Source organism: Methanobrevibacter boviskoreani JH1 (assembly GCF_000320505.1).
Classification (GTDB): domain Archaea; phylum Methanobacteriota; class Methanobacteria; order Methanobacteriales; family Methanobacteriaceae; genus Methanarmilla; species Methanarmilla boviskoreani.
In genome coordinates, this window is record NZ_BAGX02000020.1 from 115,343 (window position 1) to 173,013 (window position 57,671).

General features: G+C 29.2%; 59 protein-coding genes, 7 tRNA genes and 1 other RNA gene (1 of these 67 cut by a window edge). 18 read left to right on the forward strand and 49 right to left on the reverse strand.

Translation table 11 applies throughout. The features are described 5' to 3' along the window. Window positions 1–1,157, forward strand: the 3' portion of a protein-coding gene (locus ON24_RS04570) for an NOP5/NOP56 family protein (RefSeq protein WP_040682105.1). 61 nt of this gene lie to the left of the window's left edge; the window shows 1,157 of its 1,218 coding nt (coding positions 62–1,218); its start codon lies off the left edge, out of view; its stop codon occupies window positions 1,155–1,157. 195 nt (window positions 1,158–1,352) lie between these two features. Next, entirely contained in the window at window positions 1,353–2,003 is a 651-nt protein-coding gene (locus ON24_RS04575; RefSeq protein WP_040682106.1) for a fibrillarin-like rRNA/tRNA 2'-O-methyltransferase, read from the forward strand. An 846-nt stretch (window positions 2,004–2,849) separates the two neighbouring features. On the opposite strand, the gene ON24_RS04580 is transcribed toward ON24_RS04575, so the two are convergent. The 10 genes from ON24_RS04580 to ON24_RS04625 all read right to left on the reverse strand — a co-directional run bounded on the left by ON24_RS04580 (window position 2,850) and on the right by ON24_RS04625 (window position 11,355). After that, entirely contained in the window at window positions 2,850–3,509 is a 660-nt protein-coding gene (locus ON24_RS04580) for a phosphopantothenoylcysteine decarboxylase domain-containing protein (RefSeq protein ID WP_050553554.1), read from the reverse strand. A gap of 156 nt (window positions 3,510–3,665) precedes the next feature. Beyond that, window positions 3,666–4,181, reverse strand: coding sequence for a flavoprotein (locus tag ON24_RS04585; RefSeq protein WP_040682107.1), 516 nt, complete (start codon window positions 4,179–4,181; stop codon window positions 3,666–3,668). 153 nt (window positions 4,182–4,334) lie between these two features. Beyond that, window positions 4,335–4,895, reverse strand: a complete 561-nt coding sequence (locus ON24_RS04590; protein WP_050553555.1) for a PsbP-related protein — start codon at window positions 4,893–4,895, stop codon at window positions 4,335–4,337. Window positions 4,896–4,945: 50 nt separating this feature from the next. Further along, window positions 4,946–5,653 (reverse strand): hypothetical protein, encoded by a 708-nt coding sequence (locus ON24_RS04595; protein WP_040682108.1) that lies wholly within the window; start codon window positions 5,651–5,653, stop codon window positions 4,946–4,948. 323 nt (window positions 5,654–5,976) lie between these two features. Next, complete coding sequence (gene pheA / locus ON24_RS04600; RefSeq protein ID WP_040682109.1) at window positions 5,977–6,804, reverse strand: prephenate dehydratase; 828 nt, start codon at window positions 6,802–6,804, stop codon at window positions 5,977–5,979. A 63-nt stretch (window positions 6,805–6,867) separates the two neighbouring features. After that, window positions 6,868–7,692 (reverse strand): CBS domain-containing protein, encoded by an 825-nt coding sequence (locus tag ON24_RS04605; protein WP_016359133.1) that lies wholly within the window; start codon window positions 7,690–7,692, stop codon window positions 6,868–6,870. A gap of 152 nt (window positions 7,693–7,844) precedes the next feature. Further along, window positions 7,845–8,789, reverse strand: a complete 945-nt coding sequence (locus ON24_RS04610; RefSeq protein ID WP_016359134.1) for a CBS domain-containing protein — start codon at window positions 8,787–8,789, stop codon at window positions 7,845–7,847. Between the two features lie 719 nt (window positions 8,790–9,508). Next, window positions 9,509–10,210 (reverse strand): 7-carboxy-7-deazaguanine synthase QueE, encoded by a 702-nt coding sequence (locus ON24_RS04615; protein ID WP_016359135.1) that lies wholly within the window; start codon window positions 10,208–10,210, stop codon window positions 9,509–9,511. Window positions 10,211–10,219: 9 nt separating this feature from the next. Beyond that, the gene (locus ON24_RS04620; protein WP_016359136.1) at window positions 10,220–10,735 is read right to left on the reverse strand and encodes a 6-carboxytetrahydropterin synthase QueD; all 516 of its coding nucleotides are present in this window, start codon (window positions 10,733–10,735) and stop codon (window positions 10,220–10,222) included. Window positions 10,736–10,755: 20 nt separating this feature from the next. After that, on the reverse strand, window positions 10,756–11,355 hold the full coding sequence (locus ON24_RS04625) for a DUF366 family protein (RefSeq protein ID WP_040682110.1): 600 nt from the start codon (window positions 11,353–11,355) through the stop codon (window positions 10,756–10,758). Between the two features lie 445 nt (window positions 11,356–11,800). Here ON24_RS04625 and ON24_RS04630 point away from each other — a divergent pair, with 445 nt between their 5' ends. Together ON24_RS04630 and ON24_RS04635 are read left to right on the forward strand one after the other, a co-directional pair. Next, entirely contained in the window at window positions 11,801–12,877 is a 1,077-nt protein-coding gene (locus tag ON24_RS04630) for a DNA polymerase subunit beta (protein WP_040682111.1), read from the forward strand. Window positions 12,878–13,449: 572 nt separating this feature from the next. Next, entirely contained in the window at window positions 13,450–14,280 is an 831-nt protein-coding gene (locus ON24_RS04635) for a CRISPR-associated protein Cas4 (RefSeq protein ID WP_040682112.1), read from the forward strand. Between the two features lie 17 nt (window positions 14,281–14,297). Here ON24_RS04635 and ON24_RS04640 read toward each other — a convergent pair whose 3' ends face one another. The 19 genes from ON24_RS04640 to ON24_RS04725 form a co-directional block, all read right to left on the reverse strand. Beyond that, window positions 14,298–14,960 carry a DUF5612 domain-containing protein gene (locus ON24_RS04640; protein WP_016359140.1) on the reverse strand — a complete coding sequence of 221 codons (663 nt, stop codon included), beginning with the start codon at window positions 14,958–14,960 and terminating at the stop codon, window positions 14,298–14,300. Between the two features lie 84 nt (window positions 14,961–15,044). Beyond that, a complete protein-coding gene (locus ON24_RS04645) occupies window positions 15,045–15,305 on the reverse strand; it encodes an energy-converting hydrogenase B subunit P (protein WP_016359141.1) in 261 nt (86 codons plus the stop codon). Between the two features lie 13 nt (window positions 15,306–15,318). Further along, window positions 15,319–16,323 (reverse strand): respiratory chain complex I subunit 1 family protein, encoded by a 1,005-nt coding sequence (locus tag ON24_RS04650; protein WP_016359142.1) that lies wholly within the window; start codon window positions 16,321–16,323, stop codon window positions 15,319–15,321. Window positions 16,324–16,338: 15 nt separating this feature from the next. Next, entirely contained in the window at window positions 16,339–17,472 is a 1,134-nt protein-coding gene (locus tag ON24_RS04655) for a hydrogenase large subunit (RefSeq protein WP_040682235.1), read from the reverse strand. A gap of 60 nt (window positions 17,473–17,532) precedes the next feature. Beyond that, on the reverse strand, window positions 17,533–17,979 hold the full coding sequence (locus ON24_RS04660; RefSeq protein WP_040682113.1) for an NADH-quinone oxidoreductase subunit B family protein: 447 nt from the start codon (window positions 17,977–17,979) through the stop codon (window positions 17,533–17,535). Between the two features lie 42 nt (window positions 17,980–18,021). After that, a complete protein-coding gene (locus ON24_RS04665; protein ID WP_016359145.1) occupies window positions 18,022–18,525 on the reverse strand; it encodes a 4Fe-4S binding protein in 504 nt (167 codons plus the stop codon). After that, on the reverse strand, window positions 18,522–19,931 hold the full coding sequence (locus tag ON24_RS04670; protein WP_040682236.1) for a 4Fe-4S binding protein: 1,410 nt from the start codon (window positions 19,929–19,931) through the stop codon (window positions 18,522–18,524). The genes ON24_RS04665 and ON24_RS04670 overlap by 4 nt, the downstream gene beginning before the upstream one ends. Window positions 19,932–19,959: 28 nt before the next feature. Beyond that, on the reverse strand, window positions 19,960–20,208 hold the full coding sequence (locus ON24_RS04675) for a hypothetical protein (protein ID WP_016359147.1): 249 nt from the start codon (window positions 20,206–20,208) through the stop codon (window positions 19,960–19,962). Beyond that, complete coding sequence (locus ON24_RS04680) at window positions 20,205–20,696, reverse strand: MnhB domain-containing protein (protein ID WP_040682114.1); 492 nt, start codon at window positions 20,694–20,696, stop codon at window positions 20,205–20,207. The genes ON24_RS04675 and ON24_RS04680 overlap by 4 nt, the downstream gene beginning before the upstream one ends. Continuing rightward, a complete protein-coding gene (locus ON24_RS04685; RefSeq protein ID WP_016359149.1) occupies window positions 20,686–20,970 on the reverse strand; it encodes an energy-converting hydrogenase B subunit H EhbH in 285 nt (94 codons plus the stop codon). The genes ON24_RS04680 and ON24_RS04685 overlap by 11 nt, the downstream gene beginning before the upstream one ends. Further along, window positions 20,970–21,290, reverse strand: a complete 321-nt coding sequence (locus tag ON24_RS04690; RefSeq protein ID WP_016359150.1) for a hypothetical protein — start codon at window positions 21,288–21,290, stop codon at window positions 20,970–20,972. Before ON24_RS04690 ends, ON24_RS04685 begins: the two co-directional genes overlap by 1 nt. Continuing rightward, complete coding sequence (gene ehbF, locus ON24_RS04695) at window positions 21,287–22,780, reverse strand: energy conserving hydrogenase EhbF (RefSeq protein ID WP_040682115.1); 1,494 nt, start codon at window positions 22,778–22,780, stop codon at window positions 21,287–21,289. Before ehbF ends, ON24_RS04690 begins: the two co-directional genes overlap by 4 nt. Beyond that, a complete protein-coding gene (locus ON24_RS04700) occupies window positions 22,777–23,166 on the reverse strand; it encodes a cation:proton antiporter subunit C (RefSeq protein ID WP_016359152.1) in 390 nt (129 codons plus the stop codon). Before ON24_RS04700 ends, ehbF begins: the two co-directional genes overlap by 4 nt. Beyond that, entirely contained in the window at window positions 23,163–23,411 is a 249-nt protein-coding gene (locus ON24_RS04705) for a DUF4040 domain-containing protein (protein ID WP_016359153.1), read from the reverse strand. Before ON24_RS04705 ends, ON24_RS04700 begins: the two co-directional genes overlap by 4 nt. Next, entirely contained in the window at window positions 23,404–23,709 is a 306-nt protein-coding gene (locus ON24_RS04710; RefSeq protein WP_040682116.1) for a monovalent cation/H+ antiporter subunit G, read from the reverse strand. The genes ON24_RS04705 and ON24_RS04710 overlap by 8 nt, the downstream gene beginning before the upstream one ends. 3 nt (window positions 23,710–23,712) lie before the next feature. After that, entirely contained in the window at window positions 23,713–23,973 is a 261-nt protein-coding gene (locus ON24_RS04715) for an energy-converting hydrogenase B subunit B EhbB (protein WP_016359155.1), read from the reverse strand. Between the two features lie 40 nt (window positions 23,974–24,013). Further along, complete coding sequence (locus ON24_RS04720; RefSeq protein WP_016359156.1) at window positions 24,014–24,364, reverse strand: monovalent cation/H+ antiporter subunit E; 351 nt, start codon at window positions 24,362–24,364, stop codon at window positions 24,014–24,016. 200 nt (window positions 24,365–24,564) lie between these two features. Beyond that, a complete protein-coding gene (locus tag ON24_RS09540; protein ID WP_076621400.1) occupies window positions 24,565–25,323 on the reverse strand; it encodes a metal-dependent hydrolase in 759 nt (252 codons plus the stop codon). A gap of 96 nt (window positions 25,324–25,419) precedes the next feature. Further along, window positions 25,420–26,193: a succinylglutamate desuccinylase/aspartoacylase family protein gene (locus ON24_RS04725; RefSeq protein ID WP_081585237.1), complete on the reverse strand. Its 774-nt coding sequence runs from the start codon at window positions 26,191–26,193 to the stop codon at window positions 25,420–25,422. A gap of 288 nt (window positions 26,194–26,481) precedes the next feature. Here ON24_RS04725 and ON24_RS04730 point away from each other — a divergent pair, with 288 nt between their 5' ends. Continuing rightward, a complete protein-coding gene (locus tag ON24_RS04730) occupies window positions 26,482–27,657 on the forward strand; it encodes an argininosuccinate synthase (protein WP_016359159.1) in 1,176 nt (391 codons plus the stop codon). Between the two features lie 454 nt (window positions 27,658–28,111). Further along, entirely contained in the window at window positions 28,112–28,849 is a 738-nt protein-coding gene (locus ON24_RS04735; protein WP_040682117.1) for an NAD-dependent protein deacylase, read from the forward strand. A gap of 63 nt (window positions 28,850–28,912) precedes the next feature. On the opposite strand, the gene sfsA is transcribed toward ON24_RS04735, so the two are convergent. Together sfsA and ON24_RS04745 are read right to left on the reverse strand one after the other, a co-directional pair. Next, a complete protein-coding gene (gene sfsA / locus ON24_RS04740) occupies window positions 28,913–29,617 on the reverse strand; it encodes a DNA/RNA nuclease SfsA (protein WP_040682118.1) in 705 nt (234 codons plus the stop codon). 25 nt (window positions 29,618–29,642) lie between these two features. Continuing rightward, window positions 29,643–31,202, reverse strand: coding sequence for a bifunctional ADP-dependent NAD(P)H-hydrate dehydratase/NAD(P)H-hydrate epimerase (locus tag ON24_RS04745; protein ID WP_040682119.1), 1,560 nt, complete (start codon window positions 31,200–31,202; stop codon window positions 29,643–29,645). A 158-nt stretch (window positions 31,203–31,360) separates the two neighbouring features. On the opposite strand from ON24_RS04745, the gene ON24_RS04750 reads away from it, so the two are divergent. Further along, window positions 31,361–32,527 carry an NAD-binding protein gene (locus tag ON24_RS04750; protein ID WP_050553556.1) on the forward strand — a complete coding sequence of 389 codons (1,167 nt, stop codon included), beginning with the start codon at window positions 31,361–31,363 and terminating at the stop codon, window positions 32,525–32,527. 377 nt (window positions 32,528–32,904) lie between these two features. Here the strand turns inward: ON24_RS04750 and fhcD are convergent, their stop codons facing one another. Together fhcD and ON24_RS04760 are read right to left on the reverse strand one after the other, a co-directional pair. Beyond that, window positions 32,905–33,786 (reverse strand): formylmethanofuran--tetrahydromethanopterin N-formyltransferase, encoded by an 882-nt coding sequence (gene fhcD, locus ON24_RS04755; RefSeq protein ID WP_016359164.1) that lies wholly within the window; start codon window positions 33,784–33,786, stop codon window positions 32,905–32,907. Between the two features lie 331 nt (window positions 33,787–34,117). After that, on the reverse strand, window positions 34,118–35,209 hold the full coding sequence (locus ON24_RS04760) for a UPF0104 family protein (protein ID WP_040682120.1): 1,092 nt from the start codon (window positions 35,207–35,209) through the stop codon (window positions 34,118–34,120). 186 nt (window positions 35,210–35,395) lie between these two features. On the opposite strand from ON24_RS04760, the gene ON24_RS04765 reads away from it, so the two are divergent. Then, window positions 35,396–36,892: a TrkH family potassium uptake protein gene (locus tag ON24_RS04765; protein ID WP_040682121.1), complete on the forward strand. Its 1,497-nt coding sequence runs from the start codon at window positions 35,396–35,398 to the stop codon at window positions 36,890–36,892. Window positions 36,893–37,264: 372 nt separating this feature from the next. Continuing rightward, window positions 37,265–37,912: a potassium channel family protein gene (locus tag ON24_RS04770; protein WP_016359167.1), complete on the forward strand. Its 648-nt coding sequence runs from the start codon at window positions 37,265–37,267 to the stop codon at window positions 37,910–37,912. A 443-nt stretch (window positions 37,913–38,355) separates the two neighbouring features. Here the strand turns inward: ON24_RS04770 and ON24_RS09265 are convergent. The 7 genes from ON24_RS09265 to ON24_RS04800 all read right to left on the reverse strand — a co-directional run bounded on the left by ON24_RS09265 (window position 38,356) and on the right by ON24_RS04800 (window position 39,640). After that, window positions 38,356–38,512 (reverse strand) — tRNA-Trp (locus ON24_RS09265). An 84-nt stretch (window positions 38,513–38,596) separates the two neighbouring features. Further along, on the reverse strand, window positions 38,597–39,007 hold the full coding sequence (hjc, locus tag ON24_RS04775) for a Holliday junction resolvase Hjc (protein WP_016359168.1): 411 nt from the start codon (window positions 39,005–39,007) through the stop codon (window positions 38,597–38,599). Window positions 39,008–39,141: 134 nt separating this feature from the next. Continuing rightward, window positions 39,142–39,217 (reverse strand) — tRNA-His (locus tag ON24_RS04780). Window positions 39,218–39,252: 35 nt separating this feature from the next. Further along, window positions 39,253–39,335 (reverse strand) — tRNA-Leu (locus ON24_RS04785). Window positions 39,336–39,381: 46 nt separating this feature from the next. After that, window positions 39,382–39,456 (reverse strand) — tRNA-Glu (locus ON24_RS04790). Window positions 39,457–39,488: 32 nt separating this feature from the next. Continuing rightward, a tRNA-Ile gene (locus ON24_RS04795) sits at window positions 39,489–39,562 on the reverse strand. Between the two features lie 5 nt (window positions 39,563–39,567). Beyond that, window positions 39,568–39,640, reverse strand: a tRNA-Asn gene (locus ON24_RS04800). 288 nt (window positions 39,641–39,928) lie between these two features. On the opposite strand from ON24_RS04800, the gene ON24_RS04805 reads away from it, so the two are divergent. From ON24_RS04805 to hisE, 4 genes are all read left to right on the forward strand, one after another. Beyond that, on the forward strand, window positions 39,929–40,930 hold the full coding sequence (locus ON24_RS04805; RefSeq protein ID WP_016359169.1) for a radical SAM protein: 1,002 nt from the start codon (window positions 39,929–39,931) through the stop codon (window positions 40,928–40,930). Between the two features lie 159 nt (window positions 40,931–41,089). Further along, window positions 41,090–42,442, forward strand: coding sequence for an Asp-tRNA(Asn)/Glu-tRNA(Gln) amidotransferase subunit GatB (gene gatB / locus ON24_RS04810; RefSeq protein WP_040682122.1), 1,353 nt, complete (start codon window positions 41,090–41,092; stop codon window positions 42,440–42,442). A gap of 13 nt (window positions 42,443–42,455) precedes the next feature. Continuing rightward, on the forward strand, window positions 42,456–43,277 hold the full coding sequence (locus ON24_RS04815) for a CBS domain-containing ParB/RepB/Spo0J family partition protein (protein ID WP_040682123.1): 822 nt from the start codon (window positions 42,456–42,458) through the stop codon (window positions 43,275–43,277). Window positions 43,278–43,300: 23 nt separating this feature from the next. After that, window positions 43,301–43,591 carry a phosphoribosyl-ATP diphosphatase gene (gene hisE / locus ON24_RS04820; protein WP_016359172.1) on the forward strand — a complete coding sequence of 97 codons (291 nt, stop codon included), beginning with the start codon at window positions 43,301–43,303 and terminating at the stop codon, window positions 43,589–43,591. 290 nt (window positions 43,592–43,881) lie between these two features. On the opposite strand, the gene ON24_RS08940 is transcribed toward hisE, so the two are convergent. Then, window positions 43,882–44,526 (reverse strand): GNAT family N-acetyltransferase, encoded by a 645-nt coding sequence (locus tag ON24_RS08940; RefSeq protein WP_050553558.1) that lies wholly within the window; start codon window positions 44,524–44,526, stop codon window positions 43,882–43,884. A gap of 255 nt (window positions 44,527–44,781) precedes the next feature. Further along, window positions 44,782–45,570 carry a nickel pincer cofactor biosynthesis protein LarB gene (larB, locus tag ON24_RS04830; RefSeq protein ID WP_040682124.1) on the reverse strand — a complete coding sequence of 263 codons (789 nt, stop codon included), beginning with the start codon at window positions 45,568–45,570 and terminating at the stop codon, window positions 44,782–44,784. 251 nt (window positions 45,571–45,821) lie between these two features. Here larB and hypF point away from each other — a divergent pair, with 251 nt between their 5' ends. After that, window positions 45,822–48,164 (forward strand): carbamoyltransferase HypF, encoded by a 2,343-nt coding sequence (hypF, locus tag ON24_RS04835; protein ID WP_040682125.1) that lies wholly within the window; start codon window positions 45,822–45,824, stop codon window positions 48,162–48,164. Window positions 48,165–48,414: 250 nt separating this feature from the next. Here the strand turns inward: hypF and ON24_RS04840 are convergent, their stop codons facing one another. Then, window positions 48,415–48,960 (reverse strand): ArsR/SmtB family transcription factor, encoded by a 546-nt coding sequence (locus tag ON24_RS04840; protein ID WP_016359176.1) that lies wholly within the window; start codon window positions 48,958–48,960, stop codon window positions 48,415–48,417. A 298-nt stretch (window positions 48,961–49,258) separates the two neighbouring features. Between ON24_RS04840 and grpE the strand changes: the two genes are divergently transcribed. The 3 genes from grpE to dnaJ all read left to right on the forward strand — a co-directional run bounded on the left by grpE (window position 49,259) and on the right by dnaJ (window position 53,212). Then, window positions 49,259–49,813, forward strand: coding sequence for a nucleotide exchange factor GrpE (gene grpE, locus ON24_RS04845; protein WP_016359177.1), 555 nt, complete (start codon window positions 49,259–49,261; stop codon window positions 49,811–49,813). Window positions 49,814–49,975: 162 nt separating this feature from the next. After that, entirely contained in the window at window positions 49,976–51,874 is a 1,899-nt protein-coding gene (gene dnaK, locus ON24_RS04850) for a molecular chaperone DnaK (RefSeq protein ID WP_040682126.1), read from the forward strand. Window positions 51,875–52,066: 192 nt separating this feature from the next. After that, the gene (gene dnaJ / locus ON24_RS04855; protein WP_040682127.1) at window positions 52,067–53,212 is read left to right on the forward strand and encodes a molecular chaperone DnaJ; all 1,146 of its coding nucleotides are present in this window, start codon (window positions 52,067–52,069) and stop codon (window positions 53,210–53,212) included. 815 nt (window positions 53,213–54,027) lie between these two features. Here the strand turns inward: dnaJ and ON24_RS04860 are convergent. The 6 genes from ON24_RS04860 to ON24_RS04880 form a co-directional block, all read right to left on the reverse strand. Next, window positions 54,028–54,363 (reverse strand): EamA family transporter, encoded by a 336-nt coding sequence (locus ON24_RS04860; RefSeq protein ID WP_040682128.1) that lies wholly within the window; start codon window positions 54,361–54,363, stop codon window positions 54,028–54,030. Continuing rightward, complete coding sequence (locus ON24_RS04865; protein WP_016359181.1) at window positions 54,360–54,704, reverse strand: EamA family transporter; 345 nt, start codon at window positions 54,702–54,704, stop codon at window positions 54,360–54,362. Before ON24_RS04865 ends, ON24_RS04860 begins: the two co-directional genes overlap by 4 nt. 99 nt (window positions 54,705–54,803) lie before the next feature. Continuing rightward, an RNA gene (gene rnpB, locus ON24_RS08965) (RNase P RNA component) lies at window positions 54,804–55,087 on the reverse strand. A 59-nt stretch (window positions 55,088–55,146) separates the two neighbouring features. Then, window positions 55,147–55,221 (reverse strand) — tRNA-Met (locus ON24_RS04870). Window positions 55,222–55,444: 223 nt separating this feature from the next. Further along, window positions 55,445–55,975, reverse strand: coding sequence for a hypothetical protein (locus tag ON24_RS04875; RefSeq protein WP_040682129.1), 531 nt, complete (start codon window positions 55,973–55,975; stop codon window positions 55,445–55,447). Between the two features lie 11 nt (window positions 55,976–55,986). Then, the gene (locus tag ON24_RS04880) at window positions 55,987–56,388 is read right to left on the reverse strand and encodes a hypothetical protein (protein ID WP_016359183.1); all 402 of its coding nucleotides are present in this window, start codon (window positions 56,386–56,388) and stop codon (window positions 55,987–55,989) included. 159 nt (window positions 56,389–56,547) lie between these two features. Here ON24_RS04880 and map point away from each other — a divergent pair, with 159 nt between their 5' ends. Continuing rightward, window positions 56,548–57,483: a type II methionyl aminopeptidase gene (gene map, locus ON24_RS04885; RefSeq protein ID WP_016359184.1), complete on the forward strand. Its 936-nt coding sequence runs from the start codon at window positions 56,548–56,550 to the stop codon at window positions 57,481–57,483. Window positions 57,484–57,671 lie beyond the last annotated feature (188 nt).

Consider the following 57,671-nt stretch of genomic DNA (forward strand, 5'->3'; position numbering starts at 1 on the left):
TAATTGACTATACTCTTTTTAAGGATGATGAGGCAGGATCAAAACTTCATGATATAAATCAGAACATTCTTACAAGTGAAGAAATCTCATTAATTGAAAAAACACCAGATGAATATGATGAGATAGTTATTGAAACCAGCAATAGACATTCTGATTATAGTGAATTAAAAAATTATGAAAAAATCAGAATAAAACGTCCCAATAAAGGTGGAGAATATTTAAGAGCCCATTTATTAGAAATTCTTCAAGACATAAACTTCGTTTCCTCACCAGAGGAATACAATGAAAAACTAACAAATATCTCCAATCAGATTGCAATATTGAAGATGAAAGAATCCTCACAGAAAGAGGACAAGGTCTTAATTCAAGCCGTAAATGCAATCGATGAGGTTGATGAAGAGATATCTAAATTGATTGAAAGATTAAGAGAGTGGGAGACAATCTATTTTCCGGAGATTGAAACCTTACACAACAATGAAACATATGTTAAATTAATTGTTGACTATGACAATAATCGAGAGAAGATCATTGAAAATAATCCGGAACTCTTAAATAATATCCAAATAAGTAACGGTGCAGATTTAAAAGATGAGGACATCGAAATAATTAATGGTTATGCAAGATCCATAATGTCCCTTCAAAATACGAGATCCTCGATGGAGAAATATATTGAAGACAAGATGGAAAAGATTGCACCAAACCTTAAAGATTTACTAGGAGCAACATTAGGAGCTAAATTAATAGCCCATGCTGGAAGTATAAAGCGACTTGCAACATATTCTGCAAGCACCATTCAGATTATGGGTGCTGAGAAGGCATTATTTAGACATCTTAAAACTGGTGAGAATCCCCCTAAACATGGCCTAATCTACCAAAACCCCTTTGTTAGAACTAGTAACTATTGGAATAGAGGAAAGATTGCAAGAAGACTTGCTTCTAAAATAACATTTGCAGTTAGAAAAGATGTTTTTACAGATGACATTAACAGAAACCTTAAAGTAGAATTTGAGGAGGAAGTTGAGAAAATTGAAAAGGAGAATCCTTTCCCAAAACCAAAATCTACTAATAAAAATACCAATAAAAGAAAAAGTTCTAAAAAATCAAAGCATCATAAGAAAACTAAAAAACGAAGACGTTCAAAAAGAAGAAAGCATTAAATTAAAATAAATAAGTTAAAAAAATAATTAATTAAATTTATTTACAATTTAAAAATATATTAAATAGATTATTTTGTTATATCCAATAAAAGAATGACTAAAATAGTCAATCCAATAATTTAAATATATAAAATGATTAAGATTTAAAAGACAAGAATATAAAAAAGCTTATTAAAATAAAGGTAAGTTGATAAAATGGAAGTTTATGAAATAAACAATGACATAGCTACAGAAAACCTAATTCCTGGAACCAGGGTTTATGGTGAACCTTTAGTAAAAGACGAGAAAACAGGAAAAGAATACAGGATATGGAACCCTAACAGATCAAAATTATCTGCAGCATTACATAATGGATTAAGTAAACTAAACATGGATGAACATTCAAATGTATTATACCTTGGTGCATCTACAGGAACTACTGTTTCACATATTTCAGATATTGTTAAAAAAGGTAGGATATTTGCAGTGGAATTTTCACCTGTAAGTATGAGGAAATTATCAAGACTTTGTCAAACAAGACCTAATATTGCACCTCTTTTAAATGATGCAACTAAACCTAAGGATTACCTTAACTTAGTCGATAAAGTGGATGTGGTATATTGTGATGTTGCACAACCTACACAAACACAATTGTTCATTGACAACATGGATCTTTTTATGAAAGACTCTGGACAAGGAGTATTTATGATTAAATCCAGGAGTATTAATGTTAATATTAAACCAAAAACTGTTTATAAAGAACAGGAAAAAATATTAAAAGCTAATGGATACTCTATTGTTGAGAAAGTTAAATTAGAGCCATATGAGAAAGACCATATCTGTTTTATTGTTGAAAGGTCTTTTTAAATAAAACTAATAATTATTAATAATATTTTTTTTAAATAAAAAAAATATTATACTTTTAAAATTTTATAGCTATACTATTTAATAAAAATATTCACATTAATGAATATTTATCCACTATTTTTATAATTCATATATGAATATTGAATTAAATTTTATTTTATTATCTTAACTAGTATACTTAAAAAAATAATAAATTATTACTCTATTAAAATTAGATTTTAGTAATGATTCCATATCTAAATTAGAAAAATAATTGATTATAAACCATTAAAAATTTAGGTGGAAATATTAAAAAAGTATTACTATTGATACCTTTTTATATTAGTAATTAGATATAATTAAATGCTAATGCAATATATAAAAATTAGTTCAAAAGATCGCCTCTAGATGCAATTCACTCTATAAATACTCCACATCAGTATGAATCTAGAGGATTGAACTTATTTTTAATTTTTACTATTTTTAAAACGTTTTATCCTAATATTTTATCTAATTTTATATTAAGTTTAAAGAATTTATTTTCTATTAAAAATTCCATAAAAATTTAAAAAAAAGTATTACTATTCATTAAATAGATTAAACAAAATTTAAAGATTTTTAACTAAATAAAATATTAAAAAATGTGATTATAAATTAAATCTAGATATTAAAAACCTTATTAAGAATCCAAAAAAAACATAAAATTTTGATATAAATTTTACAAAAATCATTTTTTAATTTAATGAATTTAAATAAATGGAATATTATTTATGAAAAAATTATAATCTTTTGAAAAAATCAATTTTATTTATTATTAATTTTTTATAATAAAATCGAATTAAATATTCATTAATTATAAAGATAATATTAAAATGCTTTTTCTATCTCATCAAAGATTATAGATGCAAGAACATCTTTAGATGCAAGTGGAATCTTATTATAGCTACCGTCATCATGAACCAATATAATCTCATTAGTATCAGAACCAAATCCACATCCCTTATGGGCAAGATCATTTGCAACTACAAGATTTGCACCTGCAGTTTCAATTTGTTTTAAAGCATGGTTAATTAGCTCATCTTCACCTATATCATACTGAGCTTTAAAACCAACTAAGTATACATCTTCGTTTATATCTTTTATTTGACGAATTATTTTTTCCACAGGTTTAAACTCTAGTGAAATATTAAGTGAGGAAGAGATTTTATGAGACTTCATCTCAATCGGTTCAAAGTCACTTATTGCAGCACTTGCAATGAAAACATCAAAGTCACCAATCATGCCTTTAATTGCATCATTCATCTCAGATGATGTCTCAACATGAACCGTGTTAAATATTGAAGGAATTTCAACATCACATTTAGCTGCAATCAATGTTAAATCCGCACCACGGATATATGCTTCACGAGCAAGTGCTAAACCCATTTTACCAGAGGATTTATTAGAGATTCCCCTGATTGGATCAATAGGTTCATATGTTCCACCTAAATTTATTAAAACCTTTTTACCTATAATTGAGTTTTTCATAGTATCATGAAATAAATTTTTAAATCAGAATAAGAATTTTAAAAAAATTAAAAATAAAATAAAATAAACAATTGAATTCTTTTAAGAGATTCAATTAGTAATCATCAATTAGAATATAATTAATAAAGAGCAGTGATAAGAAAGTCAGCAAATTGATTATTCTTTATCAGCTTTATTTAAGTTAATTAATCTTAATGATTCAAGTACAATATTTCCAATATCAGGGAATTTTGCCTTACCTTCTGCCATCTTAGGATCTACAAAATGAACCCCGTCATTTTTACACTTTTCAATATTTTCACCAATAGCCCTATACATTGAATCATGCATTGATGGAACCATTAAAATTGGAGTATCATGACCATAAGCCGCAATTAATAAAGCATTAATTGGATTATCAGATATTTTATATGCAAACTTACTTATAACATTAGCAGTTGCAGGAGCAACTAAAATCAAATCTTCCTGAGAATATTTAACATGCTCAATTTGTCCTGTAAGTTCAGTTACAACAGGTTTAGTGGTTGCAAACTCCATTGATGTCGGAGTAATAATCTTACAAGCCGCATCACTCATAAAACATTTAACTTCCTGTCCGTTTCTTCTTAAATCTCTAGCTAATTGAACACATTTTGTAGCAGCTATACTGCCAGTAACACATAATATTATCATATAAATCACTATTTAAATTTAAAAATAAAAAATAATAAAGTTTTGGCCAAATGCTTGATTTTTAAATATTTAATATTCAAACAAAATAAAATACTGTTTTTATAATAGATTATACTAGCCAATAATAATTAAAATAAATAAAAAAAATAAAGATTAAGAAATTTCAATATTTGAAATTATATAATTGAAGTATTTATTCACAGATTCAAATTGACCTTGAGGAGCAGTACACAATATTACGTAAACTTGGTTATTACTTTCAACCCAGACTGCCCTATGCTCTTTAGTGTTATTACCTATATCAGAAAGATATTCTGCCTCATAAGCCTCTTTACCATTAACGGCAGTAGAATTTCCTAAAGATACTAATTGATTTGATGAATTAGATAATATTGATGAATATGTTTGGTTAACAAATGTATTTAATGATTCACCATTTAAATCTCTTTTTTCAACATTAACATTTACTCGGCCATATTTTGAAGATGAATCAATTGACTTAGAATCTGCAATAGCTACAACAGTATCATTTGTTTCAGCTTTAGCTATAACCCAATCAGACGGAAATTTAAGAACAACACCATTTTGAGAAACAGTTTGAACATCTGTTTGATTTGTATTGTTCTGACTCCTCTCATGATTGGAAAACATTACCGCTGCACCAACTAATAATAAAATAATAATTATTCCTAAAACAATATAAGATTTTTTCATGATTAATCCACCATATAAAAAAAATAATTAATAAATTAAAAGATATTAATTTATTGAGTTGATCCTCCTGATGAAGAACCACCAGAGTCAGAACCACCTGATGAAGAACCACCAGAGTCAGAGCCTCCAGAGTCAGAACCACCTGATGAAGAACCACCAGAATCTGAACCACCAGTATCAGAACCACCTGATGAAGAACCACCAGTATCAGAACTACTTGTAGTAGAACCGCTACTATCTGAGGTAGTGGCAGTAGAGGTATCGGAACTACCTGAGTCTGAGGTACTGGTACTAGTTACATTAGAAGTTGTATTATTTTCTATAACCACCGGGAAAGCAGAGTCAGTTACAACTGCAGAGGCATCAGAAATGTTAACAGCCTGAAAATCAAAGTTGAACATTCCAAATCCAATTCCTGCAGTAAATGCAATGATTAAAAACAACACTACAAGAATACTGTATTTTCCCTTATTACTTTTACTTGCTTTAGGTTTATTATTATTAACAGGTCGTTTAGGATTAACAATATATTTCTGAACAAGTCTTTCATCTTCCTTCCTGCTTAACTCTGCAGCCCTTCTGTCAGGTCTGTAATTACGTTTAGGTTTACTAGATGAAGAAAACTGTCTTCCTTGCATGGCACGAATTCTGCTGGAAGCATCAATGTTCTTTAACTTAATCATATATTGTCGTGATAACTCCTTATACTTCTCATCTGAGATTTTACCTGCTTGATGATCAGCTTTAAGTTCTTTCATGACTTTAATAAGCTTTTCTTTATCTGGATTAATAATACCATCAACCTAAAAAAAATTTTAAAAATATTATTTAAATTAAATATATTAATCTATTTATTTATTATTTTTCATATAAAATTATTATGATTATATCTAGAAATTCCCCTTAAAAAATAGCTTTATTAAAAATTCAAAAATATTGAAAATTAAATAAAATCCCTAACAATTAAAAAAAAATAGAATAAAAAACATGGAGAATCCCATATACTTAAAAATTGACTAATATCACATTAATCTTTTAAAATTATAGAAAATTTATAGAATTAAATTTTTAAAACTGATTCCTATTGAATTAAATGATATGAACCTAATACTTTGAAAAAGGAAGTGTTTTCACCAATTAACTTTAGGATTTTACTTATATCCTTATCTTGCCTATGGCCTTCAAAATTAATAAAGAAGACATACTTGTTTAATCCCTGTTTAGAAGGTCTTGATTCTATTTTAGACAGGTTTATGGAAAACTCTGCAAAAATGCCTAAAATTCCATATAATCCACCAGGCCTATCATCATGTAATGAAAATACAATGCTCGTTTTATCATCACCTGTGGGTCTTGAATCATGTTTAGACAAGACTACAAACCTTGTTTCATTATTGTCTACATCCTGAATATTCTCATCCAGAATATTTAAACCATATAATTCTGCAGCCTTAACAGTACCAATTGAAGCTGAATTTTTAAAGTTTACAATATTTTTACATGCTGCAGCAGTACTTGACGTTGAATGAACCCTAAAAGAATTGTTCAAAATATAGTTATGACACTGTGCCAATGCTTGGGGATGGGAATAAACATCACTTATATCAGATAACTCAAGTCCCTTAGGAGCCATAAGATTATGATTAATAGGAAGAACAATTTCACCTTCAATCATCAGATCATATTCATGAACCAGTGCATCTAAAGTGACATTGACAGGACCTTCTATAGAGTTTTCAATTGGAACTACACCTTTAACACATTTAGATGTGATAACTGCATCCATCACATCATTAATGGTATCAAAATAGACAAGTTCCGTTGAGTCATCATATAATTTATCCTTTAAAATAGAAGCAGCCTGATGAGTAAAGGTACCTTCAGGTCCTAAAAAAGCAATATGGGAAATTTAAAAAACCTCCAAAAAAATAGTAAAAAAAGCTAAAATGAATTTTAGCTTTATAAAATAAAATTATTCACTTTCTATGTCTGCTACAAGAGCAAGTAAATCTGTTTGAGTAATGATTCCAACAACGTTGTTGTTTTCATCAGTTACAGGATATCCGTTAAATCCTGTTTCCTTCATTAAACCTGCAACTTCAGAAATACTTGCATCTTTAGAGATTCCGGAAACAGCAGTAGACATAATATCTTTTACATAAATATTTTTGATTTGTGTTTTTTGATATTTTTCAGGTGTTTTCTTTTTGAAATCCATGAGAGCCCTGATAATATCTTTAGAAGTGATAATTCCAACAAGACCATTATCCTCATCGGTAACAAGTAATCTACCAATTTTATTATCAATGATAGTACGTCTTGCATGAACTAATCTGTCCTCTGTAGAAACTGTAATAACATCCTCGGTCATAACATCTTCAACTTTAACTTTATCATAAGCCCTACCAGTACATAAATCTACAAAGTCAGCTTTTGAAACAATTCCAACCATAACATCATTGGATTCGATTGGTACAGAACCAATTCCATTATCCAACATGATGTTTGCAACATCAGCCAAATTCATTGATTCATCTACTGCTACAACGTCTTTAACCATAACAGAGGATATATGTAATTTAGCAGGAGTTAAATTGTTGGTTTTTGAAGATCCTAATTTTTTTGCAATATCCCTTTCTGATACAATACCTACTAATTCCCTTTCATTATCCTGATTAGTATTGATTACAGGTAATCTGGAAATATTGTTTTTTCTAAGTAATTTTAAACCATCTAAGATATTTTGATCCTTATCGATAGTTACTAAATCCTCAGACATAATGTTTCTAATTTGCATAAATATACCTCCTAGGGATTATTAGTAAAATTACCAATAAAATAGCAAATCTATAAGCTAAAACCATATTGAAGGAGCTATTCTATTAATAATTAAACTAGAAATATAATTAAAAAAACTTATTAATTTAATGATTCATAGACATATTAAATCTAACTATCATTAATAGCTTTAAGAATATCTCTTTCAGTGATAATTCCAAGAACTTTATCGTTTTTAACTACTGGAACTCCACCAATATTCTTCTCTTTTAATAATTCAGAGAAATCTCCAAGTCTAGTTAATGGTTCAACAGTTCTTGCACCTTTAGACATAACCTCAGAAATTTTAAGATCTCCTAATAATTCCTCTGCACTGTTAGTCTTCATTTGAGAGAAGAATTTTTTATCAATGAAGTATCTTAAAATATCAGTTGATGTAACAATTCCAACAAGTTTTTCTGGAGTATGTTCTGGAATATTCTCATCTTCACTTACGATTGGTAATCTCCTGAAACTGTTTCTTACCATAAATTTGGTTACATAGTCAAAGGAAGTACCTGGGGTAATAGTGATTACATCAGTAGTCATGTAATCTTGAACTAATTGATCAGTTAATACGCCAGCTAGAGATAAAGCGAAATCTCTTTCTGTAACAATACCAACTAATTTGTCTTCTTTATCTACAATTGGCATTGCACCAACATGATTATCAACCATGACTTTAACAGATTCACGAATAGTAGATTTATGATTCATAGTGATTACACCACGAGTCATGATTTCCTTAATTGGTTCGTTGATTGCTGAAAGATAATTATCATTACATTTGTATTTTATGATATTGTATTTATCTCCACCACCTAAGAAATTAATAATATCCATACAGGTTACAATACCTAAAAGTTTTCCAGAACCAGGGTCTGTAACAGGAATCCTCCTGAATTCATTATCTATCATTAATTGAGCAGTGTCTTTAATGGTTGTAGTAGGAGGTACAGTAATAACATCTTTACTTGCTAAACTCATTAAATCCCCGTCATGCTCAGATAGTTTAGTTTCACGTTCAACAGATCCTTTATTTCTGGATTTTAAATTTTTAGTGTTAATATCTTTCATAGAACACACCTCTCTTTTTAATTAAAAATTGAAAAAGATAATTACTCTCAAAATTATTAACAATTACTTAAACCAAATAAGACAAAATAGAATAATTTATATTAAAAAATGTCAAACAGTAGAAGAATTATTAATAAAATTAGAAGTAATTTTCTAAAATTAACTAATATTTTATTCTATAAAAAATAGTTAAAATCTTTTTTTAAATCACCTTTTTTTCAATCATATAAATATTACATATTTAATAATAATAATGTTTTCTATATGATTTTTTTAAAAATAGATTTTATAAGAAAGTTATAAAAAACTTGGACATAATTTTAAAAAAAAATTTAAATTTTAATATAAACTATTTAAAAGAAGTTTTAATAAAATCCAATTTAAGGAAAGAGATTAAATCTAAGTTTTACATTTTAAGTATTTTCAAATCTAAAATTGGATTTCAGGAAAATCTCAATTATAAAAATAGCTATATTAAAAGTATTTCAAAAATAAAAAAGATAATAATCCAATCCAAAAACCATAAAAAATAAGAATGAATGGTTTAAATAAAAAAGATAATAATCCAATCCAGAAACCATAAAAAATAAAAACAAAATCATCAAGTTCTTAAAACTAGAAAATATGAAATAGAGTTTATTCAATTTCAAAACAGATAAAAATAAAAAAAATAGAAATTACCGAATTCTAAAAACTGATAAAAATATAAGATAAAAGAATTATTCAATTTCCAAGAATTTATGTAACTGGGGAATTGTTAAAACATCCATATATTTACCAATAGCCTGTGAAAATTTAAAAAGCAAATCCTTACTATTTTTCCACCTGCTAATTGGACTAACTGGTTGTATAACAACAGAAACCAAATCCTTATCATTAATTTCATTACTCATTCTTGAGGCTAAGTTTTCAACATAGTCTAGACCAGACTCTGGAAAAAGAACAATTTTACAATATACCTTAATTGAATTTTCCAGTAGAATATTTACTGATTCTATTTCCCTATCAAATATTTTATTGTTATAATCACCGTCAAAGTGTTCTGGTAATTTAATATCCAATGACACATAATCCAGATTATCTAGTTTTTTAATTTCATTAGGAAAGGTACCATTAGTTTCAAGAAAACTGGGAGTATCAATTCTATCAATGACTTTTCTTATAAAGTCTGCATATAAGAGAGGTTCCCCACCAGTGAAGGATATGGAATGTAAGTCCTCTGTTTTAAGACTGTTGATTCTATCTACCACATAATCTACTGATTTAAGTTCCCCGTTTTTAACAGATTTGGAATCTTCAGTATCGCAGTAATTACAATCCAAATTACATCCTGCAAATCTGACAAATATCTGCCTTCTACCTACTAAAAGACCTTCACCCTGAATAGATGAAAATATTTCAACAATTGGTGCTTCTAACATATTAAACCCTTAATCTAAAATTTTAGTAAACATAGCCCCTTGACCAATACCCTCATTTACACATGCGGAAATAGAGTGTATGTTTTTATTATCTTTAAGAGCCTCACTTAATTTATTTACGAAGTATTCGGATAAAGCTTCTGCTGAGGTATATTTTAAGGGAAGAAGAACACAGTCTTCTTTTGGGATAGTATATCCCTTTTTACCAATTTTAAATTGTACGCTACCATATTTATCAAAGCTTTCAATAGAGATATTGTCATTGTCAATTCCATTGAAATCCATGACCCCATTATAGATTGGAATTAACAACCTGTGATCCAAACTATCACATAATCCTTTTACAATTGGCTTTACCTGTTTAAAATCCACAACAAAATCATATTCTCCGGCCTTTTCACCCTCAATTTCAATATCAACAAAATAGGAATGTCCATGAATAAATCCACAGGTTTCATGACCTGGAATTATATGAGCTGCAGAGAATCTCAAATTAGCATTAATACCATTAATAATTATTTTCATCAAATACACCTTCTAAAAATTTAAAAATCCAATAGTTTAGTTTTACTTATATCCAATTCAATTGTTTCTAGTTCATCAATATATGCATCTAAAACATCATTCATAAAATCGAGAATATTGTCATCATCAAAGATATAGTTACCCTCTGAATCTTTAATGTCAAATAATCCTATTGTGTCAACATCATCAGGGGTTCCGCTATCATGAATATTTAATGCGAAATGGATTTTCATTGAACTGAGTGTTGCTGATGCAATACATACACTAAGTTTTCTGGAATCTATATAAATATCATCCCCATCACGGTGGGCAACTACACCTTTTCCAGCTAGTTTTTCATTAAATATTAAGATTAAAAGCCTTTGACGCAAGTAGGCAATTCTCATGTTAGCAGGCTGACAATCAAAAAACTCAGTCATGGTATGAAACATCTCATCGGATTTGATTTCATTACCCACATCTGCAAAATCCTTAATATTATCAGGACGAATATTCATAGGTCCTCTCCAGGATATAATTGAGGAACCTCTAATATCAAACTCTCTAAAAGCCCATAATGGATTTATTTGACTTCCATCATAAGCAAATTTCTTATCAATGTGTTTATGTATAATTGACATGTGATTTCTCCTATAAAAATCAATAATTAAAAATCTTTTATTAAGTAATTATATTATGTTTTTTCAAATTAAAATAAATTAATCTTTCAATTTAAAAAAAAATATTGTAAAAGTTTAAAATACCACCAACAAAATAAGCAATGAAAGGAAAGCTAGAACTATAATAAATATAGACATGTTTAAAGAGATAATTTAAAAAAATAATGAGCTTTAAATAATTAACTATAAAAACACCCCAAATTATAAAGGATTTTTATAAAACAACACTAATGGTTTATTTTAAATATTTAACTTGGAAATTTAATCCAACCAGGTTTTAAAATTAAAAAGACACAAATCAAAAAATCTATTAAGAAAAATAAGAATAAATAATAAATAATAAAAATAAATGTTTAATATAATATAGTTGTTTTTTTAAAAACAAGAATTTAAATAAGTGATTTTAATGATAGAAGTAAGAACTAGAGATTTTATACATACAAAAGACGATTTATACTTTGCATCAACTAATTATCTACATCCCAACAATAGAATCATTTCATTTTTAAGATACATCCCTAATCCAAATGGAGATAGGGAGAAAAACGGTAAGAAATATTCAAAAGTAAACTCAAAAGAGGCATTTGATTATTTAAAAGAAAACCATCCGGATTACCTATATTTCTCAGAAGTTGCTAACGTTCCAATGATGGGAGTACCAATAGACAAAGTAGATAAAATCATTAGACCAGAGGATAGACTTAAAGAGATTAGAGAAGGTAAAGACAAGAAAGTTACCAAGGAAACAAGGGAAAAGCTAATTGACTTATCTGATTTCTTCCACTATATTGCAGGTATCGATTATGAAAACTTAGGTATTTCCGGATCCACCTGTCCAGGACTTCAAAAGGCCGAAAGCTCAGATTTAGACTTTGTTGTTTATGGTTTGGAAAATCATAGAAAAGCAGTTAATACATTTAAAAAATACCATGATCAGGAAGTGGAAGTAGGGGAAGGAGAATCTAAAAGAAAAATAGTTCTTAATCCTATTCAAAATGAGTTTTGGGAAAGGTTATACCATAAGAGAATTAAAGATGACAGTTTAACTAAAGAGGAATTTTGCTGGTATGAATCAAGAAAGTTCAATAGGGGAGTAATCAGAAATACATTATTTGATATTCTATGTACTAGAAACCTTGATGAGGTTGAGGGAAAATATGGTGATACAAGATATGAACCTCAAGGCATTGCAGAAATAGAATGTACCATTACTAACTCAATCCAGGCAATGGATAATCCGGCAGTATATGAAATTACCGATGTAAAACTTTTAGACGGCGTAGATGTAGAGATAACAGGACTTGCATCATTTACACATACCTATGCAGGAGAGGTCATGGAAGGTGAAAGAGCTGTTGCAAGAGGAAAAGTTGAAAAAGTAATTACTGAAGGTAAAAAACCATGGTATAGAATTCTAGTAGGTTCAACAAGGGAATCTATTGGAGAATATATAAAACTAAAAGATAGTCCTGTAGATGGATAAACACTATTAAAGCAATATACAATATTAAAACAAAATAATTACAAGATTCATTGATTAAATCCCTATTATTATCAATAATTATTGTAATTATCAATCCTATTTTTAAAATAATCAAATAAAAATTCTTTAGGAAAATGCTATTTTTACTATAAACTATAAAAATCAATTTTAACCAAAACAAAACCTACCATCTAATATTAAACTATAAAAACCAATATTTAAAAATTAAATAAAATCACTTTTTAATAGCCATAACCATTATGAATTTTCATAAAAAGGCATAATACCACGTTTTAAACTCTATTTTTTTAAAAATCTAAAATTGAATTCAGCCACAGTATTTTTATTAAAAGAAACTTTTTAAATATTTCAACTATTTAAAATGAAAAAATATCTAGAGATTAAAATATTTTTAAAAATAAAAAAAATCTTTAAAACTAAAATAAATACCATATATTAAATTATTCTATAAATTAAAAGTTTACAATCACTATTTACTTCCATATTTAAATATTATTAGTTTTATAGAATAAAACAAGAATTATAATATTTAAATACTGAAAAGTGATAAAATGATTAGTTTAAAAAAGATTAAAACCTATATGTACTGTCCATTAAAATTATACTATGAGGATAACATACATGAAAATGAGATTAAAAACGAAAGATACGAAGCTGGAAAAAGAATAAAAGAGATTAGACTTGATATTCAAGATTTAATTCAAAGAAATCTAAAAAGATTAAATAGGAACATGGATTTAAAAAGAATCGAACAAGAATTAAGTAAAAATATAAATTATTATATAAACAATCAATTAAACGAAATTTATGATCCCGAGAAATATGACATTGAGGATATTGAAAAATATAAAAATGATTTAATGCAGGAATCCAAATATAACATTCGACTATTAAGTTTAAAATCAAAAAGATTAATGGATTTAACCAATGAAAACGGCCATAACATCACCGAAAGACTATTTCCAACAGCAATGTATAATTATATCCTAAGAGATCCAGAGCTAGAAATTACAGGGATAGCTGAAAAAATAGAAATTATACAGGGAAAATACTACCCGATAATTTTTAAAACATCAATTCCACCTATAAAAGGTGTTTGGGATAGTGATGCCATTGAACTTGCATTTACCTCCATACTTATAGAAGAGGAGTTTGAAACAGAGGTTTATGTAGGGTTTGTAGATTATGTAAATATCGGAGAGCGAAGACCTGTGGTGATTGATGCAAACCTAAGAAAAAGTTTATTTAGAAAAATAGATTATGTAAGAACCATTCTTTATAATAAAGAAATTCCAACAGCAAAATATGATTTAAACAAATGTAAAAACTGTGAATTCAAAGACATTTGCTTGGACGATTATGAAAATCCAATAGAAATATAAAAAAAAATTAATAGTGATTAAAATCTTCTTTTATTTTCAGGTAATTTACGGTAATCAAATACGGCAGTATCTGCTACTTGCATTACAGCCATAACACCTGCCTGAATAGGATCAGTTACAACCAAATCAGAAACCTCAGCTACGCCACCAGGCATGTTTAAACTGAAAACAATTAGATCATTGAATTTTTTAAGCTTCTTTATCTCCTCGACTATTTTTCCACCCATTAAAGAACCAGCAAGAACTAATACCTTAACTCTAGGAGTCCTGCTTAAGATATTAACCGCCTCAGCAATGGCATCCTCACCTACAACAGGTAATGTATCTACACTTATTCTCTCACCACGGATATTATGTCTGTCTGCCTCTGTGATTGCACCTAATGCTACTTGTGATACTTGTGCTCCTCCACCATAGATAAGTATGCGTTTTCCAAATATGTCATTTGCAGAACGGTGAATATTCACAGATAAAACTGAATCCAAGGTATTTAATTTTTCTATTAAAGATGTAATATTGTTAACATCTTCCAATTCTAAGTTTACAAAAGCAATATCCTTTTTATCAATAAATAAATTTACAAAAGAAATGTTAATATCAAATGAAGATATGATATCTGTTATTTGAACTAATACCCCTTTCTTTTCCTTTGTTTTAATTGTTATTGCATAACTATTCATAATACCACTTAATTATTAATTAATAATTTGAATATAATAGTATAAAAATTTAAAAAAAGATAATAATTAAAAATTGAAAAAAGGTCATAATTTGGATTTTATCTCATCAAGTTCTGCGTGAGCTTTCTTATACATCATAAGAAAATTATCCTCCTCCCTTACAGGAATAATATCCAAATCTAATTTTCTGTGTTCTTCTATCCAACTTTCATCAAATACAGGAATTTCAATCTTAATAGGTTCAGATGTTTTATTAACTACAATAATGTTTCTATATGGAAAATCCCATTCAACAATATAACCACCCAAACTAATTATATGATATGGTCTAACAATAAATTTCAAATAAATCACCTTTCTAAATTAAAATTCCTATAACTATTGCAAGTACACCTAATAAAGTAGAAGCGATTACAACTGGATAAAATTGTTTGTTTGTGAATATAGGTGTAAAAGCATTTAAAATACCAATGAATAATGTGAATATTAATGCAACAACAACAAATACAATAAAATTCCAGGATAATAGATCAAGAGGGATTCCTAAAAACAATATTGTAAATAATGCAGATAATGTAAACATTAATAATCCTTTAGATAAATAGATTACAGAACGATAACCAGCAATATATTCCATATAGGGTCCTTGAATAACATCGGCTTCAGCCTCTATTATATTAAATGGAGATTCGTTTAATACTATCACTGATCCTATAAAAAATACAATTGCAGCCAATATACCCTGTGTTGTAAATAATAAAGGACCATTTGCCATTTGATATTTAATAATATCGGACAAATATAAACTTTTAGCTGAAACAACTGGAACGAATAATGCTAAATATAAAGGAAAGGAACCATAAGTAATCATCCTAAGAGATCTTTTGGAACTAATATCCTCCAAATGAGATCTAACAATACCAGAAGTGTGAGCTGCACCCTTAACTATATCTGGAAATTTTAAAGATAGAGACATTACTGATTTAGATAAAGATCCCATTAACACATAAGACACTTCTTCTACTTTCAACAATCCAACAATTGCAATGATACTTGCAAGTAGGTATGCAGGATACATTTGAGGAGTTAAAAATAATAAAATCAACAATACTGCTAGAAAACTAACTATAGGTAATGCTTTATATAAACCTGGAGCAGGAGAATTTGGCCTTAGATTTTCCTTAAAAGAAAATTTTATAGGAGCCATTATCCCCGGCGCAGTAACAATAGGTCCAATACGTTGTTGAATTCTAGCTTGAACATATTTTCTTTCAATACCTGGTAGGAATGTTCCAATTATAAAACATATTATCAAAGTAATAATTGCACCTATAATTGAATACAAAATTGTAATATCTGCCATGTTTTCCCTCTAATTTTATAATTCAATGATTTCAAATGTTCTATCGGTACATGTAAAGCAAGGGTCACATTGAACAATACATAATTGACCGTCGGTTATTTGATTTCCAATAGCCGCATATTGCATTGCACCAATATTGGTCATGGATGGAGTTCTAATTATAGAGCTTCTAACCCTTCCATCTTCAATAGCATAAGAATCATATAAAATTCCACGTGGAACCTCAAGATAATGTTTAAGTGCTTTACAATCATACATTTCCCAATTACGATTTGTAATTGGACCGCTTGGAAGATTTCTTACAGCTTGTCTAATGATTTTAATAGATTCAAAACATTCTAAAACTCTGAGTAAAAGGTTAGATTTAACGTCACAACCATCCAATACAGCAACATTAAAATCAAAATCATCATATTCTTCCATTTCTGTTCTTAAATCATATTCAAAACCACAAGCACGTAAAGAAGGACCTGTAACCCCTAATTTTTTAGCTTGTTTAGGAGGTAAAATACCAATACCTTCAATTCTTGAGTTTACAATTGGATCTGACGTGAATCTATCAGTAAATTTAGTCAAGTCTTTTTCTAATTTGTCCATTCCCTCATTTAACCTTTGAATCCTCATATCATCTAACTGGCATCTTGGCCTTACTCCACCAATTACAGAAACTCCATATTGAACCCTGTTACCACCAATCATATTAAGTAATTCCATTACAGTTTCCCTGATATAAAATATTCTCATGGCAAAAGTTTCATGACCTAAAACTTCATTACCATGTGCTAAATAAAGTAAATGACTATGTAATCTCTCAAGTTCACCCATAATAACCCTAATATAATTTGCCCTTTCAGGAACATCGATGTTTAAACCTTTCTCAGCAACCATGACAGAATTCCAGGTATGAGAATTAGAACAAATACCACAGATTTTTTCAGTTAATGCATTTGCTTTTTCTACAGGAAGCCCTTCCATAATTCTTTCCACACCTCTATGGTTAACCCCTATAGTTATTTCCGCCTCTTGAATAATCTCGTCTTGAACAAAAAAACGAACTCTGTAAGGCTCTAAAGCAGCAGGATGAACAGTACCCATTGAAATTTCAGTCTCAATAAGTTCTCCCTGTGATTTAGGTATTTTTTCTTCAATCATTTTAAACTCCCAATAATAATTTTTGAATAATAATCAATTGATAAATATAATAATAATTTAATCTGCATCTAACAATTTAGGTAAAACAGATACAACTCCAGCCAGAAGATCCTGAGGTCTGACTGCACATCCTGGAACCTTTGCATCTACCGGAATTACATTATCGACAGGACCCATAATCTCTTCTGAAGGAATATCTCCATGAATATTTTTATAGACACCACCCATTAAAGCACAAGATCCTGCAGCTACAACTATCTTAGGTTCTGGTATTGCATCATATATCCTAAGCAAGGGTGCTTTATTTTGATAAGTTACAGGGCCAGTTACTACTAAAATATCCGCTTCACGAGGATTCCATGTTAAAAAAATATTATATTGTTCTATATCTATCTTCGGTGAAAGTACTGAATTTACTATTTCTATATCACATCCATTACATCCACCAGTATAAACTAACATAATATGAATAGCTTTTGACCTTGAATAAGATTTAAGACTCATAACATCCTCCTACCATAATTATGAATAATAAGTTAATAATAATTATTTAGAATTCTTTGATTTATTCTCCTGATTCTTAATAATAGTTTTATCTGATAAATACTGAGAAATAAACTCAAGTTTATCCTGAGGTATTCTAAATGGTTTCTCAATTAATTCCTTTGTATCAATAGTAATATCTCCAACGGCATTTGGATGAACTGTTGCCTGCTCACCAAATAAGGAGTATATTGGACAGAAATCATGACACCAATAACATACAACACATTTATTACTATCAAATACAGGAACTTCAGTTTTAGCCCAACCATCAACTAACCATTCTGCTTGATCCAATCGTTTCATAGTTATGGCACCGGTTGGACAGACATTAGCACAACCACCACAACCAATACAAGCATCGGTATCAACTTTCTTTTCAGGTTTAACATTACCATTTAAGACATCATTTCTTAAATCCATATCAGTAACTCTATCTGAAGCAAAAAAAATCCTCTTAAAGTTAGAATAAATACCTTCTAATGTGATTCTAATTAGACTTTTCATTTTGAACACCTGATAGTTTGATTTTTATTTACAAATGTCCTATCAAATATAAATGCATTTGAAGGGCAGATATTCTTGCATGCTCCACAGTAAATACATTTATCCTGATTAACTGTAAGACTGTCTCCATTATCAATGATTGCATCTTCAGGACAAATATTATAACATAATTTACAATTAATACAGAAGTTTTGATCTATCTTATTAAATCCATCAATAATGACCTTTTTAGATAATGTAGATTTTTTAATCGCATCTACAGGACAATAAATTGCACATCTTTCACAGAGTATACAATCATCAAGATTTACTTCAATTCCCTCTTTTTTAAGAATTATAGCATCTTCAGGACATACCTCTACACAAGTTCCACAGTTAATACATGTATCATTTGCCTTACCGTCCCATTTAACAAAATCATATACACGTGCATTCTGCTCACAGACAGACACACAATTACTACACAAAGTACAATATCCCTCAAGATAGGAATCCTTTTCAATATTGTTTATAACAATTCCATTACTATTAATATGTAAAGTAGAAACAGGACAATATTCAATAGACTTATTAAAATTATTTAATGTATCAAAGTCTTTTGAAATATCATACCTTAACTTACCGTCAACAATAACTAATGAATCAGTTTCTGATATATCTTCACATAATCCGCAATTTAAACAGGAGATAATGCTACCATTATTTTCCTGTTGTAACTTGTTAACGGAAATTTTAAAGTCATCAAGAATTATGGCATCATTAGGACAGTTTTTAAGACAGTTTAAACATAATGAACAGGTATCATAGTTAACTATGCCATTTTTAATAGACTGAGTTGGACATACATCGGCACAGATATTACACTGGTTACATAATCCCCTAGCTTTATCTACTGTTAGACGAATAGCATTTGTAGGACAGTAATATTCACATCTTCCGCATAAAATACAATCATCCAAATTAGTATTTACACATAATCTAGTTTTTGATTCAGTAGCAGGACGAGTATGAGTTTCATATCTAGGAAGAGCCGCATCCAATGATTTTAAATAACTTATCTGTTTATCCTTAATTAAATCAAAACCATCTACCCTATTATTGTTTGGACAAATATCAGTACAAACACCACAACGTGCACAGATTCCTTTTACAACTCCATCTTCATCAATTTTAATATTATTTATAGGACAATTAAATTTACAAACACCACATCCATTACATTTTGCCCTATCGACTCCATAACCACCATATTTATTTTTATAAATAGCATGGTTAGGACAAGCACGATAACAAGCACCACAAGTAATACAACTAAAAGCTCTACCATTTATTAATCGTATAGCTTCAGTAGGACACTGTTTGACACATTCTCCCAAACCTTCACAATTATTTGTAGATAAAAACATAATATTAACTTCCATAAACTAAGAATTTTTAATTTGTATTCTTTTTCCTTCCAAATATCAATTTTGATAAAACTAAAGCTATAGCGGCAGCTATAAATCCAGTTGAAAATGAAAAATCAGTATAATATGGGAATGCTCCTTCCAAACACCCAACTAATACCAATATTATAAACATTACAATAAGTGAAGAATTTGTAAAGTATTCAGTATACCTTAGTCTAGATCCTATTACAAATCCAAATACTAAACCAAAAATTATTGGACCTAAATTTATCATTCTTCTTCCTCCTTTTCCTCACTTAAAGATTTAAAACCTAAAAATACAATTACAATAGCGGTTAAACCAACAAATACCTTTAAACCTACCAATATATTGAAATAAGGTACAATTCCCGCATTTGTAACATCAGGATAATGGAATATGTTTACAATATTTGAGGGTACAATTGAATAGAAATCAGTACCTACATTGTATAGAAATGAACCTCCGAAATATAAACCAATAAGCCCAAGTACGATATAACCTAAAGCACCTATTGATTCAAAGGCAGTGATAAAATTCTCTGAAAGATTTATTGGAGAATCATCTAAACCAAATACCAATAAACAAAGGATAATTCCTCCAGCAATCATCGCTCCACCTTGGAATCCTCCTCCAGGAGTAATATGACCACCTAATATTGTCAATATTCCTGCACAGATAAAAATCAATGAGGCAGGCAAAGCAAACATTTTAAGAATAGGACTGGTTTTTTTATTTGTCATCTTTACCCTCCTTAAGTCTTCCTTTACCAAATACTAAAAGAACAACCACAACTGCACATACCAATATTAAGGATTCACCTAATGTATCATAACCTCTCCAATCAAAAACAATTAAAGTAACCATATTAGGTTCTATTTGGGTTCCAAGGAAATTATAAACCTGACTAATTCCAGGTTGTATAACAGCTTTAATGTTATAAAATACATCCAATAATGAAATTGAAAATAATAGGGCTGCTACAGAAGCTACAATATTTCTAATAGAGTTTGACATTATATACCACCCCAATAAATTACACTTACAATAATTCCTAAAGCAATAATACAATAAAACATCATTTTATCCATTGAATCATCTTGCTCAGAGAATAATTTAATACTAATTGGTAGATTAGTAAAGATTAACACTATAAGTATTAAGATTATTATAGCAGTTAAAATCACACTAATATGTCTAAGTAACAATGCAGATAATAATACTGATGAGATCAGAATCAATTCTGCAGCTATAGCACCTGAAACATTCTCATTATTTAAATGATTATTAGAGAATTTATCTTTTAATGAATTTATGAAATCTTCATAAAAACTCATAGTAACCCTCCTATAAGTTCAGCAATAGGATTAGTAACTAATCCCGGATATAAACCTAAAACAATACAGAATATAAGTAACACTGCAACTGCAAACACCATAGATCTTGGAATTGTTTCATGTACAAATTCTAAATCAGTAGGTTGAGGTTTTAAATATATTGAATAGAAAGCCTTAACAAATACAAAGAACGTTGCAATACTTACAAGTATAGCTATTACAGAAATCTCAGGAAAACCTGAATTTAAAGCTGCTTCAATAATCATAAACTTACTTCTAAAACCATTAAATGGAGGTACTCCTGCCATTGCAAAACCACCAAGTAATACCATAATCGCCATTGATTCATTTTTAGAAATTAATCCCCCTAACTTTCTAGTATTAGAAGTGTTAGTTAAATAAACTACTGCGCCTAATCCTATGAATAATAATGCAGTTACGATTAATTCATTAATACCTTGGAACAGACCTGCAGTAATTGAAAATCTAGAACCTAATCCAAATCCTAAACCGACAAAACCCAATTCACCAACTGATAGATATGCTATCATTCTTCTAAAATCTGTTTGCATAACAGCCATTGAAACTCCTAAAACCATTGCCATAATGGAAATTAAAAGTACTGCCCCTTTAAATAGATTTAATTTTCCAAATATTCTAAACATTACAACTGCAAATGCAACTAAAGTTAATAAACTCATACCTTGAAGTACAGAGGCTGCATAAGGCTCAGCTTTACTGTAGATTGATGATTTTATTACATGGAATGGTGGAAAACCTGATGCATAAAGCCATCCAAAGAAAATTAATCCAAATGAGAATAATACTATAGGTCTTGTTTGTGGTGAGCGTATTAAACTAGTGTTAACAATATTTACAATATCAGTTATATTAACACTTCCAGCAATTGCAAGCAATATAGCAATTCCTAAGAGTAATATAGGACCTCCAATAGAACCAATTATCATGTATTTTAAAGCTGTTTCATAATTATCCTCTGCTTTTGAGGCAATAATAATACCTGTTTGGATTAATGCTGCTATCTCAAAAAATACATACATGTTAAATAGATCATCAGACATCATCATTGCGGATACTGAAGCAGTACCCATAAATACTAGGAATAAAAATGGTCCTGATGCCCTCTTCTCAGAATTTAAATATGCAAATATTGATAAGAAAACCACAATTCCCATCATGAATATAAAAACCTTTGAAAGGGAAGTGAAGTTATATGTAATTGCAGGATGTAGATTATATAATCCTGTTGAGCTTATATAACTTGGTAAACCACTTATATTACTTAATGATAAAGGTTGATGACCACCGAAATAATGTAATCCATAGCCTGTAATTAAAGTTAGAATTGGTAAAATAATTCCTACAATAAAAGCAATAACCTTTATCGTCCTATTGTTTTTTCCAAAGAGATTTAAAAGTAATGCTGCAATAATTGGAATAATTACAATCAAAGGGATCATTGCATTCATTCTTCATCACCCATATCAGTTTTATGATTTAAAATTTTACTAGTACTTAGACTACCATATTTTTTATAGAGAACCATAGCAAGTGCTAACATAACTGCTAAAGTACTAGCACCAATAACAATACTAGTTAATACTAAAGCCTGAGGTAATGGATATGCGGAATTTAAAGCAAACCAATTTGAATCCATACCAGGCAGGAAAATAGGAACAACTCCTCCTTCCTTGTAACCTAAACAAATTATAAAAAGATTTACACCTTCTTCAATGAAGGAAAGACCTACAATCTTTTTAATTAAATTATCAATCAATATTGCTGCAAAAAGTCCAATAATGATTAAAGCTCCCGCAGTTAATAAAGCTAATAATTGTGTGTCCACTCCAATCATTCATCATCAACCCTTTTAGTTTTTTTAACAGCTAAAGCCAAGAATACTGGAATAATTGCCCCTCCAACAATAGCTTGAGTTAAAGCTACATCTGGAGCCAATAATATTTGATATAAGAAAGCGATTCCTACACCTGAAACACCAGTTAAAATCGCCACTTTCAATAAATCTGTTTGAACCAAAGCTAAAACAGATGCTACCAAAGTAGTAATGATTACTAATATTATTATTATAAGCTCAAACATGTTCATTATCCTCATTTTTGTTATTAATTTTATCTTCACTGTTATAATAAGCATTAGCAATTGCATGAGAAACAAATGGAGCAACTAAGAAATATAATAAAGCTAATAATAATTGATTTAAACCTAAAAATGCAATGATACAAGCTATGTCCAATACACCGAAAATATGTAATCTAGCATAGTCAACATTTTTCATATCATCATTACTTAATCTGACAATACCAATGGCAGCAATAACAACCAAAATAGCTGCAATTAATAGAAGAATAGCTTGAATACACTGAATAATAAAAGACATTTTCTAAGTCCTCCCTGCTACAACTGCATAACCTATAGTACCAACAACCCCTAAGAATATAATTGCTAAAGATATATCTTTACAGAAATTAATTGAAAATATATCACCTACAATAACAAGAATAACTCCAGTACATAATGCAAAAGCAGAACATCCAATTAAAGTATCTGAAATACTCCTTCTTGCAGTTAATCTAAGAGCAACTAACATCATAAATAAGAGTGCTGCAATTAAAATATATTCTGAAATTAGTAGTATATTCATCAATATCACACATAAAATAATAATTCTATAAAAAAAGACATTATTCTAACATTTCCTTAATATATGGCTCAAAAGGAATAACATCTTTAACATCTCTTGGAGCTATAATCGCTACTTTAATTATTTGACTTTCAGGATCTAAATCTACTGATAAGGTACCTGGAGTTAATGAAATACTATTCGCTAAAATTGTTTGAGAAACAGTCCTTTCTAATTCCGTGTGAATATCAATTACAACTGGATCTATATCTTTGTTAAACACTCTTTTAGATACATCACAGGTAGCTTTTATAATTTCATAAATTAAATCCAAGAAATAAAGTATCCCGTAATAAACTCTTCTTAAAAACATGAAAAAAGCCCCAACTTTTAATAAATAAAATCTTTTCATGAAGATTATTAAACCACTCTTTTTGAAAATCTCATGAATACATTAAAATATATCATGATTATTTATTATAAATCTTTTCATTTAATTATCAATATAAAATCTAAAAATTTTAAATGAAATCAAAAAATATTAAAAAATATGTTAAAAATTAAAATTTTAATAAAAATAAACTAAAAAATAGAAAATAAAATAAAAAATGTTCAGAACATGAGATTATGAAATTTTATAATAAATAATGACAAATCAATTTTAAATAAAAAACTTATAAGAGGTAATAAAAAACCATTGTAAATTAATATTGCCAACATCATTATGATTATCAAAGAAACAATACCGAATTTTTTATAGAATTTTCTTCCAGATAAAGGATATAGAACCTTAACACCTGAAGATGTGAATGAATCCAATATTATATGAGAAAATAAACCTATAACTATTGAAAATAAAAGGATATAATCATTTAAATAAATATTGGGAAATAGATAAAATAATCCTGAGAAAATCAAAATAGACGGTAAGACCAATCTGTGATTTAGGGAAAATATACTTAGCAATATTATAAAAACCAATATAGACAAGTAATAAGAGTATTGATAATTCCCAAATAAACCTAAAGACAATAGGATATTTGAGCCTAATTTTATTATTGAAAATATCAAAAAGCCCAAAATTACAATACCCAATAGGGAATGAGTAAAACCTCTATGTGAAGAAAAATAAAAGATTAAACCTAGAATACATAATAAAATCCCCAAGTAATAAGGTAGTTTAAGAATATACAATACAATGAAAATTAAAAGACCTGCGATAATCAATTTATAAACATTATCTTTTCTGAATTTATGATCATTATCTGGAATATTTGAGCTAACTAAAGAGAGATAGATAGCCAAAGGATTTTGAAAAAACAATGATCCTAAAACAAGACCAAACAAACTATGTAATTTATAAGAAGACATAAAATAACCAAAATACAATTAACTAATTAATTAATAAGAATATTAAATTATATTTAAATATAAATTAGCCTAGAGCATTTGAAAAGAAATAAATAATTAAATTATATTAAAAAAAGATAGAAATTTAAACATCTGAAGTAAAGAACGTTTATAAGAATTTGGAGCCATAAATCCAAATGGAGATACAACTTCACAGGTTACAGCAGGAATACCTATCTTATTACACTCATCCTCAAGTGCACCCTTATATAAAATTCCTGCACTATCATAGTTAATTAGTTGACATCCGACACTTGATGCAATATATTTACCTATTTCATAACTAAGCTTAGTCGGATGGGAAGATGAGAAAACTGATTCCCTACCGGGATTACTGTTTAGACTAGTGGAATGGAAATCACCGACAGCCTCAATATCTTCAGAGCCAACTATGTTATAGATTATATTTGAAATAGAACCCTCATCAAGTGTGGATCTGTTTAAGTCAACACCATTAAAGGATCTTGAATTATTCATACTTGCATTAGGAGCCGCAAATGGGATTAAATAAACAGTACCATTAACCTCGTTTGACAATAAATAATCGATTAGATACAAGCAAGCAAGTTGAGGAGGCAATTCATTACCATGTATACCTGCTACAATCATTACTTTAGGTCCACTATTACCTATCTTAATTAAAGGAGTGCCCTTAATAGCGATATTTAATAGATCTTTAAAGATATCGTTTTTAGGAATCTTATTATAGAGAACTTGATTAGCAGAGATATAACCTCCAGAATTAATACAGGAATCAAGTAAGCTAATATTGCACTTTAATGATTCAAGAATATTATAATAATTTTCTGAATAAACATCATCTGATTCCATTAGAAAAACTCCTAAAATAAAATAAAAATAAAGGAAAATAAAACAAAAAACAATTTTTTCCAAATAATAATTTCTAAAGAATATTATTTAAATTAACCTAAATGATTTTTTGTAATACAAAATCATATAAAAATAATAAAAAATAATGATTTAAAAACGAGTATAAAAACTATATTTATATAATAAATAAAATAAATTATATTATTAGTATGAAACTATTTTTTTAATTTATAAAAAATTTATTTCAAATTATTACTAAATCTTATAAATATAATATTAGGTGATTTTATGGAAAAAGTAGTTCTTGCATTCAGTGGAGGATTAGATACTACTGTATGTGTAAAATTATTAGAAGAAAAATATAATTATGAAGTTATTACTGCATGTGTTGATGTTGGACAACCTAGAGAAGAAATTGAAAAATCTCAAAACTCTGCAGATAAATTAAACAATAGTAAACACTATATTATTGATGCTAAAGAAGAATTTGCTAACGATTATATATCAAGAGGCATTAAAGCTAATGCAGAATATGAAGGTTATCCATTAAGTACTGCTCTTGCAAGACCTTTAATTGCTATGAAAATTATCGAAGTTGCTAAAAAAGAAGGAGCAACTGCAATTGCACATGGTTGTACTGGAAAAGGTAATGATCAATTCAGATTTGAAGCTATAATTAACTCAATGAGCGACTTAAAAGTTATTGCCCCTATCAGAGAATTAAACCTAACTAGAACTGAAGAAGTTGCATATGCTAAAAAACACAACCTTCCTTTAAAGAACGATAAAATCTACAGTATTGATATTAATATCTGGGGAAGATCCATTGAAGGAGGAGACCTTGAAGATCCATCAATTGAACCACCTGAAGAGATATATGAATGGACCAAATCTCCTGAAGATGCATTAGACACACCTCAAAAAGTTGCAATTGAATTTGAAGAAGGAATACCTATTGCAATAAATGGAGAAATGATGCCTTTAGTAGACATTATTAGAAAAGCTAACGAAATAGCTGGAGCTTGTGGTGTTGGTAGAGTAGACAGTATTGAAAACAGAATGGTCGGATTTAAAAGTAGGGAAACCTATGAAGTACCTGGTGCAAAATTAATAATTGCTGCACATAAGGCTTTAGAAGAATTAGTTTTAACTGTAAGTGAATTAAGATTTGCTGAACTTATGAGTACCATATATGCTGATCTCGTCTACAGAGCTATGTGGCAAGAACCTTTAAGAGATGATCTTGACCAAGCAATTGATGAAATGCAAAGAAGGGTTAGTGGTAAAGTAGTTATGAAACTATATAAAGGCAATATTGAACCATTAACTAGAGAATCTCCATTCAGTTTACACAGTATTGAACAAATCACCTTTGAAGATAAAGAAAACGATCAAAAAGACTTTGAAGGTATGATTAAATACCATAATGTACAAGGTGCAAACTATCAAAAACTTAATATGTAGTTTTTACTACATTACCTTTTTTTACTTTTTTTAAATCTTATAATAAAATTAAATAATAATAATACTTTTTACTTAAAACATTAATGAATTCTTTATTTTAATTAAACTAATTTATCCAATGAATATTTTAAGATTATCAATATTAATAAAGAAATATTCAAAAACATTAAAGATTCAATTAAACTTTTTTTAGGTATTTAAATAATAATTAAAAATATCCAACTATAATCTAGATTTAATAAATTTAGATATTACTAATAATTAAAGATATTTAACTACATTCTAAGAGCTTATTAAACTATTTTTTTAATTACTTAAGATTAAATAAATATTCACATAAAACAATTCATATTCTTAAGAATAATACTATTTCTTAAAACTTTTAAAAATATAAAAAAAACTTAATAATTTCAGTGATATAAAGAAATACAATTAATATCAAGGTTGATTTAAAATGAGTTCTAATGAAAAAATTGATAAGTTAAAGGAAATAGTCGATAATTCAAATAATATCGTATTTTTTGGTGGAGCAGGAGTGTCAACTGAAAGTGGAATACCTGATTTTAGAAGCAATAACGGAATATATAATACAGAAACAGAATATGGCGCATCACCAGAAGAGATAATATCACACAGTTATTTTATTAAAAATCCAGAAAAATTCTATGATTATTACAGGAAAAATCTAATTTTTCAAAATGCAAAACCAAACAATTGCCATATAGGACTTAAAAAACTAGAAGATTCAGGTAAATTGCAGGCAATTATTACCCAGAACATTGACGGCCTACATCAAAAAGCAGGCAGTGAAAATGTATTGGAACTTCATGGAAGCATATATAGAAACTTCTGCATGAAATGTGGAAGACCATATCTAATTGACGATGTTGTAAACTGTGAAGGTATTCCAAGATGTAAATGTGGTGGAATGATTAAACCCGATGTAGTATTATATGAGGAACCTTTAAATCAGGTTATATTAAGTTTTGCCGTTGACTATATTAGCACATGTGACACATTAATTGTTGGCGGAACCTCCCTAGTAGTAAATCCCGCTGCAACATTGATACAATATTTTAAAGGAAAGGATTTAGTTATAATAAATAAGGATGAAACCCCTTATGATAGTCAGGCAGATGTTTTGATAAACGATAATATAGGAGACGTCTTTAAAGAGCTAATGGATTTATAATATTAGATGAATCTAAAACAAATACCAATTAATAAACAATTTATTTTTTTATTAAAACCAGAACTATTTTTTTAAAGTAAAATCCAATGATTTTCCTTCTAGCTCCACTTTATCCAGACCATTATGAGACTTATAAACCAATATCTCGACACCTTTCTCATATGCCTCATTTAAGTTTCCTGCAAAATCAGGATCATTTTCCCAATTTGGTCTAAAGTAATCTGCTGCAGGATGTTGAATTAAAAAGAAGACAACTGTTCTATGACCTTCCTCCTTGAGTTTAATTAACTCTTTTAAATGTTTGCTACCTCTTTCCGTTGGTGCATCTGGAAATTGTGCCCAACCGTCTTTAATTAGAGTTACACCTTTTACTTCACAGTAACAATCTTCCATTATCTCTCCATTGTCTTCCTTTCCCAGATAAATATCAATTCTTGAATTATCAATTGTTTTTTCCCTTTCAATAATATTATATCCTTTAAGTTCTTTGACTTTTCCAGATTTAATACCTTCAAAAACAACCCTATTTGCATCCTGGGAATATAATGACACTAATTCCCCCTTATTCTCAACAAATATTAAGGAATATTTTGTTTTTCTTTTGGGATTATTGCTTGGAAGCAAGTATACTGTAACCCCCTCTATTAACAATTCCTTACATCTTCCGGTATTTGGAACATGAGCTTTAACCTCATCACCGTCAATTTCACATATAGCAATAAAACGATTAGGCCTACTTTTAAATATAGCTTTTTTAAAATCAGACATTATACCACTTAAAAAAATAATAAAATTATTTAATAATATTTGCCATTAATGCACCTAAATACTGAATAATGTCTGTTGCGGAAAATCCATAACCCTGTTTATTCATAGCTAAATCTCCAGCACGACCGTTAAGATAAACTGCAAGGGAACCAGCATCAAAACTATTTAATCCCTGAGCAAGTAAACTTGTTGAAATACCAGATAATGCATCCCCGGTACCTCCAACAGTCATGCCAGGATTACCTGTTTTATTGATTTTAAACCTATTACCCTGGATGATCAAATCATATTTACCTTTTAAAACAACGGTACCCTTAATGTTTTTAGCAATTGATTGAAGTGTTTCAATTTGTTCGTTGATTAAATCATGATCTAATGGTTCTGTTAATGGTTTAATATTATCTCCACTTATGGAATTTTGTTCAATAGCTGATTTGAAGAAAGACTTAAATTCAAATAAATGAGGGGTTACAATTAAATCCTCCCTATTTTTAATTAAAGACAAATCAACTAATTTAAGAGCATCTGCATCTAAGACCATTGGTTTTTTGATTTTATGAACTAAAACATTAAATAGTTTACCGGTTTCATCATTTATTGTAGCTCCAGGACCTAATAAAACTGCATCAACCTCATCTGATAATTCAAGTATACTATCCAAATTGTCCATATTTAAATAATCACCATTTAAACCTTTTACAATAAGGTTTGGAGACATTGATTTAATGGCTAAACTTGCAGACTCTGGACATGCAACATAAACCAAATCAGCACCAGAGGATATGGCGCTCATACCTGCAATGGCGGGGGCACCGGAATAATCCTTACTTCCACCGACAATTAAAACCTTACCATTAAGACCTTTATGGGAATTTGAACCCCTTTTATTTATTTTAATTAAATCCCCATAACCAACAAATAATTCCGCTTCCATAGGTATACCTATATCACAGGTAACCAGATTACCTACCTTATCCTCTCCTGCTATTTTAACACCTGTTTTAATCCTATGGAAAGTAATTGTATAATCCGGCATAAATGCAATATCGGATACCTCCCCGGTTAAGGGATCTAAACCAGAAGGTACATCAACAGCAACCTTAAGATTACCTACCCCATTCATTATTTCAATGGCCTTTCTTGCCTTAGGCCTAAGTTTACCTTTAATACCTGTGCCTAAGATGCCATCCACTATAACATATTCCCCATGAAATTCAATGTCATCAAAGTCGGAAAGATCATTAATATAATTGATTGATAGACGGGAAATTCTAGGTACCATATTTAATAAAACATCAAAATTAGCCTTGGCATCCTTAGATTTAATATTGTCTGCAGTATATAATGAATAGATTTCAACTGTAAAACCTCTGTTTAAAAGATAACGTGCTGCAACAAAACAATCACCACCATTACCTCCAGAGCCAGTGAACAATGCCACCTTGACAGGATGTGAAAATTTATATGTGATTATCTTTGAGATTTCATCTGATAATGATTTACCTGCAGATTCCATTAAACATAACCTGCTTAAACCTAAACACTCACAATTTAAATCTGTTGCATTCATATCAATCGGATCCATAATAACACCTGAAAAATAAATTTATTTAAAATGAAAAATTAATCCTCATTTGACTTATATAAATAATTAATAGAAATATATATTATTAGAATATTAAATATTTTAATATATTAAATGTAAAAAACATCAGGAAAAAAATAAGGTTTAGGTGTCTGGATTTGAGTTTAGAAAATAATGATGATAATTTCGCAATAATTCGCGAAAATCTTACAATAACCGGAATATTAATAATAATCATATTGTTTACCTATGGTATAATAGGCTCAATGTTAATTATGCACCTAAATCTTGTAGATTCTATTTACTTTACAATAATAACAATCGCAACTGTAGGATATGGTGATATTTCTCCAGTGACACCTCTACAGAAAATATTTGTTATTACCTTAGCTTTAACAGGTATAGGGCTTATTGCTTATATATTTAGTGCTATTATAGAAAATGTTTCAATGAAGATTGATAGACTTAGAAGTGGTTCAAAGATGAAAAGGAAATTAGAAAGTATGGAAGACCACTATGTTTTATGTGGATATGGACGTGTAGGCTCCGTTGTTTTAAAGGAACTTATTCAAAGGAAACAGAAAGTGATAGTAGTAGATAACAATAAAGAGAAGATTGAAAAATTAAATGAGGATGAGACAATCCAATCCAACGATAATGTTTTAACATTATATGGAGATGCAACCGATTTAGACATAATGAAAAAGTTTAGAATCAAACATTCTAATGGATTGATTCTAACAACAGGTAGTGATGTAAATAATTTATTTATTGTATTGAGCATTAAAGAGGAATCTCCCGAGACATGGATTGTATCAAGGGCAAGTAAACAGGAGAATATCCGAAGACTATATAATGCTGGTGCAAATAAGGTTATTTCTCCAGAATTCACTGGAGGGGTTGAACTTTTCCTCGCATCTGTTAAACCTCATCTTGTAAGAATCACCTATACGTTAAACCCTGAAAATATTAAAAATGAAATAGAGACCATCCTGAATCATGGATGTACAATTGAAAGTATAGAATACCATTTTCAAGGAATAAAAAAACCCTTTACAAGAGATGTTGGTTTTAAAACCACCGAAGATGTTGAGGAATATTGGAAAGAAAACCATATAGAAAATTCAAACAATTCACTAACACAGTTATTTAGAGTTAATGAAGCAATTGAATCCCATCTAATTAGTGGCCCAAGCCAAAAAATTATAGATGAGGTTATTAAAAAATTAAAAGATAACAATTCCCTTATTGGAGTTAATATGACTGACGAGGAAATATTTGTCTACAACAATCAAAGGGTAAATGAGATATTATCTGGGGAATAATTTTAAAAAAAAACAAACAAATTATAAAACATCACTAAATTTAATAATTGCATATTTAAGGATTTCCATTAAAATTAGATTTATTCCATCTATTTAATCCTTAATGCAATTATAACTAACTACTATTTTTAATAAAATTAGATATTTATTATAGATTAAATAAATGGACTATTTTAATAAAACTCGAAAAATAAGTAAGTTCCATAAAATCAATTAACCCTTTAAATAAAACTCAATAAAAAAATAATAAACCTACAAAAATCAACTACTTCCAAATAAAACACAAAAAAGGACAATTTATAAAATTAAATAAAAATAGCCAGTGAAAACTCAAAAAATGCAATAATATAAAAAAAATAGTTATAGGAATAACTATTTTATAATTCTTTTAAATGGAAATGGTATGGACCTAAATCTCCACCATAGTTACCAGCACCAATTCTTAAAACACCGGAAACTTGGCAAGCAGCTTCAATACCTGCTTTCATAGCAGCACTTACAGATTCTTCATCAAGACCATCAATAACGATTTCCATCATACCAAATACATTATCTGGTAATTCTGTTTCTACTTTATCTTTTAAGGTTACACAAACTTTTTCATTGGTAGATGCATTCATAAATTTGTATTTGGAACCAACTTTAGAACCGGAAGCAACCATACCACCTGGGAATGGAGTGATTACACCAGGTACAGATTTAATAGCATCAGCAGCAGCTTCAGCAGCAGTTACAGCTGAAAGTTGACTATCTGCCATGATAAAGAAGTTTCCTCCAGCTACTCCTTCTTTCCATCCCATAGTATCTTCCACTAAGAAATCTCCAGACATGATAGGAATACTTTGCATTTTTCTTCCATTTACTTCTACTTCGGTTTCATATCCGTCACCAAAGAATCTAAGTTTGTTTCCAGTTTTGAAACTATCTTCAGAATCGAGTGCATTAAATGCTGCTGCGGTAGGAGCAGTTAAAACACATTGACCAATCCTTTCCATAAGTTCATTATCTAATGATTTTTTAGACATGTGACAGATCATTATTGCAAAACCAGGTCTTCCATCAGGAGTTTCTGTTGGAGGTACGTAATGATCAATACCTGCTTCAGCAGGACAACCAATAACAGAAGTTCCATAACCTGTTGCTTCAGTAGCTGCAATCTCAGCTAAATGTTTAGTTGCAGCAGTAATAATCATTCTTGAAACTTTTATTCCGAAACCTTCAGCGAAAGTATCAACTATTTCTACACCATTATTTTCCATTATTTCACCTAAAATTAATTTAAGATAATATAATCTTATACATTTTAATTTATTTAAATAATAAAATAAAGTTTTCTATTTAATATTTATAAAAATTATAAAGTAAATCTAATGGATTTATTTAAATTAAGAAATCAAAAAAGAGCATTATTCTTAAAATCAAGAAAAAAAATCAATTAAAAAGATAGAAATAAACCAGATATTTAAGAGGCTCTAAAAATTAATGAAAATCAAGCAAAAAAAAATAGAAAATAAAATAACTATTTAAAAAATTCGAAAAATTAATAGAAAATAGGTTAATAACAAAAAAATTGATTAAAATTTAATAAAATTATTTAGTCATTTTATTCAATTTTTTAATATTATCAACTGCATCATCAAATTCTTTTGTATTGTCCTTCCCATTATCTTTAGGACCTGTTATATTTTCCAAAACATTTACACCGTAATAAGGAATAGTGAGTAAACCTAAAAAGGTGGTCATCCAATAGGATATTAACCTTTCAATAACTGTTGCTGCAGCACTGATTCCAGATGGTATTCCTGCACTTGCAAAGAACAATATCATGGTACCGTCAATAAGTCCAATTCCCCCCGGTAAAAATGGAATAAAACCAACTAATACAGATATTATAAATACCTCGGCAATAACAATTGGAGAAACCGGATAACCAAATGCCATGAAAATTAAAACCACACGGGAAATCTCAACTATCCATATTAAAAAAGATATAGGCAATGCATAATACATAAGATCTTTGTCAGATAACATCACCTTCATAGTTTCCTGAAAACCATTAACTGCGCTTACAAGCCTCTTTTCCCTTTGCTCAGTATCTTTCTTAGAAAATTTATGAAGTAACCATACAAGACCACCAATTACCTTCTGTCCAAAACCTTCATTTATAGACATATAAACGATAGCGGCAACTGCCAAAATAACTGCAACAACTGCTATAATCAAAATAGCTATAATAGTTAAATCCAGATTGAAATTTAAAATAACAGAAATTATAGTGAGAATTGCAAGTACAATAAAAGGAAATGTATCCATAGCCCTATCAGCAATTACCGTTGCAAAAGTTTCTTCAAAAGGAATATTCACTTCCTTAGTTAAAACATAAGCCCTTACAGGCTCTCCCCCACCACGTCCACTAGGAGTAATATTGTTTACTGAAAGACTTAACATGACCATAGGCAATAATTTCCATAAACTGACCTTAATATCTGCAAGACCATTAATAATATACCATCTTAATGCAAATAAGAAATAAACTACAAATTCCAATAATATGGCAAGTAAAACATACCATAAATTAGCTGCAGATAAAGCATACACAATTTGGTCAATACCAATGAAGTATAACATGATTACCATAATTATTAAACCAAATATAATAAGTAATGAAGTCTTATGTTTCATCATATCCCTTTTAATAAAAAAGTCCATTATAAAGAATAACTAAATTCTTAAAAATCCATAAATTTGTATTTAATTTATATTTATTAAAATATATATAAATAATTTATTTAACAAAATATAAATGTTAAATTACTAAATCATATTTTAAGGGATATTTTATTATACATAGTTTGAGAAGTTATAATAATGAAATTTGTAAACAAGAAAGACATAAAGATTATAAGCCATTATCTTGGAAGGGTAATGCAAGCATTAGGTGTGGCGTTTCTAGTTCCAATTATTATTTCCATTCTTTACTTAGAAACCAACTGTATAATAGGTTTTGCAATAACAAGTGCTTTATCATTGATAATAGGAACCTCACTTAATAAAGCATTTAAAGATACCGACAATATTAGGTTAAAACATGCAATGGCTGTTTCCGCACTTGCTTGGCTATGGGCCAGTATCTTAGGGGCAATTGCAATGAAGCTTATTTTAAACTTCCCATTGATCAATGGTTTATTTGAAAATATGTCAACCTGGACAGGTACAGGACTTACAATGTTTACAAATGTTGAGGTTTTACCTAAATCAATACAGTTTTTAAGAAGTTTTGAAGGATGGCTTGGAGGTTTAGGAGTTGTAATTATTGGAATAGGAGTACTTATACGTTCCGGTACTGCAGCGGCTAAACTTTATAAATCCGAAGCTAGAGACGAAAGGATAAAACCTAGTATTGTTAACACAATGCAAAAAACCATTGAAATATATGTAATTTATACTATTTTTGGAGTCGTATTATATCTTTTAGCAGGATTACCTCCATTTGATGCAATTAACCTTTGTTTTGCAATGATCTGTACCGGCGGAATGTCAATAAAAAATGCCAATATAGGATTTTACAACAATGAGATCATATATATTATAAGTATGATCATAATGATTCTTGGAAGTATAAGTTTTCCGGTTCATTATAAAGTATTTAAAACAAAAGGAAAAGCTATTCTTGACGATGTTCAATTTAAAGTTATTATATTATTAATAGTAGTATGTACAACCCTTATATTCTTCTCATGCAAGATTCTTCCAACAGATGCATTATTCATGGTAATATCTGCAACAACCTCAACTGGTGCAAATTGTATATCTTCAAATCAAATGATGGGATGGAATAGTGTTGGGATTATTATACTATTACTGTTAATGTTCATAGGGGGTTCAAGTGGATCCACATCAGGTGGTATTAAGGTAATTCGTATACTAACTACAATTAAAGGTTTTGAAAAAACCATTATGGAAATCTTATCTCCCGAAGGTAGAATCTTTAAATTGAAAATACAGAACAAAGAGATAACTGACAGAAACGTTAAAGAATCAAGTTCTTACATAGTAATAGCTGCAACACTAATTTTAATAAGTTGGATAATCCTTATTGCAAATGGATACAATGGATTAGACAGTTTATTTGATGTGATATCCGCATGTGGCAATAGCGGATTAAGCTCAGGAGTTACAGGTCCAGATATGCCCATAATAGTAAAGTTAACCCTTACATTTGACATGTGGCTTGGAAGATTAGAAATCATACCTGTATTGGTAATGTTAAGAGGAACATTAGAACTATTTAAACCAAGCAAAAAACAAAGACAATTCATCAACAACATCATTAGTAAAGTTAATCCATATTCTAAAAAAATATAATTAATTTTACAAATAACTTTTTTTATTATTAAATGAATAAAAATTAATCATTAACTATGTTTTAATTATGAATTTAATTTATAATCCGTTAAATTAAAACTAAAGATTAATATTAAATCATGAACTAAAATAAAGAGACGAAGAGTACATAAAGTATAGAAATAGAAATGTTTTATATAATTTCAATTAAAACCTGGTTTTAATAAAACAATAAATCAAGTTTAAAATAAATTTACTATTTTTAGAAAAAAATTTAATAAAAATTATTTATATCATAAATATAAATAGAATAATATTTATCAATGAACTATTAAATTTTAATTATCATTTTAATAGATAATAAATAATAAATAATTAATACAGGGTGGTTTAATGTATGCTGTTATTATGGGAGGAGGACGTGTAGGTCTTTCCTTAGCATCTTTGCTTATTGAAGATGGATATGATATTACACTTATTGAAAATAATGAAGTATTATCCAATAATGCATCAGTTGAATTAGACGCATTAGTGATTTGTGGAAGTGGAACTGACACAAAAATATTAGAAGAAGCAAATATTCAAGATGCAGATTTCTTTGTTGCAACAACAGGTAATGATGAAACAAATTTATTAAGTTGCATATTAGTAAGAGAATATGGAATTCCTAAAATTATAGCACGTGTAAGTAATACAGATCACGAAGAGGCATTTAAAAAAGTAGGAATCGATGAGGTAATTAACCCTGAAAGAACAGCTGCAGGTTATCTTGAAAAGATTATCACAAGACCCAATGTTGCAGATTTAACGGCATTTGGTCAGGGAGATGCTGAAATATTAGATATGATTATTACAAACAATAAAATAATTGGTAAACAAATCTATGAAGTTTCTCCAGATGACGATTATATTATCATTGCAACATATGAAAATGGAAGATTAGAAATCCCAAAACAAGATGATATTTTAACTAAGGGAGAGAAAATATCTATTCTTGTAAAAAGAGATGCATTAAAGAAAACAGAAAAGAAATTTGAATAAAATCAAATATCCTATCTTTCACCATTTTTAAAATAAAAATAAAAATAATAATTTTTATTAATTAAAATTATTATAACAATAATTCTATTTTTACAATTTTTATAATATTTTAAATAAAAAATTATTTTAATTGATTCAATTTATATTCTTAAGAGACTATTTTTTTACAATTCCATGATTTTAAATAAAATTAACTGATAATACTATTTTTAGAATTTATAATGTTTAATGAAACAGTTATTTTCCTATTATTTTGAAATTATCAGATAGAATCCCTTAAATTTAAATAAATTACAAGATAATAAACCAATTCTATAATTAAAACAAGAAAGATTAACTAAATTTAAAAGTAGAATATAAAATTATCAGAAATAGACAATAAAAAGACTTTAAATAGAACTATAACCTAAGAACATGTATTAAAAAAAGTTTTTATATAAAAGTGGGGTCACAGGGATTTGAACCCCGATCCTAGGATTTCTCTTGTCTCAGTACTCCAATTGATCATCATTCTGTATCAATTAATACTGTCAGACTACGCGTTAATTTTCTTCAAAGACAACTGGAGTCCCAGATGATGCCAGGTTACACTATAACCCCATATGAAAAAATTTGTAATAAAATATATTACAACAATAAATAATTTGTACAATATTATATTTAAATGTTTTTGTAAAATTAAAATTATTCAAATTTAACCTGTTTATCGATATGAGTTATCTCATCTATTTCCAAACCAAACTCAAGAGCATAATTTTTTTCTACCTTATAATTATTGCTTTTAGTTCTTTGAATATTCTCTGGACTCAAAAACAGCCATTTAGTATATTTAAACTTTACACCTAAATAAGGACTTGCTCCAAATATATTGGAAAATTCCTCTAATGCTTCAATTTGAGGACTATCCACATATATCTTATCTTTAACAGTGGTTTTAACCTCAATTGCAAGATAAATCTTACCGTTTCCAGCAATAACATCCGGCAAGGGTTTCTTTGTAGCACCACCTGATGCCGGAGCCCTCATTGCCGCAAAATTTCTATCCCACAATTTATGTACCAAATCTCTTTCTTCTGCAGAACCTTTCTTAGGCATACTATAACCAAATAAATTTAATTATAAAATAATATATTTTTCAAACTTAAAAACCTTTAAAATTTTTAAAACAATACTCGAAAAATAACAAAATAATCTATAAAGTAAAATATCAAAAAAAGCAATTTTAATCATGGGGCCGGGGCCGAGATTTGAACCCGAGTCGCAGGATCCACAGTCCCGTAGGATGACCGCCTACCCTACCCCGGCATTGAAAAAATAAATACATATTAAAGTTAGATTAATGCGGGAGCAGGGATTCGAACCCTGGTAGACCTGCGTCAACAGGTCCTAAGCCTGTCCCCTTTGGCCGCTCGGGCACCCCCGCCTCGGAATAAGAAGACAATCCCTTTAAAAATCAACTAAAATAAAAATGCTCCGTTCGGGATTCGAACCCGAGTCTCCGGCTCGAAAGGCCAGAATGATTGGCCGGACTACACCAACGGAGCATACGAATAAAAACATAGTAAAGAAATTGTAATGGGCCCAATGGGGTTCGAACCCATGACCTTCCGGTTATGAGCCGGACGCTCTACCTGGCTAAGCTATGGGCCCATAAGCGCCATCGACAGGGCTCGAACCTGTGACCAATCGGTTAACAGCCGAACGCTCTACCTACTGAGCTACGATGGCATATAAAAAACCCAGCTCAACCAAGTATTTTACAAACACCAGGTTTTTAATAAAACCCATGTTTAAAATTACAATAACTTTAAACAGCATTATTATATTTGTTAAGATAGTATATAAAGCTTTCGTTTTTCACAAGGAATTTTTGAAAAAATGAAATCAATAATACTATATTAACATTAGAAATCATAGTATTTAAATGTTATCCTATTTATTGAAAAATAAGTATATTTATTAAATACATTGATAATATTATAAATTAATATTATAAATCCTAAATTTAATGATAACATGAATGAAAATAATCAGATCAATAGTGCGGAAATATTAAAACAAGTCAATAAAGCCAATAAAATCACTTTGGATAATCATCCTAACAAGATTAGTCTTGAAAGGGCAATATTTTTATCTTGGTATTGTGATAAAGGAGACTGTGCATTCTGTTATATGAGTACACAGAAAGACAAAATTAGAGATCCCACAAAGGCCAAAAGAAGAATTCCCAATATTCTAGCTGAAGCAGAAATGTGTAGAAGATTAGATTGGAATATTGAATTTCTATCCGGAGGATATAAAAGTTTTAAAACCTCAGAAATTAAAGACATTGCATGTAAAATCAAAGACATTACCGGAAATGGCGTTTGGTTAAATACAGGCATTACCAAGGAATTAGAAGAATACGGCAATGAGGTTATTGGAATAACCGGTGCTGTAGAGGTAGCCAACCCAACATTACATAACAAGATATGTCCAAGTAAACCATTAAACGACATTAGTCAGATGTTAGATAAATCTAAAGATTTAGGATTTAAAAGAGCGATAACTATTATTCTAGGATTAGGAGAAAATTTAGAAGATATTGACTATTTAATAGATTATATAAAGGACCACCATATTGACAGGGTAATATTCTACTCATTAAACCCCCATAAAGAAACGATTTATGCAAACGAATCACAGCCAGCATCATTATACTATGCTGCGGTTGTATCAAAAATTAGGATTACCTTTCCAAAAATAGAGATTATCTGTGGAACATGGATTGATAATTTAGCCAATATTGGAATTTTAATATTAAGTGGAGCTAACGGAGTTACTAAATTTCCATTATTTAAAATGTTTGGAACCAAATATGGTAAGAGAGTAGAAGAAGAAATCAAATGGTCAGGTAGAGAAATAAAAGGCACATTTACCGATAAAACTAAATTAGGTAAAGATAAAAGTGATTATGATGAGAAATTAAGCAAATATATTAGAAGATACATTAAGGAATCACTTAAAAATAAATATTAATTTTAAACTTTCAGACTATTTTTTAAATAAATATATTTATTAATAAAATAAAATAAAAATTACATTAATATGAAAAAATTATTATTATATTTTTTCTAATTTTTTAATCTAAATTAATTATTAAAATTCCAAAAAATTATTGGAGGAATTATTATTGAAATGAAATGTGGACTTGAAATTCACGTACAACTTGAAACTAAATCAAAGTTATTCTGTAATTGCCCTACAAATTATAAAGAGGCACCGGCAAATACCAATATTTGCCCTGTTTGTTTAAATCAGCCAGGAGCTAAACCATTTCCTACAAATGAAAAAGCTTTAGAAAATGCGTTAATGATTTCATTAATGTTAAATTGTAAAATTGAAAAAGGAACAGCTTATTTCATGAGAAAACATTATGACTATCCAGATTTACCTTCAGGATACCAAAGAACCTCTATTCCAATTGGTTATGAAGGAGAGTTAAATGGTGTAAGAATAAGGGAAATACACATGGAAGAGGATCCTGGTCAATACAAACCAGATAAAGGTGTGGTAGATTTTAACCGTTCAGGAATACCTTTAATCGAAATTGTTACAGAACCAGATATGCACTCTCCAGAGGAAGCACGTAACTTCTTAAATCAATTAATCAGAGTATTAGAATATAGTGGTGGAGCTCGTGGTGAAGGTACTATGAGAGCTGATGTAAACGTTTCCATTGAAGGTGGAAACAGGGTTGAAATGAAAAACATCAACTCCATTAAAGGTGCATATAAAGCATTGAAATTTGAAGTAGTAAGACAAAAAAATCTTATGAAAAGAGGAATTGAGATTAAACAAGAAACTAGAGCTTATCTTGAATCCCAAATGATCACTGTATCCATGAGATCAAAAGAGAATGCAGACGATTATAGATTTATTCCAGACCCAGATTTACCACCGATGAAAATCTATGATAATCAAATAGAAGAAATTAAAGAAACAATGCCTGAGGCTCCCCATAATAAAGCTAGAAGATTTGAAGAGGAATATGGATTAGATAAAGAAACTGCTAAAGTTTTAACCTCAGAATTAGATTTAGCTGATGCATTTGAGGAAGTGGCTAAAGAAGTTGATCCTGTATTCGCTGGAAACTGGATGAGAGAAGAACTTAAAAGGGTTTTAACCTACAATAAATTTGATTTTACTGAAAGTGGAATCAGTACTGAGGATATTGTTGAAATCATTAATTTACTCCAAAACAAAGAAATTACCACAAAAGCAGGTCAAAGAATTGTAGAACAAATGCCAAATAATAAAAAATCACCAAAAGAAATTGGTGAAGAATTAGGTTTAATTGGTATTGTTGAAGAGGATGCAGTTGTAAAGGCTGCAAAACAAGCAATAGATGAGAACCCTAAAGCTGTAAATGATTATAAAGAAGGTCAAAAGAACTCTATTAATTTCTTAGTAGGTCAAGTTATGAGACTTACCAAAGGTAAAGCTGACCCTGGTGAAACTGTAAAAATCTTAAAAGATTTAATAGAATAAATAGGTGGGTTTCATGTCAAAAAAAGCTTTAGTAAAAGATTATATGACACGAAACGTTATAAGTGTTAAATCTAACACTAAATGTGCTGATGTTATTCAAACAATGAAAGATACAGGTCACGACGGTTTTCCAGTAGTAAATGGAGAAGGTAACATTGTAGGAATAGTCACTACCTTCGATTTACTCTTAAAGGATTGGAAAGAAACAGTTGATGAAATAATGTCCAAGGATGTAGTCATTGCAAGGGAAGATATGGCTCTAAACGATGCATCCAGAGTCATGTTTAGACAAGGAATCTCTCGCATGCCTGTTGTCAATAAAGAAGGAAAACTAAGTGGATTCTTAACAAACACAGATATAGTAAGATCACATATTGAAAGATCTACACCTTCCAAGGTCAATTATTTTAAAAATACTTTGGAACAATTATATGATACAAAGGCGAAGGTCATTCAGGAGAAGGTTCCGGTTGACAAGATCAGACCTACCCAAGATAGGATTTATGCTGATGAATTAGACGGAAGAATATATGAACTTAAAAGAGGTTTAGCTGAGCCTGCAATTGTAGTTCATACTGGAGACCGTTGGATTTTGATTGATGGACATCATAGAGCTGTAGCTTCAGTTAAGCTTGGTTGTAAAAACATTGATTCCTATGTTATTGAATTGAAAAAAGACATTAAATTAGGTGTGGAGAAAACAGCCGATAAATCTGGAATCTATACACTTGACGACATACATATAATTGATGATGATCAACATCCATTAATTGCCATCACCGAAAGTATTAAAAAAAGCAAAGAGAAGAAGATTGTTGGTAAAAAAAATCAATGAAGATGAAATAAGAAGGCATTTACATGACTGATGATAAAACCATAAGAGAAGTTTATAAAGTATTAGAAAGTCGTAGAGACAATCCAATCGACTCCTATACTTCAAACATCATGAGAGACAGTGATAAAAAAGCAGAAGACAAAATATTAGAAAAAGTTGCTGAGGAATGTGGGGAATTCATATTAGCTTCAAAAAATGATGAAAACTTAGTTTGGGAAGCAACTGACCTAATATTTCACACAATGTTACTACTTGTCTACAAAGGCGTAGAATTCGATGAAATCTTAGACGAATTTGCAAGACGTAGACATTAAAACTATTCTTATCTCTTTTTTATTTATCCTTTTTAAAAAAAATCTAATTTTACTTAAAAACTAACAATTTAATCAATATTTTAAAAGAACCTGTAAAAATCATACTAATTTTGAGAAATTAAGAATTTAATCTAAAATACATTTAAAAAAAAATATTACCAGGCAACATATTTTTAATAAAAGATTTTATAATCTTATCAAATCCCAATTATCCTAAATATATATTATAAAAAAAATCTAGTTTTAAAAGAAGTTAAAATAATTATATAGAAAAATAGCTAAAAAATAGTTTAAACATTATTAGATGGAAAAACGTATTCCATAGAGTAAGTATCTTTTTCTACACGACCTAATTTAAATGATTTTTTATCAAATATTTTAAATCCCATAGATTCATATAATTTAAATGCCTTATTATTTTTTAAATCAACATCCAGAACAACTCTTTTGAAACCTTGCTCTTTAGCTTCTTCAATGATATGTTGCATTATAGACTTACCGATACCCTGACATCTTTCACTGGTTTTGGTTGCGATTTCCGCGAGATAATAATCATCTTCATTAATATGGGATAAAGTCCTTTTATCAACAAATTTAACTAAAGTAAGACCAAATGCCTGCATTAATTTCAATTTTTTGAAATAGAATAAAGCATCATCTAAAAAATTAAAGTTTTCACCTTTAGATATAAGTACAATACCTAATAATTTAGAAGGAATATCCTTATGATAAATTACATAAAAATTAAACTTAGAATCATAGTCAGGATTTTTGAGGTCATATTCATATTTAGCAAGTAACTTCTTTTCAATAGCATTTATTGCATCTTCTTTACTCCTAAATATCCTTCTAAATACTCTCATATCCACATCAAAAACCAATTCTGCAACCTGACGTGAATTATGTATATTAGGATTAAATTCTTCAAAAATCATAGGGGATCACTAATTTTTTTCAAATTTTAAAACAATACATAAGTATTACTAAAGATTTAATTAATAAAAAAATATTATTAAAAAATAAGATTAACCTTATATTTAAAGCTTACTAAACCATAATTTTTAGCTATACCTAAATTAGATAAAATAATCGTTATTTGGGACAAATAAATTAAACCACACTATTTTAAGATAAAGATGAAATCCTAAAAGACACCTATCAAATTTGATATAAAATCATTGGTTAAGAATTCAATTTTCAAATGTTTGTAAAATGGTAATTACATTTACAGCAGCACCAAAACCATTATCAATATTCACTACAGAGATTCCGGGAGCACAGGACTGTAACATTGAATCAAGGGCAGTTCTTCCACCAAATCCAACACCATAACCAATAGATGTAGGAACTGCAATAATTGGAATATCCACCAATCCTGCTATAACTGAGGGTAATGCACCTTCCATACCTGCACATATAATTAAAATCTTAACATTTTCCTCCATCATGTGGGCAATCTGTGGAAACAGTCTATGAATTCCGGCAACACCTACATCATAAGAACTTAATACATCAACCCCACTTTCTTCCAAAATAACTTTTGCCTCCTCAGCAACAGGTATATCAGAGGTTCCCGCAGTAATAATACCAACCTTGCTCTTAAATTTAGGTTTGATATCTTCAGTGTTTTTATTAGAAATAATTAAGATTCTTGCTTTCTTATTATAGAATAAATTATAATCCTTATCTAAAAATGAGATATCCTCTTTTAATTGAGTATACCTGTCATTACTTAATCTTGTAATAAGTAGGGTTGACTCCATTTTTGAATCTTTATAATAACCGGTTATAATAGATAAAAGATCATCATAGTCTTTAGTCTCAGCAAGAATAGCTTCGGGAAAACCAGTTCTAACCTGTCTTTTAGTATCAATCTTAGCAATATTATCTATCTCAAGAATATTGTTAGATTTGATAAGGTTTTCTGCCTCTTCTAAACCTATCTTTCCCTTTTTAAAATCTTCTAAAATTTCCTTCATATTATCATCTTAAAATAAATAGCTGTGTTTTTTAAAAAAAAAAATATTATTAAAATTAATCTTTTATATAATATTAACTATTAAGTTATTTAAAACATTTTAAAATAAAAACCATATCCAAAAATATAGAGTTCTAACTAGAATAATCGGTTAAAATCTGAAAAGATAATAAAATATTTTTAAAGATTAAAGGAATATATAATAATAGTTAAATGATTCTTATTTTCTAAAAATTTTTAAATTGTGATATGATGAATACAAGTAAAGTTTTAGTTTCTGGAATAGTTCAGGGAGTAGGTTTTAGACCTACAGTATATAGGATTGCTAAAAAACTATCTCTTAAGGGAAGTATTAGAAATCTTGGAAATATTGTAGAAATTATATTACAAGGAAATAAAGAAAACATACTTGATTTTGAGGAAACACTATATGAAGAGCTTCCTCCAATAGCTAAAATTGAAAATTTTAATTTTAAATGGATAGAAACAAACAAAAAATATGATGAATTTACAATCCTAGAAAGTGCCGATGATTATAACGGTAATTCAGTTATACCTGCAGATGTAGGTATCTGTGATAAATGTTTAGCAGAAATTACCGATCCCAATAATAGACGTTATAGATATCCCTTTAATGCATGTTGTGACTGTGGACCACGTTTTACAGTTATTGAATCAGTACCTTATGACAGGGATAAAACAAGTATGGATGACTTTCCACTATGTGATGAATGTAATAGGGAATATACAAACCCCTTAGATAGACGCTATCATGCTGAAGCAATGTGTTGCAGCAAATGCGGACCCTCACTTAGATTATATGACTCAAACAAAGAACATATTAAATCAGATGACCCAATTAAAGAAACTGTAAGATTGTTGGAAGAGGGAAATATAATAGCATTGAAAGGTATAGGCGGAACCCATCTTGTATCTAAGGTTACAGATGAGGATGTAGTTTTAAAATTAAGAAATAGGCTTAATAGACCAGCTCAGGCATTTGCTGTAATGAGCCATAATGTAGAGACAGCTAGAACATATGCAGAAATTAGTGATTTGGAAGAGGAAAGTCTTAAATCCAGACAAAGACCAATTGTAGTATGTAAAAAAAGCAAAGATTATTATTTTGCCGATTCTGTTGCACCTGAACTTCACACAATTGGAATAATGTTACCATATGCCCCCCTACATCATCTATTATTTATTGAAAATGAAAAGATCAACGGGGATCCGGCATATATAATGACATCTGCAAACATACCTGGAGAGCCTATGATGATTAAAAACGAGAACATTCTAAATGATCTTGAGGGCATTTATGATTATGCATTAATACATAATAGAAGGATCATTAATAGATGTGATGATTCTGTAATAAAGTACAGAAACAATAGGCTATCATTTTTACGTCGTTCACGAGGTTATACACCGGAACCTTATGAGATAGCTCCCTCAATCATAAGGTTAAACGAAAATATAAAGGACAGTAAAATTTTGGCGTTAGGTCCTGAACTTGATGTGACATTTACAATATTAAATGATGGTCTTGGATATGTTTCACAGCATATTGGAAATACTAATAAGTTTAAAACATACGAATTCCTACAAGACGCAATTAAGCATATGATGGAGATTACAAAAACCAAAGACTTTGATTTAATAGCATGTGATATGCATCCACAGTTCTTTACAACAAAACTTGCAAAGGAATATTCAAAAGAGTATAATGCAGAGCTTATACCGGTTCAGCACCATCATGCACATGGAATAAATCTATTAAATGATAATGATCTTGACGAATTAGTGTTTATTGCAGCGGATGGTGTAGGTTATGGAGATGATAAAACCGCTTGGGGCGGTGAAATCCTATATACCAATGTTAAAGATTATGAGAGATTAGGTTCCCTAAGTCCTCAGAAAATGCCTGGAGGAGATCTATGTACGGAATATCCTGCACGTATGCTAATGTCAATATTACTCAACAATGATGAATATACCCCGGAGGACGTCTTAAAGATAATGAAGGAAAACTACTCCAACTATTTCAAATATGGGGATAAGGAGATTGACCTTGTTTTAAAACAGTTGGAATCCAATTTAAATGTAGGCCTTTCATCCAGTACTGGAAGGGTTCTTGATTCTGTATCCACTGCACTTGGAATCTGTGGATCCCGTTCTTATGAAGGGGAGGCATCAATGAAACTTGAGGCAGTGGCATATGGTGCAAACAGAGATCTTGAAATTCCCTACACAATTGAAAGAATTGATGGAAGATACCAGGTAAACACCAGCAACATATTAAAATCAGTTATTGATTTAAAAAATAAGGGAGAAAATATTAAAGAAATAGCCTCTGCAGCACAAAGGGCAATAGCATCCAGTTTATCTGAAATAGCAATCAAAGCAGCAGAGGATAAAAATATTGAAAACATAGGTGCAACTGGCGGAGTACTATATAATGAAGAGATTACACTCACATGTAAAAATATTATAGAGAGTAATGGATACAATTTCATACAACATACCAATTCCTGTTGTGGGGATGGTTCAGTATCCCTTGGACAGGCAATCGTTGCAAGTCAATACTTAAATTAAATTATACCATTTAATAATTTTTAATAAAATAGCTAAATTAAAAAACGAAATTTAAAACCAATAAATTTTCTAACTTAAAACAGATCAGTTTTAGAAAATAAAAACTAAAAAATAAAACTTTTAATAAAAAAATAGCTAAATTGAAAAACGAAATCTAAAATCAATAAATTTTCTAACTTAAAAAAAATAAAAAAAAGGAAATGAAAAATCTAGAAAATAGATTAAATCATTATAAAAACAATAAAAAGAATTAATATTCTTTATGCTCTTTTTCTTTTCTTTCTTTGAAAGTACGTTCTAAAATATACTCGGCTCTTTCAAGCAAGTTTTTATATAAACGTATTTGACCTTCTAATTCTCTTACTGCTTCATAATGACCTTGGTCAATCTTTTTTTCTAAATCTAACAATCTAGACCATTCATCTCCAGAAGGTAATTGTTTTTGATTTAGTCTATCCTCAGAAACATTAACATCGAAGATATTTTGGCTGATTATTATGTTAACAGTAATATCATTAGGCATGTCATAGTATTTACGAGGTCTTCCTCTCATTATTTTTTTATAGGAGGATTTTAATATACCTGCTTCTTCCATAGCACGTAAATGTTCTATTACAGCTTTTTGCCCTATGTTTAATTGATTAGATATTTCACTAACAAACATAGGTTCTTCCCTTAATAGATTAATGATTTCTCGTCTTGTACGAGAACCCATAATATCCAAAATATCATCCATATCAACATCTAAGTTAGAATTTTCATTTTTGATATTTTGATTATTTTCTTTTTCGCTCATCAATATACCATTATATCGAAACCTTTATATAACTTTTGGTTACTAAAAGATATAGTGAGAAAGATAACTTTTTGTTACTTTAATATTTTATGAAAAAAATTCTTTAATACAATAGTTATTTTTTCAACTAATGTCCTATATATTCATATTTCATAAAAATAAAATATTAAAGTCAAAAAGAAATAAATCTTCCAATTATTAACTATTGTATTAAGGAATTAAAACTAAATGAATATAAAATAATAAAAAGAATAAAAAATTTATTGTTATCTTATAATCAAACTGAAAAGGTGACCAAATGGCTAATAATAAAGATGAAGAAAATCTTGAAGAAGAATCTGAATCTTTAAATGAAGAAAAAGATGATTCCCAAGAAGAATTAACTGCAGAAGAGAAATTAGCTAAAATGGAAGAAGAACTTGAAAAGAAAGATGAAGAACTTCGAGAATATGTGGCTCATACCCAAAGACTTCAAGCCGATTTTGAGAATTTCAAAAAACAAACTGAAAAGCAGAATCAGAATATTATCAAATATGCAAATGAAAACCTAATTAATAATATTTTAGATAGCTATGAAGATATTGGAAGAGCTTTAGATAAGTCTAATAATGATGAAGAATTAAGGGAAGGTTTAGAATTAATCTATAAAAAACTAACAGATACTCTTAAAAAAGAAGGTCTTGAAGAAATTCCTGCCAAAGGAGAAAAATTCGATCCATTTAAACATGAGGCTTTAATGGTTGAAAATAATCCTGACTATGAAAATGGTGAAATCATTGAAGTGCTTATGAAAGGGTACACTCTTAAGGATAAAGTTATTAGATATTCAAAGGTAAAAGTTTGTAAAAAATAGATTTGCTAATTCAAATTGAAATTAAAAATTATATTTATTATTAATAATATCTGGCTAAAATAGAATTTAATTAAAATCAGATGAAAACTTAACTTAACTTAAAATTAAATTTTATTTGCTTAAAATTAAAACTTGAAATCAATTAAAATTTATGGTGATAAAATGACAGAGGAAACTAAGAAAGAAAAGATTATTGGTATTGATTTAGGTACAAGTAACTCAGCAGCATCTGTACTTATAGGTGGAAAACCAACTGTTATCCCTAGTGCAGAAGGAGCAAGCCAATATGGTAAAGCTTTCCCAAGTTATGTAGCATTTACTGATGATGGTCAAAGATTAGTTGGTGAACCAGCTAGAAGACAAGCAATTACAAATCCTGAAAATACCATTAGTGCAATCAAAAGAAGTATGGGTACTGATAGAAAAGTAAAAGTTCAAGGAAAAGAATACAGCCCACAGGAAATCTCCGCTTTCATCTTACAAAAAATTAAAAAGGATGCAGAAAGTTTCTTAGGAGAACCAATTGAAAAAGCTGTAATTACAGTACCAGCTTACTTTGATGATAACCAAAGAACTGCAACTAAAGATGCAGGTACTATTGCAGGATTAGATGTAGTAAGATTAGTTAACGAACCTACTGCAGCAAGTTTAGCATATGGTATTGACAAACAAACCGATGATGATGTTAACATTATGGTATTCGATTTAGGTGGAGGTACCTTAGATGTAACCATTATGGAATTTGGTGGAGGTGTCTTCGAGGTAAAAGCTACCAGTGGAGATACTAAGTTAGGTGGTACCGATATGGATAATGCAATAATGAATTATATTGCTAACGAATTCAAAAAAGAAACCGGTATCGACTTAATGGAAGATGATCAAGCGGTACAAAGATTAAGAGAAGCTTCTGAAAAAGCTAAAATCGAACTTTCCACTACATTAACAAGTCAAGTCAACTTACCATTTATTGCAATGAAGGATGGTAAAGCTCAAAACTTAATTAATGATTTAACAAGGGCAAAACTTGAACAATTAGTAGATCCTATTGTAAAAAGATGTGGAAAACCTATGGAACAAGCATTAAACGATGCAAAAATGTCAAAATCTGATATTGACAAAATCATCCTCGTAGGTGGACCTACCAGAATGCCATGTGTACAAAAATTCGTTGAAAACTTCATTGGTAAACCAGTAGAAAGAGGAATTGATCCTATGGAATGTGTATCTATGGGTGCTGCAATCCAAGGAGGAGTTTTAGCTGGTGAAATTAAGGATTTAGTTTTACTTGATGTAACCCCATTATCTCTTGGAATCGAAACTTTAGGAGGAGTAGCAACCAAACTTATTGAAAGGAACACTACCATTCCAACCAAAAAGAGTCAAATCTTCTCAACTGCACAGGATAACCAACCTTCAGTAGATATCCATGTTGTTCAAGGTGAAAGACCTATGGCAAATGATAACACCACCCTTGGAAGATTCCAATTAGTAGGAATTCCACCTGCACCAAGAGGAGTACCTCAAATTGAAGTAACTTTCGATATTGATGCGAATGGTATTATAAATGTATCTGCTAAAGATAAAGGAACTGGTAAAGAACAATCAATTACAATTACTTCAAGTACTAAATTATCAGATGAGGAAATCCAAGAAAAAGTCAAAGAAGCAGAAATGAATGCTGAGGAAGATAAGAAGAAAGAAGAAGAAATTGAAGTTAGAAACAATGCTGACTCAATGATTTACACTGCTGAAAAGACTACCGAAGACTTAAAAGACAAAATATCTGATGATGAAAAATCTAAAATCGACGGTTTAGTCTCTGAATTAAGAGAATTAATTACTGGTGACGACATTAGTGCAATCAAAGAAAAAACCGACGAGTTAACTAAAGAAGTTCAGGAAATCGGCGCAAAAATCTATCAAGAGGCAGCAGCTCAAGAGGCAGCACAACAACAAGCTAACGGAGCAAACGCTGGTGCAAATGCAGGATCATCACAATCAAACAATGACAATGATGACGACAACACCGTTGATGCAGATTACACAGTAAAAGATGATTAGATAAAATTCAAAAATTAAATTATTATGATTTTTAGAAATAAATTTCTAAAATCTAATAATTTTAAACAAATTTTTCTAAAAAAGATATATAACATAAACAACAATATAATGTTTATACAAGTTTTTAAAAAACTTAGAAACTATTTTTATTAATTATTTTAAAATTACAATTATCTTATTACAGGTGAAGACATGGCAGAGAAGCGAGATTATTATGATGTCTTAGGTGTAGACAAGGATGCTGATCAGAAAGAGATTAAGAAAGCATATCGTAAATTAGCAATGAAGTATCACCCAGACGTTAGTGACGATGAGAATGCTACTGAAAAATTCAAGGAAATAAGTGAAGCTTATGCAGTTTTGTCTGATGAAGACAAACGTAAAAAATACGATCGTTTTGGACATGCAGGTATGGATGGGTTCTCTGCTGAAGATATATATCAAAATGTTAACTTTAATGATATTTTTGATGATTTCGATCTTGGAAATATCTTTGATATGTTTGGATTTGGTGGAGGAAATAGATCAAGAAATTCACCTTCCGGACCTCAAAGGGGTTCTGACATTTACACTAATGTAGAAATTACACTAGAAGAAGCTGCAACAGGAATTAAAAAAGATGTTGTCATACATCATGATGAGACCTGTCCGGAATGTAATGGTAACAAAGCAAAACCTGGAACCAGTCCAGAAACCTGTCCTGAATGTAATGGAACAGGACAAGTTAAAGAGGTAACTAATACATTACTTGGTCAAATGATGAGTGTTAGACCATGTAGGAAATGTGGTGGAACAGGTAAAATAATCAAGGAACCATGTGAGAATTGTCATGGAAAAGGAACTGTACGTGAACAACAAACTATAACCATTGACATTCCTGCAGGTATTGATGAGACTGATCGTTTAAGAGTTGGTGGAGCAGGTAATGCTGGAGAGCCTGGTGCCCCTGATGGGGATTTAATAATATCCGTACATATTAAACGTAATAAAAAATATGAAAGACAAGGTTCACATCTTTACTACAACCAAGAGATAAGTATTGTTCAAGCTAGTTTAGGTGATAAAATAGATATCCCTACAATTTATGGAAAAACAATCACATTAACCGTACCTCCAGGAACTCAAGGTGGAACAACCTTTAAGATTAGAGATCAAGGTATGCCATTAAGAGGCCATGATGCTCATGGAAACATGTATGTCACAGTAACTGTTGTTATACCACAAAACCTTAATAAAGAACAGACAAAACTACTTAAGAAGTTTGCAGAGATTAGTGGTGAAGACATTAAACACGTTAAAAAAGGATTTTTCAGCAAAATGAAAGATTCAATTAAATAGATAAGAATACTCTTCTTATCTAACATTTACTTTTAAACTCTTTTTAGGACAAACAACTATTTTTTATGCGAAATATTAATCCATTTATTAATTAATAAATTAGGGTTATCTTCTTTTATAAGATTATTAAAATTCACTTATATATTAAGATAGATCTTTAAAAAAACTATCAATCTTTAGTTTTTAATATTATTGAGATATACATAACAGAATACTTTTTTTATAAAAACATGAACATATTCAATTTAATCAATAGCCTAATAAACTAAATAAGTTTTATAGAATTATTAGCATGTTTTATTTAAATTTAATCATAAATAATAGAAAAAATTTTTCAGTTATGGATTAATTCATTATCCATATTATAAAAATCAAATATCAGGATCATCAAATGGTTTTTAAATATTAAAGATAATCTAAAAAAAATGTTTTAAAAGATTTTTAAGACAATTTATGGTTCAACTTAAATGTCAAGACCATTTAGAATATTAAAATAATTAAAAAATTCCAGTAACAAGATAAGCCATTGAAACTTAAAATATTAAAATAATTAAAAATCCATTAACGAAATAAGCCATTTAATTTAAATTATAATTAAAAATTAGCAAAATAAAAAAAATACTACCTAAATAATCAACCATAGTTTTAAAATTTCATATGGGTACAATTGACAATGAAAGAATAGTTTATGAAAATATACATCAAACTGTTATAAAACAAGAAGGATTAGCTTTTAAAAGGGACGAATTAATCAAAATTTTAAAAAAAATAGTTAAAAATTGATATAAAATGAAAAATTAAAAATTAAAACCTAATCAGATATTAGCAATAATAATACCAAGTAATATTAAACCTAAACCAAGAATTTGCTTAGTATTTAAGGTTTCTCTAAGGAATATATAACTTAGAATGGACACAAATATGTATCCTGCAGACTCTAAAATCAAACCAAATGACAATGGAATAGTTTTATATGAAATAATTGTAATTAATGTACCTGCAAAAAATAAAACATAAGCAGTAATTACATATGGATTTAAGTATTCCTTAATAAATGATTCATGTTTTCTCATCGCACTTTTTTTAAGAAGTATCTGAGAACAAGATGCTATAAATACTGAAAACAAGAATAAAAAGATAAATGGGTTCATTCTTCATTCACCACCAATAAAACTATTCCAGTAATTACAAATATTGCACCGATAACCATTTTTATACTGATGGTTTCACCTAAAACCAAAAATCCTAAAATAAAACCCCAAATAACAGTTACAGCCTTATTTGAAAAAGCAATATTCAAATCAATTCTTTTTAAAATTTGTTGCCATAATAGGGCATAAACCCCTAATAATCCAACAACAAAAATGTATCCCAAAATAAAGTTAGTTGACATTGGAGGCAATCTGGAAACAAATTTCTCACATAACGCACATATTGCATAAACAAATAAAGAACTTTGTAAAAAAAGGAAATCTTTAACTTTTACCGCCATATTATGTCCCCATATTAAAAAATAAATTTAATAGTCTATTAGTAATTTCTTAAATATATAATTAACCTAAAAAAAGTATTGAATAATAATATGATTATAGCCTGCTAAGAGTAACCCACCTTCTGTTTAACAGTATTCATCTTAGCGAATTACCTTGCCTCTTACAGTAGTCATTGGCATCTTTATTCTTGCACCCTATAGAATAGCCGTTTCACCGTATCCTTTTAATGTCCATCAGTTTAACATCATCGTCATTCATTAAAAGACGTATCGTTTCTGCTCCAGTGTCATACTTCTCAGTATATGCTTTTAATACATTATAGTTCTGTAATGATGGATGGAGTTTCCTTAGTTATAATAACCAGTAACTGTCTTTAGCTTGCTATAATCATATAAAACTAAATATAAAAATATTAAATTAAAAAATAGCCAAATAAAAAAGTAGCAGGGCCTAGATTTGAACTAGGGCTCTCGGGGTTATGAGCCCCGCGGGATCACCAGACTACCCCACCCTGCTATATAAAAAATTATTAAAAACTAATGTATATAAAATGATACATAACAATTTATGTTTTCATACTATATAAATGTTTTGTAAAAATACGGTTTAAATTAATAAATAATATATTTTTTAAAAAAATAAAATATAATGTTTAAAAAAAATAGAAATGAAAAATCCCAAAAAATGTTTTAAGAGATTTCAATATAAATAAAACATGCAAATTACAATATTTCAAATATTAATCCCCAGATTCCCCTTCACTAAGAGACTCATCATCTTCAAGAGCTTTAATTCTTTCATCTAAAGAATCCAATCTTTCATTAGTAAAATCTGAATACTCATTAAATCTTTTTTCTAAATCTTCAATTGATTCATTTGCAGAAGCCCATCTTCTTTCTAAAGAATCCAAATCATTTTGAGTAGCAAGGGACCAATCTTCAATCAATTGATCACTTTTTTCATCCAAGAATTGGTCAATTTTCTGAGAAAATGCATCGGTACTAAAACTTGACATATCATATTCATTGATCTTATCTCTAAATTTCTCTGTATAATTAGTAGATGACCTCTCTTTAGCGTTTGCGGTATTTTCATCATCTTCAAATCGAATATTATAATGTTCAGAAGAACTAGGCATCTCTTCTTCTTCAGTAGGAACTTTTAAATTAAAACCATTAAATGATTCGGAATTATTTAAAACAAAGTAATATACTAAAACTGCTATGGCAATTAAAAGAATAATTATTGCTACAATTTCAACAATACCCATTTAAATCCCCTTTATTGTTTTTGAAGTCTTTTTTCTTTTTCTTCAATATCTTTGAGCATTTTTTCTAATTTTTTTTGCTCAGTTTGAGCTTCAAGACGAGCTAATCTTTCATTGATTTCAGTATGCTTATAACCTACATCATTCATTAATTCTGAAGTAGATTGTCTAATAGCTGAAAGAGCCTCTTGTTGTTCCTTAGGTAATGGGATTGGGTTTTCCATTAATCTTTTAGATTCTAAGTCTTTTTCAACCATAGACATCTTTTTAAGTTCAATCTCCTTTTCTATCATTTTAATAGAATTCTGGGATTGTTTAACTTTTCTCCATTGGAAGACAACAATGATTATAAGAATAGCAAAGATTAAAACTAAAATTAATATAAAAATCTGATTTGGTATAACCAAACTCTCCATTTTTGTTCCTCCACTATCAGTAATAAAAATATTTAACTATAATCATAGTATATAATTAAAACTATATAAAAATTATGAAAATAGTATTTAAATAATTAAACAAACAAACTAAATTCATAACAATTACTATTTAAATTAAAATCAGGAGGATAAATATTAATGATGGAATCTGACGAGTTAAATTCATATATTGAAGCAGGAAAAATAGCTTCTGATGTAAGAAATAGAGCTGTAAAACTTATTAAGAATGGAACTCCCATTATTGACTTAGTGGAATTTGTAGAAAATGAAATCCTAAAAACAGGAGCGGGCATTTCATTCCCATGTAACGTTAGTATAAATGAAGTTACAGCACATTATACATCTCCTTTTGGAGATAAAAACAAGATTGTCACAGGGGATTTAGTAAAATTAGATTTAGGAGCAGAGGTTAATGGATATATTTCAGATACAGCAGTCACTGTTATGGCTCCTGGAGACAATTTGGAAGAGGTATTTGATGAGGAAACATTAGAAAAAAATCAAAGAATTATTGATGCATCTGCTAGTGCTCTTGAAGCAGCTATCAGTACCGTTAGAGCTGGTGTAACACTTGGAGAGATTGGGCAGGCAATTGAAGATGCAATACATGAATATGAGTTAAATCCCGTTAGTAATTTAACCGGACATAGCCTAGAGCAATGGAATTTACATGCAGGACTTTCAGTACCTAATTTTAATAATGGAAGTACAACCAAGCTAGAAGAGGGACAGGTAGTTGCAATAGAACCATTTGCAACTGAAGGTATTGGAATTGTAGATGATATGCCAGGTGCCTATATATTCTCATTTATGAAAGACAGACCATTTAGAATGAAACACGATCAAAAAGTTTTAAAATACATTGAAAACAATCATAGAGATTTACCATTCTCAGGTAGATGGTTAACAAAAGAATTTAATAGAAACAGATTACATGCATCAATGAGAAACTTATCAAGGGCTATGGCAATTTACCCATACCATCCATTAAAAGAAAAAACCGGAGGATGGGTTTCACAAAAGGAACATACCATTATTGTTGAGGAAGATGGCTGTACAGTTACAACATTATAATAATGGGATGGGCATTTGAATACTCCAGTATTTGGATAGCTGTACATTGCAAATTATAATTAGTATAATAAGTTCTGAGTATTAATCCAAATTTAGTCAAAATTGAATCCTTTCTACTTAAATATAGTAAAATATTATAATTTTTTTAATAAAAGCTTATGATTTTGGCTAAAGATATTTTTATTTTA

What these genes read in the sequence shown, in the direction of transcription:
- ON24_RS04575 (WP_040682106.1), top strand. Translation starts at nt 1,353, where the DNA reads ATGGAAGTTTATGAAATAAACAATGACATAGCTACAGAAAACCTAATT.
- ON24_RS04580 (WP_050553554.1), bottom strand. Translation starts at nt 3,509, where the DNA reads ATGAAAAACTCAATTATAGGTAAAAAGGTTTTAATAAATTTAGGTGGA.
- ON24_RS04585 (WP_040682107.1), bottom strand. Translation starts at nt 4,181, where the DNA reads ATGATAATATTATGTGTTACTGGCAGTATAGCTGCTACAAAATGTGTT.
- ON24_RS04590 (WP_050553555.1), bottom strand. Translation starts at nt 4,895, where the DNA reads ATGAAAAAATCTTATATTGTTTTAGGAATAATTATTATTTTATTATTA.
- ON24_RS04595 (WP_040682108.1), bottom strand. Translation starts at nt 5,653, where the DNA reads ATGAAAGAACTTAAAGCTGATCATCAAGCAGGTAAAATCTCAGATGAG.
- ON24_RS04605 (WP_016359133.1), bottom strand. Translation starts at nt 7,692, where the DNA reads ATGCAAATTAGAAACATTATGTCTGAGGATTTAGTAACTATCGATAAG.
- ON24_RS04610 (WP_016359134.1), bottom strand. Translation starts at nt 8,789, where the DNA reads ATGAAAGATATTAACACTAAAAATTTAAAATCCAGAAATAAAGGATCT.
- ON24_RS04615 (WP_016359135.1), bottom strand. Translation starts at nt 10,210, where the DNA reads ATGTTAGAAGCACCAATTGTTGAAATATTTTCATCTATTCAGGGTGAA.
- ON24_RS04620 (WP_016359136.1), bottom strand. Translation starts at nt 10,735, where the DNA reads ATGAAAATAATTATTAATGGTATTAATGCTAATTTGAGATTCTCTGCA.
- ON24_RS04625 (WP_040682110.1), bottom strand. Translation starts at nt 11,355, where the DNA reads ATGTCAATTATACATAAACACATTGATAAGAAATTTGCTTATGATGGA.
- ON24_RS04630 (WP_040682111.1), top strand. Translation starts at nt 11,801, where the DNA reads ATGATAGAAGTAAGAACTAGAGATTTTATACATACAAAAGACGATTTA.
- ON24_RS04635 (WP_040682112.1), top strand. Translation starts at nt 13,450, where the DNA reads ATGATTAGTTTAAAAAAGATTAAAACCTATATGTACTGTCCATTAAAA.
- ON24_RS04640 (WP_016359140.1), bottom strand. Translation starts at nt 14,960, where the DNA reads ATGAATAGTTATGCAATAACAATTAAAACAAAGGAAAAGAAAGGGGTA.
- ON24_RS04650 (WP_016359142.1), bottom strand. Translation starts at nt 16,323, where the DNA reads ATGGCAGATATTACAATTTTGTATTCAATTATAGGTGCAATTATTACT.
- ON24_RS04660 (WP_040682113.1), bottom strand. Translation starts at nt 17,979, where the DNA reads ATGAGTCTTAAATCTTATTCAAGGTCAAAAGCTATTCATATTATGTTA.
- ON24_RS04665 (WP_016359145.1), bottom strand. Translation starts at nt 18,525, where the DNA reads ATGAAAAGTCTAATTAGAATCACATTAGAAGGTATTTATTCTAACTTT.
- ON24_RS04670 (WP_040682236.1), bottom strand. Translation starts at nt 19,931, where the DNA reads ATGTTTTTATCTACAAATAATTGTGAAGGTTTGGGAGAATGTGTCAAA.
- ON24_RS04675 (WP_016359147.1), bottom strand. Translation starts at nt 20,208, where the DNA reads ATGATAAATTTAGGTCCAATAATTTTTGGTTTAGTATTTGGATTTGTA.
- ON24_RS04680 (WP_040682114.1), bottom strand. Translation starts at nt 20,696, where the DNA reads ATGACAAATAAAAAAACCAGTCCTATTCTTAAAATGTTTGCTTTGCCT.
- ON24_RS04685 (WP_016359149.1), bottom strand. Translation starts at nt 20,970, where the DNA reads ATGTCAAACTCTATTAGAAATATTGTAGCTTCTGTAGCAGCCCTATTA.
- ON24_RS04690 (WP_016359150.1), bottom strand. Translation starts at nt 21,290, where the DNA reads ATGAGTTTTTATGAAGATTTCATAAATTCATTAAAAGATAAATTCTCT.
- ehbF (WP_040682115.1), bottom strand. Translation starts at nt 22,780, where the DNA reads ATGAATGCAATGATCCCTTTGATTGTAATTATTCCAATTATTGCAGCA.
- ON24_RS04700 (WP_016359152.1), bottom strand. Translation starts at nt 23,166, where the DNA reads ATGATTGGAGTGGACACACAATTATTAGCTTTATTAACTGCGGGAGCT.
- ON24_RS04705 (WP_016359153.1), bottom strand. Translation starts at nt 23,411, where the DNA reads ATGTTTGAGCTTATAATAATAATATTAGTAATCATTACTACTTTGGTA.
- ON24_RS04710 (WP_040682116.1), bottom strand. Translation starts at nt 23,709, where the DNA reads ATGTCTTTTATTATTCAGTGTATTCAAGCTATTCTTCTATTAATTGCA.
- ON24_RS04715 (WP_016359155.1), bottom strand. Translation starts at nt 23,973, where the DNA reads ATGAATATACTACTAATTTCAGAATATATTTTAATTGCAGCACTCTTA.
- ON24_RS04720 (WP_016359156.1), bottom strand. Translation starts at nt 24,364, where the DNA reads ATGAAAAGATTTTATTTATTAAAAGTTGGGGCTTTTTTCATGTTTTTA.
- ON24_RS09540 (WP_076621400.1), bottom strand. Translation starts at nt 25,323, where the DNA reads ATGTCTTCTTATAAATTACATAGTTTGTTTGGTCTTGTTTTAGGATCA.
- ON24_RS04725 (WP_081585237.1), bottom strand. Translation starts at nt 26,193, where the DNA reads ATGGAATCAGATGATGTTTATTCAGAAAATTATTATAATATTCTTGAA.
- ON24_RS04730 (WP_016359159.1), top strand. Translation starts at nt 26,482, where the DNA reads ATGGAAAAAGTAGTTCTTGCATTCAGTGGAGGATTAGATACTACTGTA.
- ON24_RS04735 (WP_040682117.1), top strand. Translation starts at nt 28,112, where the DNA reads ATGAGTTCTAATGAAAAAATTGATAAGTTAAAGGAAATAGTCGATAAT.
- sfsA (WP_040682118.1), bottom strand. Translation starts at nt 29,617, where the DNA reads ATGTCTGATTTTAAAAAAGCTATATTTAAAAGTAGGCCTAATCGTTTT.
- ON24_RS04745 (WP_040682119.1), bottom strand. Translation starts at nt 31,202, where the DNA reads ATGGATCCGATTGATATGAATGCAACAGATTTAAATTGTGAGTGTTTA.
- fhcD (WP_016359164.1), bottom strand. Translation starts at nt 33,786, where the DNA reads ATGGAAAATAATGGTGTAGAAATAGTTGATACTTTCGCTGAAGGTTTC.
- ON24_RS04760 (WP_040682120.1), bottom strand. Translation starts at nt 35,209, where the DNA reads ATGAAACATAAGACTTCATTACTTATTATATTTGGTTTAATAATTATG.
- ON24_RS04765 (WP_040682121.1), top strand. Translation starts at nt 35,396, where the DNA reads ATGAAATTTGTAAACAAGAAAGACATAAAGATTATAAGCCATTATCTT.
- ON24_RS04770 (WP_016359167.1), top strand. Translation starts at nt 37,265, where the DNA reads ATGTATGCTGTTATTATGGGAGGAGGACGTGTAGGTCTTTCCTTAGCA.
- hjc (WP_016359168.1), bottom strand. Translation starts at nt 39,007, where the DNA reads ATGCCTAAGAAAGGTTCTGCAGAAGAAAGAGATTTGGTACATAAATTG.
- ON24_RS04805 (WP_016359169.1), top strand. Translation starts at nt 39,929, where the DNA reads ATGAATGAAAATAATCAGATCAATAGTGCGGAAATATTAAAACAAGTC.
- gatB (WP_040682122.1), top strand. Translation starts at nt 41,090, where the DNA reads ATGAAATGTGGACTTGAAATTCACGTACAACTTGAAACTAAATCAAAG.
- ON24_RS04815 (WP_040682123.1), top strand. Translation starts at nt 42,456, where the DNA reads ATGTCAAAAAAAGCTTTAGTAAAAGATTATATGACACGAAACGTTATA.
- hisE (WP_016359172.1), top strand. Translation starts at nt 43,301, where the DNA reads ATGACTGATGATAAAACCATAAGAGAAGTTTATAAAGTATTAGAAAGT.
- ON24_RS08940 (WP_050553558.1), bottom strand. Translation starts at nt 44,526, where the DNA reads ATGATTTTTGAAGAATTTAATCCTAATATACATAATTCACGTCAGGTT.
- larB (WP_040682124.1), bottom strand. Translation starts at nt 45,570, where the DNA reads ATGAAGGAAATTTTAGAAGATTTTAAAAAGGGAAAGATAGGTTTAGAA.
- hypF (WP_040682125.1), top strand. Translation starts at nt 45,822, where the DNA reads ATGAATACAAGTAAAGTTTTAGTTTCTGGAATAGTTCAGGGAGTAGGT.
- ON24_RS04840 (WP_016359176.1), bottom strand. Translation starts at nt 48,960, where the DNA reads ATGAGCGAAAAAGAAAATAATCAAAATATCAAAAATGAAAATTCTAAC.
- grpE (WP_016359177.1), top strand. Translation starts at nt 49,259, where the DNA reads ATGGCTAATAATAAAGATGAAGAAAATCTTGAAGAAGAATCTGAATCT.
- dnaK (WP_040682126.1), top strand. Translation starts at nt 49,976, where the DNA reads ATGACAGAGGAAACTAAGAAAGAAAAGATTATTGGTATTGATTTAGGT.
- dnaJ (WP_040682127.1), top strand. Translation starts at nt 52,067, where the DNA reads ATGGCAGAGAAGCGAGATTATTATGATGTCTTAGGTGTAGACAAGGAT.
- ON24_RS04860 (WP_040682128.1), bottom strand. Translation starts at nt 54,363, where the DNA reads ATGAACCCATTTATCTTTTTATTCTTGTTTTCAGTATTTATAGCATCT.
- ON24_RS04865 (WP_016359181.1), bottom strand. Translation starts at nt 54,704, where the DNA reads ATGGCGGTAAAAGTTAAAGATTTCCTTTTTTTACAAAGTTCTTTATTT.
- ON24_RS04875 (WP_040682129.1), bottom strand. Translation starts at nt 55,975, where the DNA reads ATGGGTATTGTTGAAATTGTAGCAATAATTATTCTTTTAATTGCCATA.
- ON24_RS04880 (WP_016359183.1), bottom strand. Translation starts at nt 56,388, where the DNA reads ATGGAGAGTTTGGTTATACCAAATCAGATTTTTATATTAATTTTAGTT.
- map (WP_016359184.1), top strand. Translation starts at nt 56,548, where the DNA reads ATGATGGAATCTGACGAGTTAAATTCATATATTGAAGCAGGAAAAATA.